The organism is Streptomyces sp. NPDC091281 (assembly GCF_044757425.1).
Classification (GTDB): Bacteria; Actinomycetota; Actinomycetes; order Streptomycetales; family Streptomycetaceae; genus Streptomyces.
Window position 1 is genome coordinate 145,426 of record NZ_JBIVUY010000003.1, and the last position, 56,877, is coordinate 202,302.

The 56,877-nt window shown below is 75.3% G+C and carries 46 protein-coding genes (2 of these 46 cut by a window edge); 21 read left to right on the plus strand and 25 right to left on the minus strand.

Features of this window, described 5'->3' with window-relative positions:
• Positions 1-480, minus strand: partial view of a phytoene desaturase family protein gene (gene crtI, locus ACIQPQ_RS09480; RefSeq protein ID WP_401301912.1) — the beginning only. 1,152 nt of this gene lie to the left of the window's left edge; only the first 480 of its 1,632 coding nucleotides appear in the window; its start codon is at positions 478-480; its stop codon lies beyond the left edge, outside the window.
• Positions 477-1,904 (minus strand): polyprenyl synthetase family protein, encoded by a 1,428-nt coding sequence (locus ACIQPQ_RS09485; protein ID WP_401301914.1) that lies wholly within the window; start codon positions 1,902-1,904, stop codon positions 477-479. The genes crtI and ACIQPQ_RS09485 overlap by 4 nt, the downstream gene beginning before the upstream one ends.
• Positions 1,905-2,487: 583 nt before the next feature.
• On the opposite strand from ACIQPQ_RS09485, the gene ACIQPQ_RS09490 reads away from it, so the two are divergent.
• The 5 genes from ACIQPQ_RS09490 (at position 2,488) to ACIQPQ_RS09510 (ending at position 7,857) form a co-directional block, all read left to right on the plus strand.
• Positions 2,488-3,111, plus strand: a complete 624-nt coding sequence (locus ACIQPQ_RS09490; RefSeq protein WP_401301916.1) for a sigma-70 family RNA polymerase sigma factor — start codon at positions 2,488-2,490, stop codon at positions 3,109-3,111.
• Positions 3,112-3,424: 313 nt separating this feature from the next.
• Complete coding sequence (locus tag ACIQPQ_RS09495) at positions 3,425-4,618, plus strand: lycopene cyclase family protein (protein ID WP_401301919.1); 1,194 nt, start codon at positions 3,425-3,427, stop codon at positions 4,616-4,618.
• Positions 4,619-4,773: 155 nt separating this feature from the next.
• The gene (locus ACIQPQ_RS09500) at positions 4,774-5,502 is read left to right on the plus strand and encodes a class I SAM-dependent methyltransferase (protein ID WP_401301921.1); all 729 of its coding nucleotides are present in this window, start codon (positions 4,774-4,776) and stop codon (positions 5,500-5,502) included.
• Positions 5,499-7,190, plus strand: coding sequence for an FAD-dependent oxidoreductase (locus ACIQPQ_RS09505; protein WP_401301924.1), 1,692 nt, complete (start codon positions 5,499-5,501; stop codon positions 7,188-7,190). The genes ACIQPQ_RS09500 and ACIQPQ_RS09505 overlap by 4 nt, the downstream gene beginning before the upstream one ends.
• Positions 7,191-7,275: 85 nt before the next feature.
• Complete coding sequence (locus tag ACIQPQ_RS09510; RefSeq protein ID WP_401301927.1) at positions 7,276-7,857, plus strand: DUF4383 domain-containing protein; 582 nt, start codon at positions 7,276-7,278, stop codon at positions 7,855-7,857.
• A 59-nt stretch (positions 7,858-7,916) separates the two neighbouring features.
• Here ACIQPQ_RS09510 and ACIQPQ_RS09515 read toward each other — a convergent pair whose 3' ends face one another.
• Complete coding sequence (locus ACIQPQ_RS09515) at positions 7,917-8,831, minus strand: AraC family transcriptional regulator N-terminal domain-containing protein (RefSeq protein WP_401301930.1); 915 nt, start codon at positions 8,829-8,831, stop codon at positions 7,917-7,919.
• A gap of 203 nt (positions 8,832-9,034) precedes the next feature.
• Between ACIQPQ_RS09515 and ACIQPQ_RS09520 the strand changes: the two genes are divergently transcribed.
• Positions 9,035-9,793, plus strand: a complete 759-nt coding sequence (locus ACIQPQ_RS09520; RefSeq protein ID WP_401301932.1) for an SDR family NAD(P)-dependent oxidoreductase — start codon at positions 9,035-9,037, stop codon at positions 9,791-9,793.
• A gap of 104 nt (positions 9,794-9,897) precedes the next feature.
• Here the strand turns inward: ACIQPQ_RS09520 and ACIQPQ_RS09525 are convergent, their stop codons facing one another.
• Positions 9,898-10,788, minus strand: coding sequence for a glycoside hydrolase family 19 protein (locus ACIQPQ_RS09525; RefSeq protein WP_401301935.1), 891 nt, complete (start codon positions 10,786-10,788; stop codon positions 9,898-9,900).
• A gap of 254 nt (positions 10,789-11,042) precedes the next feature.
• Complete coding sequence (locus ACIQPQ_RS09530; protein WP_401301938.1) at positions 11,043-11,444, minus strand: MarR family winged helix-turn-helix transcriptional regulator; 402 nt, start codon at positions 11,442-11,444, stop codon at positions 11,043-11,045.
• A 122-nt stretch (positions 11,445-11,566) separates the two neighbouring features.
• On the opposite strand from ACIQPQ_RS09530, the gene ACIQPQ_RS09535 reads away from it, so the two are divergent.
• From ACIQPQ_RS09535 to ACIQPQ_RS09565, 7 genes are all read left to right on the plus strand, one after another.
• Positions 11,567-12,679, plus strand: a complete 1,113-nt coding sequence (locus ACIQPQ_RS09535; RefSeq protein ID WP_401301940.1) for a substrate-binding domain-containing protein — start codon at positions 11,567-11,569, stop codon at positions 12,677-12,679.
• 243 nt (positions 12,680-12,922) lie between these two features.
• On the plus strand, positions 12,923-14,164 hold the full coding sequence (gene urtA / locus ACIQPQ_RS09540; RefSeq protein WP_401301943.1) for an urea ABC transporter substrate-binding protein: 1,242 nt from the start codon (positions 12,923-12,925) through the stop codon (positions 14,162-14,164).
• A gap of 63 nt (positions 14,165-14,227) precedes the next feature.
• On the plus strand, positions 14,228-15,124 hold the full coding sequence (gene urtB, locus ACIQPQ_RS09545; protein ID WP_401301946.1) for an urea ABC transporter permease subunit UrtB: 897 nt from the start codon (positions 14,228-14,230) through the stop codon (positions 15,122-15,124).
• Complete coding sequence (urtC, locus tag ACIQPQ_RS09550) at positions 15,121-16,209, plus strand: urea ABC transporter permease subunit UrtC (RefSeq protein WP_401301948.1); 1,089 nt, start codon at positions 15,121-15,123, stop codon at positions 16,207-16,209. The genes urtB and urtC overlap by 4 nt, the downstream gene beginning before the upstream one ends.
• On the plus strand, positions 16,206-17,117 hold the full coding sequence (gene urtD / locus ACIQPQ_RS09555; protein ID WP_401301951.1) for an urea ABC transporter ATP-binding protein UrtD: 912 nt from the start codon (positions 16,206-16,208) through the stop codon (positions 17,115-17,117). Before urtC ends, urtD begins: the two co-directional genes overlap by 4 nt.
• A complete protein-coding gene (gene urtE / locus ACIQPQ_RS09560; RefSeq protein WP_401301953.1) occupies positions 17,117-17,809 on the plus strand; it encodes an urea ABC transporter ATP-binding subunit UrtE in 693 nt (230 codons plus the stop codon). Before urtD ends, urtE begins: the two co-directional genes overlap by 1 nt.
• Before the next feature lie 104 nt (positions 17,810-17,913).
• A complete protein-coding gene (locus ACIQPQ_RS09565; RefSeq protein WP_401301956.1) occupies positions 17,914-18,951 on the plus strand; it encodes an acyl-CoA dehydrogenase family protein in 1,038 nt (345 codons plus the stop codon).
• A gap of 1 nt (position 18,952) precedes the next feature.
• Here the strand turns inward: ACIQPQ_RS09565 and ACIQPQ_RS09570 are convergent, their stop codons facing one another.
• The 4 genes from ACIQPQ_RS09570 to ACIQPQ_RS09585 all read right to left on the minus strand — a co-directional run bounded on the left by ACIQPQ_RS09570 (position 18,953) and on the right by ACIQPQ_RS09585 (position 22,201).
• The gene (locus tag ACIQPQ_RS09570) at positions 18,953-20,095 is read right to left on the minus strand and encodes an LLM class flavin-dependent oxidoreductase (RefSeq protein ID WP_401301957.1); all 1,143 of its coding nucleotides are present in this window, start codon (positions 20,093-20,095) and stop codon (positions 18,953-18,955) included.
• A 28-nt stretch (positions 20,096-20,123) separates the two neighbouring features.
• Positions 20,124-21,320: an SfnB family sulfur acquisition oxidoreductase gene (locus tag ACIQPQ_RS09575; protein WP_401301960.1), complete on the minus strand. Its 1,197-nt coding sequence runs from the start codon at positions 21,318-21,320 to the stop codon at positions 20,124-20,126.
• 7 nt (positions 21,321-21,327) lie between these two features.
• Complete coding sequence (gene ssuE, locus ACIQPQ_RS09580; protein WP_401301963.1) at positions 21,328-21,882, minus strand: NADPH-dependent FMN reductase; 555 nt, start codon at positions 21,880-21,882, stop codon at positions 21,328-21,330.
• A 229-nt stretch (positions 21,883-22,111) separates the two neighbouring features.
• A complete protein-coding gene (locus ACIQPQ_RS09585; RefSeq protein ID WP_383778962.1) occupies positions 22,112-22,201 on the minus strand; it encodes a putative leader peptide in 90 nt (29 codons plus the stop codon).
• Positions 22,202-22,338: 137 nt separating this feature from the next.
• Here ACIQPQ_RS09585 and ACIQPQ_RS09590 point away from each other — a divergent pair, with 137 nt between their 5' ends.
• Positions 22,339-23,271: a LysR family transcriptional regulator gene (locus ACIQPQ_RS09590; RefSeq protein WP_401301967.1), complete on the plus strand. Its 933-nt coding sequence runs from the start codon at positions 22,339-22,341 to the stop codon at positions 23,269-23,271.
• Between the two features lie 59 nt (positions 23,272-23,330).
• Here ACIQPQ_RS09590 and ACIQPQ_RS09595 read toward each other — a convergent pair whose 3' ends face one another.
• From ACIQPQ_RS09595 to ACIQPQ_RS09605, 3 genes are all read right to left on the minus strand, one after another.
• Entirely contained in the window at positions 23,331-23,498 is a 168-nt protein-coding gene (locus ACIQPQ_RS09595) for a hypothetical protein (RefSeq protein WP_383782148.1), read from the minus strand.
• A 75-nt stretch (positions 23,499-23,573) separates the two neighbouring features.
• A complete protein-coding gene (locus ACIQPQ_RS09600) occupies positions 23,574-25,670 on the minus strand; it encodes an MMPL family transporter (RefSeq protein WP_401301970.1) in 2,097 nt (698 codons plus the stop codon).
• A 201-nt stretch (positions 25,671-25,871) separates the two neighbouring features.
• Positions 25,872-26,378, minus strand: a complete 507-nt coding sequence (locus ACIQPQ_RS09605; RefSeq protein WP_401301973.1) for a MarR family winged helix-turn-helix transcriptional regulator — start codon at positions 26,376-26,378, stop codon at positions 25,872-25,874.
• 135 nt (positions 26,379-26,513) lie between these two features.
• Between ACIQPQ_RS09605 and ACIQPQ_RS09610 the strand changes: the two genes are divergently transcribed.
• The 3 genes from ACIQPQ_RS09610 (at position 26,514) to ACIQPQ_RS09620 (ending at position 31,048) form a co-directional block, all read left to right on the plus strand.
• The gene (locus ACIQPQ_RS09610; RefSeq protein ID WP_401301976.1) at positions 26,514-28,028 is read left to right on the plus strand and encodes an SDR family oxidoreductase; all 1,515 of its coding nucleotides are present in this window, start codon (positions 26,514-26,516) and stop codon (positions 28,026-28,028) included.
• Between the two features lie 63 nt (positions 28,029-28,091).
• Positions 28,092-29,456: a cryptochrome/photolyase family protein gene (locus tag ACIQPQ_RS09615; protein ID WP_401301978.1), complete on the plus strand. Its 1,365-nt coding sequence runs from the start codon at positions 28,092-28,094 to the stop codon at positions 29,454-29,456.
• Between the two features lie 71 nt (positions 29,457-29,527).
• Positions 29,528-31,048 (plus strand): cryptochrome/photolyase family protein, encoded by a 1,521-nt coding sequence (locus ACIQPQ_RS09620; protein ID WP_401301981.1) that lies wholly within the window; start codon positions 29,528-29,530, stop codon positions 31,046-31,048.
• Between the two features lie 61 nt (positions 31,049-31,109).
• Here the strand turns inward: ACIQPQ_RS09620 and ACIQPQ_RS09625 are convergent, their stop codons facing one another.
• Complete coding sequence (locus tag ACIQPQ_RS09625) at positions 31,110-32,360, minus strand: NAD(P)/FAD-dependent oxidoreductase (RefSeq protein ID WP_401301984.1); 1,251 nt, start codon at positions 32,358-32,360, stop codon at positions 31,110-31,112.
• A 158-nt stretch (positions 32,361-32,518) separates the two neighbouring features.
• Positions 32,519-33,505, minus strand: coding sequence for a LysR family transcriptional regulator (locus ACIQPQ_RS09630; protein ID WP_401302673.1), 987 nt, complete (start codon positions 33,503-33,505; stop codon positions 32,519-32,521).
• Positions 33,506-33,636: 131 nt separating this feature from the next.
• On the opposite strand from ACIQPQ_RS09630, the gene ACIQPQ_RS09635 reads away from it, so the two are divergent.
• Positions 33,637-34,332, plus strand: a complete 696-nt coding sequence (locus ACIQPQ_RS09635; RefSeq protein ID WP_401301987.1) for a type 1 glutamine amidotransferase domain-containing protein — start codon at positions 33,637-33,639, stop codon at positions 34,330-34,332.
• 9 nt (positions 34,333-34,341) lie between these two features.
• Here ACIQPQ_RS09635 and ACIQPQ_RS09640 read toward each other — a convergent pair whose 3' ends face one another.
• A complete protein-coding gene (locus tag ACIQPQ_RS09640) occupies positions 34,342-35,382 on the minus strand; it encodes a MerR family transcriptional regulator (RefSeq protein WP_401301990.1) in 1,041 nt (346 codons plus the stop codon).
• A 200-nt stretch (positions 35,383-35,582) separates the two neighbouring features.
• Here ACIQPQ_RS09640 and ACIQPQ_RS09645 point away from each other — a divergent pair, with 200 nt between their 5' ends.
• On the plus strand, positions 35,583-36,023 hold the full coding sequence (locus ACIQPQ_RS09645) for an SPW repeat protein (protein ID WP_401301993.1): 441 nt from the start codon (positions 35,583-35,585) through the stop codon (positions 36,021-36,023).
• A gap of 115 nt (positions 36,024-36,138) precedes the next feature.
• Here the strand turns inward: ACIQPQ_RS09645 and ACIQPQ_RS09650 are convergent, their stop codons facing one another.
• Positions 36,139-36,915 carry a GNAT family N-acetyltransferase gene (locus ACIQPQ_RS09650; RefSeq protein ID WP_401301996.1) on the minus strand — a complete coding sequence of 259 codons (777 nt, stop codon included), beginning with the start codon at positions 36,913-36,915 and terminating at the stop codon, positions 36,139-36,141.
• A gap of 105 nt (positions 36,916-37,020) precedes the next feature.
• Between ACIQPQ_RS09650 and ACIQPQ_RS09655 the strand changes: the two genes are divergently transcribed.
• Positions 37,021-37,497, plus strand: a complete 477-nt coding sequence (locus ACIQPQ_RS09655; RefSeq protein WP_401301999.1) for a nucleoside deaminase — start codon at positions 37,021-37,023, stop codon at positions 37,495-37,497.
• Positions 37,498-37,593: 96 nt separating this feature from the next.
• On the opposite strand, the gene ACIQPQ_RS09660 is transcribed toward ACIQPQ_RS09655, so the two are convergent.
• Positions 37,594-38,292: a chaplin gene (locus tag ACIQPQ_RS09660; RefSeq protein WP_401302001.1), complete on the minus strand. Its 699-nt coding sequence runs from the start codon at positions 38,290-38,292 to the stop codon at positions 37,594-37,596.
• A 270-nt stretch (positions 38,293-38,562) separates the two neighbouring features.
• On the opposite strand from ACIQPQ_RS09660, the gene ACIQPQ_RS09665 reads away from it, so the two are divergent.
• Positions 38,563-40,188, plus strand: coding sequence for an alpha/beta hydrolase (locus tag ACIQPQ_RS09665; protein WP_401302004.1), 1,626 nt, complete (start codon positions 38,563-38,565; stop codon positions 40,186-40,188).
• On the opposite strand, the gene ACIQPQ_RS09670 is transcribed toward ACIQPQ_RS09665, so the two are convergent.
• The 8 genes in view from ACIQPQ_RS09670 to ACIQPQ_RS09705 are tightly spaced (at most 60 nt apart) and all read right to left on the minus strand, a layout consistent with a single transcriptional unit that may run on beyond the window.
• Positions 40,134-41,396 carry an NAD(P)/FAD-dependent oxidoreductase gene (locus ACIQPQ_RS09670; protein ID WP_401302007.1) on the minus strand — a complete coding sequence of 421 codons (1,263 nt, stop codon included), beginning with the start codon at positions 41,394-41,396 and terminating at the stop codon, positions 40,134-40,136. The genes ACIQPQ_RS09665 and ACIQPQ_RS09670 overlap by 55 nt on opposite strands.
• Positions 41,393-42,409, minus strand: a complete 1,017-nt coding sequence (rfbB, locus tag ACIQPQ_RS09675) for a dTDP-glucose 4,6-dehydratase (protein ID WP_401302010.1) — start codon at positions 42,407-42,409, stop codon at positions 41,393-41,395. Before rfbB ends, ACIQPQ_RS09670 begins: the two co-directional genes overlap by 4 nt.
• Entirely contained in the window at positions 42,406-43,473 is a 1,068-nt protein-coding gene (locus ACIQPQ_RS09680) for a glucose-1-phosphate thymidylyltransferase (RefSeq protein WP_383776958.1), read from the minus strand. The genes rfbB and ACIQPQ_RS09680 overlap by 4 nt, the downstream gene beginning before the upstream one ends.
• 46 nt (positions 43,474-43,519) lie before the next feature.
• Positions 43,520-43,714: a ferredoxin gene (locus ACIQPQ_RS09685; protein WP_401302013.1), complete on the minus strand. Its 195-nt coding sequence runs from the start codon at positions 43,712-43,714 to the stop codon at positions 43,520-43,522.
• A 60-nt stretch (positions 43,715-43,774) separates the two neighbouring features.
• Positions 43,775-45,025 carry an activator-dependent family glycosyltransferase gene (locus tag ACIQPQ_RS09690; protein ID WP_401302016.1) on the minus strand — a complete coding sequence of 417 codons (1,251 nt, stop codon included), beginning with the start codon at positions 45,023-45,025 and terminating at the stop codon, positions 43,775-43,777.
• Positions 45,022-56,220 carry a type I polyketide synthase gene (locus tag ACIQPQ_RS09695; RefSeq protein WP_401302019.1) on the minus strand — a complete coding sequence of 3,733 codons (11,199 nt, stop codon included), beginning with the start codon at positions 56,218-56,220 and terminating at the stop codon, positions 45,022-45,024. Before ACIQPQ_RS09695 ends, ACIQPQ_RS09690 begins: the two co-directional genes overlap by 4 nt.
• The gene (locus ACIQPQ_RS09700; protein WP_401302022.1) at positions 56,217-56,489 is read right to left on the minus strand and encodes a hypothetical protein; all 273 of its coding nucleotides are present in this window, start codon (positions 56,487-56,489) and stop codon (positions 56,217-56,219) included. Before ACIQPQ_RS09700 ends, ACIQPQ_RS09695 begins: the two co-directional genes overlap by 4 nt.
• Positions 56,486-56,877 carry the 3' portion of a type I polyketide synthase gene (locus ACIQPQ_RS09705; RefSeq protein ID WP_401302025.1) on the minus strand. 15,712 nt of this gene lie beyond the right edge of the window, so the window shows 392 of its 16,104 coding nt (coding positions 15,713-16,104); its start codon lies beyond the right edge, outside the window; its stop codon occupies positions 56,486-56,488. Before ACIQPQ_RS09705 ends, ACIQPQ_RS09700 begins: the two co-directional genes overlap by 4 nt.

The window sequence follows — 56,877 nt, forward strand, 5'->3', positions numbered from 1 at the left end:
GCCGAGCAGGTCGAGCGGGGAGTCGAAGTTGGCGTCGATGAAGCGGCGCAACTGGACCCGGTACAGCCGCTCCAGCCAGCGGCGCAAGTCCCGGTAGCCCGCGGCCTCGCGGGCGCCGGCGAACCGCTCGACCTCGGCCTCCATCGCGGCGGCGTCGGTGTGGACGTCGAGGCTGCTGCCGTCGGCGAACCGGGCGCGGTAGGCCGGGTGCAGCGGGACCAGGTCGACCCGGTCGTAGAGGCTGTCGCCGACCGCGGCGAACGCCTCGTCGGCGAGGTCGGGCATGGTGAGCACGGTCGGGCCGGTGTCGATGCGGTAGCCCGCGCGGTCGAGGCGTCCGGCGCGGCCCCCGGGCAGCGGGTCGCGTTCGACGACGGTGACGCGGCGGCCCGCGCCGAGCAGGTGGAGGGCGGCCGCCAGACCGGACAGGCCCGCCCCGACGACCACTACGTGGTCGGTGCGTCCGCGGACCGTCCTCATCGGCCCGCCCCTTCCGCGCCCGCGGCCATCGCCAGCGAGACGGCGATCCCGGGCTCACCGGGTCCCGGGTCCGGATGTCCGGGCTCCGCGGGTCCGGACGTCGGGTGTCCGGCTCCCGCGTGCCGGGAGGCCGGGTGTCCGGGGGCCGGTTCGCCGGTCGGCAGGCCCGCCGCCGTCCGCAGCAGCCGGTCGAGGCGGCGCCGGGGTGCGGCTTCGAGGACGGCGCCGTCGATGTGCCGCAGGCCCTGCTCGGCGAGGCGGGCGATCTTGGCCTCGACGAGGTCGCGGGCGCCGGTGCCGACCAGGATCTCGCGGACCCGGTCGAGGTCGGCGGCGGACAGGTCGGGCGCGCCGACGCAGCGGCGCAGCACGGCGAGCGCGGCGTGGTCGCCGGAGGCCTCGGCACGGGCTCGGGCGACGGCGACGAGGTAGGTGGGCTTGCCGTCGCGGAGGTCGCCGCCGGAGGGCTTGCCGGTGCGGCCGCTGTCGCCGAACACGTCCTGGAGGTCGTCGCGGAGCTGGAACGCCATGCCGACGCAGCGGCCCGCCGAGCACAGGGCGTGGGTGGTGACGGCGTCGGCGCCCGCGACGGCGGCGCCCAGACCGAGGGGGCGCTCCACGGTGTAGAGGGCGCTCTTGAGGCAGGCGGTGCGCACGGCGCGGGCCACGGACCGGGCCGAGGTCGCCTGGCCCTGGACGTCGAGGTACTGCCCGGCGACCATCTCGGTGCGCAGCGGGCGCCACACCTCGCGCACCCGCCGCAGCAGGGCCGGGTCGTCGGTGGCGGCGGCGATCAGGTCGTCCGCCCAGGCCAGGGCGAGGTCCCCGGCGAGGATCGCGGCGGCCTGCCCGAGGCGTTCGCCGTCCGCGCCGGGCACGGCGGGCGCGTACTGCGCGGTCACGTCGGCGTGCAGGGCGGGGCGGCCGCGGCGGACGCGGGCGCCGTCCATGAGGTCGTCGTGGACGAGCGCGCAGGTCTGGATGAGTTCGAGGGCGGCGCCGACGCGCAGGGCGGTCCGGGCGTCCTCGGGGTCGGTGCCGCCGCAGGCCCGCCACGCCCACCACACGAGCTGGGAGCGCAGCCGTTTCCCGCCGTCGAGGGTGAACCGGGCGACCCGCCGGGCGATGTCCTGCGCGAACACCGGGTCGAGGGACTCGGCCCCGGCGAGCTGCCCGTCGAGCACGGTGCGCAGGACGCGGCCCACGGCGGCCGGGACGTCCCGGTCGGCGGCGTGGACGTCACGGGCGTCCGCCGGGAAGGGCCGCTCCGGGCGGCCGGCCGGTCCGGGGACCTCGTCGGCGGGGCCGGGCACGGGACGGTCGGGAGGGAGCGGATCGGTGTCGTGCGGGACCTGAGAGGACCCGCGGGCGCAGCCGGACAGCGGCCCGGCGGCGCCGTGGTCCCTCGTGTCGGTCGAACGCATTCCGGTTCCTCTCGTGCGTCTTCGGGGGGTGGCGGGTCGCTTGGTCTTCCCCGGACGGGTCACTCGTGGATGCACGCGGCGCGAGACCGGCGTACGGGATCGCGGGTCCCGGGGGCCACGACCGCACCGACAGCCTCACCGACGACCGGGCGTATCGCCGTGATTGGCCCCTTTCCGGGCGGCTGCGTCGCCTCCGGCGGGCGTACGTGCGTCGATTTCCAGGCTTGGGCGTGTCGTTTTCGGAGTGCCGCGCATCGCTTTCAGGGCGTGGGCGCATCGTTTTCCGAGCGGGCGCGCGTCGTTTCGCGACGTCCGCGCATCGCTTCGCGAGCGGGCACGCGGCGTTTCCGGGGTTCCTTCGCACCGTTATGCCGCGTTTGCGAGGGACCGGCCCGGCAATACGATGCACAGTCGATGCAAGTTGCCGCCTCCCCCGCACCCTCCGCAGGGTGGGAGAAGCCGGAAGGACGTGGCACCCACCGGCGGAACCGTCTTCGGGCGGGACCGCCGCGGAGCGCTCCGGACGTCCGGCCACCGCACCCACCGCGGGGACGGGGAACGCCGGCCAGGAGGAGCAGTCACCATGACCGCACGTCAGACCGCCGAGACGACCGTCGACGTCGGCCGGCCGTGGACGCCGGTGGAGGAGTCGCTCACCGACGCCGAGCTGGCCACCGGGTTCGCCGCGGGCAGTGAGGCCTGCCTGTCCGCGGCCTACCACCGCTGGGGCCGCCTGGTCCACACGCTCGCCCGGCGCACCCTGGGCGACTCCCGCGAGGCGGAGGACGTCACGCAGGCCGTGTTCCTGGCCGCGTGGCAGGGCCGCGGCAACTTCGCGCCCGAGCGGGGCCCGCTCGCCGCGTGGCTGGTGGGGATCACCCGCCGCAAGATCGCCGACGCTCTGTCCGCCCGGACCCGCCGCGCCGACCTGGTGGCGGCCGTCGGCGCCACCGTCTCCCTCGCCGGGGAGGACCCCGCCGCCCAGCCGGAGTCGGTCCTGGACCGGGTGCTGATCGGGCAGGAGCTGGCGAAGCTCCCGTCGCCGCAGCGCCGGGTCCTCAGCCTCGCCTTCTACGACGACCTCACCCAGACCCAGATCGCCCAGCTCACCGGCTGGCCCCTGGGCACCGTCAAGAGCCACGCCCGCCGCGGCCTGCACCGCCTCGCCCACTGGATCGGCGAGACGCCGGAAGTCCGGGCGGCCTGAGGCGGGGCCGGACGATCGGAGCAAGGGCGGCCCCGGTCGCCCGCCCGGACCCGTGAAGGCGGCCCAGGAACGCCATTGGCACTCCGCGAACGCCTCACGCCGAGGCAACCGCTGCGCGACCGCTGCGACCGCACAGGAAGGCCCATCCGCTCACCCCACCCCGACCCGCCCCCCACTTCGCCGCACCACGGATGCGGCGCGCCCGCCCCGCCCCGCCTGCATCCGTTCCGGCCCCGCTCCCGGAATGCTGGCGGCGGAAGGGACGGCCGGGGTCGCCGAGGCGGCTCCGCGGGCGCGTGGAGAGGGAGATCCGGTGATCGAGTCGGAGGTGGCCATCGTGGGCGCGGGGGCCGCCGGTCTCTCCCTGGCGTACCGGCTGGCCCGCACGGGCCCCGGCCGGGCCGCGCCGACGGTCACCCTGATCGAGGCCCCGCCGGGCCCCCGGCGTCCGCCCGAGCGGACCTGGTGTTTCTGGGAGGCGGGCGCGGGCCCGTACGAACCGGTGGTGGCCGCGTCCTGGGAGCGGCTGCGGGTGCACGGGCCGCGCGGTCGGCGCCACGACACGGGCCTCGCGCCGCTGCGCTACAAGATGATCCGCTCCGCCGACTTCGAGCGGTTCGTGGACCGGCGGCTGGCCGACGCGCCGACCGTGCGGCGGCTGGAGGCGACGGTGGAGTGCGTGCAGGGCGTGCCCGGCGGCGCCGAGATCCTCGCGTACGACGCCGACGGCCGCCCCCGGCCCGTACGGGCGCGGTGGGTCTTCGACTCCCGGCCCCTCGGCAGCCTCCCGGCCGCGCGCACGACGCTGCTCCAGCACTTCCACGGCTGGTTCGTGCGGACCGGGCGGCCGGTGTTCGACCCGGCGGTGGCGGACCTGATGGACTTCCGCACCCCGCAGCCCGCCCGGGGCCTGTCCTTCGGGTACGTGCTGCCGCTCGCCCCCGACCTGGCGCTCGTGGAGTACACCGAGTTCTCCGGGACCGTCCTGTCCCGCACCGGCTACGAGGCCGCGCTGCGCCGCTACACGCGTGACGTCCTCGGGCTGGGCGGCTTCGAGGTGGTGGCGACCGAGTCGGGGGTGATCCCGATGACGGACGCCGTGTTCGCCCGCCGCACGGGCGAGTCGGTCTTCCGGATCGGGGCGGCGGGCGGCGCCACCCGCCCCTCGACCGGCTACACCTTCGCCGCCGCGCAACGGCAGGTCGCGGCCGTCGCGTCGGCGCTGCGCGCCGGACGGCGGCCGGTCCCGCCGCCCGCGCACTCGGCGCGCTCCCGCTTCATGGACGCGGTGATGCTGCGCGCCCTCGACGCGGGGCGGGTCGACGGTGCCGCGTTCTTCGCACGGCTCTTCGCCCAGGTGCCCGCGCAGCGGCTGCTGCGGTTCCTCGACGGCCGGACCGGGCTGCGCGAGGACCTCTCCATCGGGGCGCACGTCCCCGTCCTGCCCATGCTCCGCACGGCGGCGGAGGTGCCGTTCCTCCCCCGCCGCCCGGCCCCCTGGCCGTAGCGACCCCCTGCCCGTAGCGACCCCCTGGGACGTGCCGGACCCGGGGCCACCGGCCTCAGCCGAACCCCGGCAGCCGACCCCCCGACCGCCACCCCGCACCACCTCCCCCACCCCGCACCACCCCACCCCCCGCTGTCCAAGATTCAGGAGCCCTCATGACCGTGCTGCGCGACGCGGATCTGGCCGTCGCCTTCGACCACGCCTCCCGTAGCTACGACACGCTGGTGGCCGCGAATCCCGGCTACCACGCGCATCTGCGCCGGTCGGCCCGCCGTCTGGGGCTGCCGGACGGCGGCGCGGGGCGCCGGGTGCTGGACCTGGGGTGCGGGACGGGCGCGTCGACCGCCGCCCTGGCCGCCGTGCTGCCGGGGGCGGAGATCACCGCGGTGGACGCCTCCGCCGGGATGCTAGAGCGGGCGGCGGCCAAGCCGTGGCCGCCCGGGGTGACGTTCCTGCACACCCCGGCGGAGCGCCTCGGCGAGGTCGGCGTGCACGGGCCGTTCGACGCGGTGTTCGCGGCCTACCTGTTCCGCAACACGGCCGACCCCGACGGGGTGCTGGGCACCGTGCGCGCTCTGCTGGCGCCGGGCGGGCGGCTGGGCGTGCACGAGTACACGCTGAGCGGGCGCCGGAGGGACCGGGCGGTGTGGACGGCGGTGTGCGGCGGGTTCGTGCTGCCGGTGGCGACGGCGCTCGGCGACGGACCGCTGTACCGGCACCTGTGGCGCAGCGTGGTGGAGTTCGACACGGCGGGCGCGTTCGCGGAGCGGGTGCGCGACGCCGGGTTCGACCGGGTGCGGGTGCTGCCGCTGCCCGGCTGGCAGACCGGGATCACGCACACGATCGTCGCGCGCCGCGCCGACCTGCCGGAGGGTGCCCGGTGAGCCGCGGCCGTACGTCCGCCGCGGGGACCGCCCGGCGCGGGCGGGACCGGCGGGCCGTGGTCCTGCCCGCGCCCGCCGGGGCCGACCGGGTCGGACCGGAGCCGCGCAGCACGGCCGTGATCGGCGGGGGCATCGCGGGCCTGGCCGCCGCGACCGGCCTCGCGGAGCGGGGGGTGCGGGTGACCGTGTACGAGCGGGAGGCGGGCCTCGGCGGGCGGCTGTCCGGCCGGGCCGTGACGCTCGGCGACGGTTCGACCGCCACCATGACCCGCGGCTTCCACGCCTTCTTCCGCCAGTACTACAACCTGCGGGGCCTGTTGCGCCGTACGGACCCCGGCCTGGGGCGGCTGGTGCCGCTGCCGGACTATCCGCTGGAGCACGGCGCGGGCCTGCGGGACAGCTTCCGCCGGGTGCCGCGCACCCCGCCCTGGAGCGCGCTGGGGTTCGTGGCGCTGAGCCCCAGCTTCGGCGCCCGTGACCTGCTGCGGATGAACCCGGTGGCGGCGCTGCCGCTGCTCGACGTGCGGGTGCCGGAGGTGTACGAGCGGCTGGACGGGGTCAGCGCGCACGACTTCCTGGAGTCGATCCGCTTCCCGGAGGCCGCCCGGCACCTGGCGTTCGAGGTGTTCTCGCGGAGTTTCTTCGCCGATCCGCGGGAGCTGTCGGCGGCGGAGATGGTGCTGATGTTCCACATCTACTTCCTCGGTTCGGCCGAGGGGCTTCTCTTCGACGTGCCGCGCGAGCCGTTCCCGCAGGCGCTGTGGAATCCGCTGGCCCGCTATCTGGAGCGGCACGGCACGGAGGTCCGGACGTCCACGGCGGTCGAGAGCGTCACCCCCGCGCCGGGCGGCCGGTTCGCCGTCGCGACGACCGACGGGGAACAGGTGTACGACACCGTGGTCCTGGCGCTCGACACGCCCGGCCTGCGGACCCTCGTCGGGCGGTCGCCCGGTCTGGGCGACGAGGCGTGGCGGGAGCGGGTGGACCGGCTGCGGACGGCCCCGCCGTTCCTGGTGTCCCGGCTCTGGCTGGACCGTCCGGTGGCGGCCGACCGTCCAGGGTTCCTGGGCACCGCCGGGTACGGCTCGCTCGACAACGTGAGCGTGCTGGACCGCTGGGAGGGCGAGGCCGCGCGCTGGGCCGGGCGGACCGGCGGTTCGGTGGTGGAGCTGCACGCCTACGCGCTCGGCGCGGGCGCCTCGCCGGAGGCGGAACGCAGGCGGCTGCTGGAGGAGCTGCGGCGGGTCTACCCCGAGACCCGCACGGCGCGGGTCGTCGACGAGCGGCACGAGTGGCGTGCCGACTGCCCCATGTTCCCGGTCGGCGGCCACGCGGACCGGCCCACCGTCCGTACCTCCGATCCGGGGCTGGTGGTGGCGGGCGACCTGGTCCGTACGGATCTCCCGGTGGCGTTGATGGAGCGGGCCGCGACCAGCGGTTTCCTGGCGTCCAACGCACTGCTGGAGCGGTGGGGGGTACGGGGGCAGACGCTGTGGACCGTCCCGAACCGGGGGCGGGGCGCCGTGCTGCGGGCTCTGTCGGGCCGGGCGGGCGCGGGCACCGGTCGCGGCGGCGGGCGGTCCGGCGGTCCGGCGGGCGTTCCGGGCGGGCGGTCGGCGGGCGACAGGGCCGCAGATTCACCCGACCGCCCGCAACCGGATGCGGCATCTGTCCGGAATAGGGGGTGATCGGGCGCCGCGCGGCGCCCCTGAGGGCTCCCGGTTCCTTTCCGGCCGGGGGCCGCACGGTCGCCCCGGCCGGAAAGGAACCGCCATGAGACTCCGTGACGAACTCCCCGTCGACCACCGGCTCGCCCGGGTGTACCGCTACGGTGCCGCGTTCTGCGGTGTGGTCCTGCTGGTCTTCGGCTCGCTGGGCTTCGCCGACGCCCTCACGCCGTTCGACACCGACGGTCAGCAGGTGGCGGGGCTGACCACGAACGGCGTGCTCAGCCTCATCTCGGTCGTGGTCGGGCTGGCCCTGGTCGCGGGCGGCGTGGTGGGCGGGAACGTCGCGTCCACGCTGAACATGGTGGTGGGGTCGCTGTTCCTGCTCAGCGGCTTCGTCCACGTCTTCATCCTCGACCGGTCGGCGAACGTGCTCGACTTCGGCATGACCAACGTGATGTTCAGCTTCGTGATGGGGCTGGTGATCCTCACGTTCGGGATGTACGGGCGGGTCTCCAGCAAGCTGTCGCACGACAACCCGTACTGGCGCCGCCGTCACCCGCGGGAGGCGGCCCGGGAGTCCCTGGCCCGGCGGCGCGCCGCCGCCACCTCCGACCGGCCGGGGCTGCCGGGTCCGGCGGGCACCGCCGGACCCGCGCTCACCCCGGCCCCGGGCGGCCACGGCTGACCCGCCCCCACCCCGGCGCCCCGCACCCCGCATCCCTCCTCCCCTTCCCCCGCGCCCGCTCAGGGCAGGACGCCGGCCGGACCGCGCGCCTCGTCGCGCAGCCGGGCGGCGTCCTTGCTGGGCGCCTCCCCGAACTGGCGCCGGTACTCGCGGCTGAACTGCGAGGCGTTGTCGTAGCCGACGCGGCGGCCGACGGCCGTGACGTCGTGGGGGTGGGTGGTGAGCAGGACGCGGGCCTCCTGGAGGCGGATCTGCTTCTGGAACTGGATGGGGCTCATCGCGGTGACCGCCTGGAAGTTGCGGTGGAACGCGGAGACGCTCATCCCGCACAGCCCGGCCACGTCCGCCACCTTGAACGGCTGCGCGTAGTGCTCACGAATCCAGCCCACCGCCCGCGCGACATGACTCAGCCCGCTGTCGGCGAGCCCCAACTGCCGTACGGTCGCGCCCTGTTCGCCGGTGATGAGCCGCCAGAGGATCTCGCGTTGCACGAGGGGCGCGAGGACGGTCCGGTCGCGCGGCGCGTCGAGGAGCCGCAGCAGCCGGACCACCGCGTCCAGGAGGGCGTCCGGGGCGTCGCTGACGGCGATGCCGGGTGGGGCGCCCCCGGCGTCGCGGGGCGTGTCCCCCGGTCCGGCGCGCAACAGGAGGTCGGCGACGGCCGAGGGGTCGAGGGTGAGGCCGAAGCCCAGGGCGGGCCGGTCGGGGGACGCGTCGACGAAGTGCCCAGTGACGGGCAGATCGACGGAGGCGACGAGGTACTGGCCCGCGCCGTACTCGTACACCCGGTCGCCGAGGGCGAGGCGCTTGGCGCCCTGCGCGATGACCGCCAGCACCGTGCCGGTCATGGACGGCGCGGACGGGTCGGACCGGTCCACGCGGGAGATGAGGACGCCGTCGATCGCGGTGGTCCAGTCGGGTCGGGCGTGCCGTTCGAGCAGGGCGCGGAACTCGTCCAGGAGCGCGGGGGTCATACCGGCATTCCAGCACGCCGCCCGGCCCTCACTCCCGCACGCGAGAGGATCGTGCAAGCGGCAGCGAGCATCGTTCTAACGTTTCCCCTGGTCAGAGCCGTTCAATGGAATCACGTCGCTCTTCCGTGAGCGAGAGTCCGTACCGCGGGCAGGAGTCCGCGCGGCGGACGGAACGATTCCCACCCCTGATCCAGGAGGAACCCATGAAGGTCGCCGTCGTCACCGGAGCCAGCTCGGGCATCGGACGCAGCGCCGCCCTGCACCTCGCCCGGCGCGGCGCGGGCGTGATCCTGACCTACGGCCGCAACGCGGAGGGCGGCCGGGAGACCGTCGCGCTGATCGAGAAGGAGGGCGGGACGGCGGTGGCGCTGCCGCTGGACCTCGGGGACAGCGGCACGTTCGACGCCTTCCGCGACTCCGTCGCCGAGGTCCTCGGCGCGACCTGGGGGCGGACCACCTTCGACCAGCTGGTCAACAACGCGGGCAGCTCGCACGCGGCGCCGGTCGAGCGGATGACGGAGGAGGACTTCGACCGGCTCGCGCGGGTCCTGCTCAAGGGTCCGTACTTCCTGACGCAGCGGCTGCTCCCGCTGCTGGCCGACGGCGGCGCGATCGTCCACACGAGCAGCAGCTCGACCGCCCCGTACGGGGTGGAGCCCGGCTACTCGGCCTACGCGGCGATGAAGGGCGGGGTGGACGTGCTGACCCGGTGCATGGCCAAGGAGTTCAGCGTGCGCGGCATCCGGGTCAACGCGGTGTCGCCGGGCCCGACGAGGACCCGGCTCGGCGACGACGCCTTCAGCCGCTTCCCCGAGGTGATCGAGGGCCTGGCCGCCCGCACGGCCCTGGGCCGCCTCGGTGAGCCCGACGACATCGGCGCGGTCATCGCCACGCTGGCGTCGGAGGAGAGCGCGTGGGTGACGGGCCAGGTCGTCGAGGCGTCGGGCGGCTACAACCTCTAGCTACGGCACGGCAGTTCGTCCCGCCCGAGGTCAGGCGGTCGGCCGACGCTCCGCAGAGCGGCGGCCGACCGCCCGGCCCCTTCCCCGTACGAGGTGACGCGGCGTCAGCAGTAGAGGTTGCCGCCCGCGGAGACGCCCAGGATCTGGGTGAACTGCTGGTACTTGGTGACCCGGCTCTGGACCTGGGCCGGGTTGCGGCCGTCGCATTCCAGGGAGCCGTTGATGGAGCGGATGGTCTGGCCGAAGCCCGCGCCGTTGACGATGGCGTTGTGCGGGGTCATGGAGCCGGGGCCGGACTGGGTGTTCCAGTACCAGAGGGCGGTCTTCCAGGCGACGGCGGCGTCGTTCTGCACCAGCCAGGGGTTGTTGAGGAGGTCGATGCCGAGGGCGTCGCCCGCCGCCTTGTAGTTGAAGTTCCAGCTGAGCTGGATGGGGCCGCGCCCGTAGTAGGCGGACTGGCCCGCGGGGCAGCCGTACCACTGGCCCCAGTCGCAGTAGTGGGAGTAGTTGGCGGTGTTCTGCTCCACGACGTGGACCAGGCCGCCGGTCTCGTGGCTGACGTTGGCGAGGAAGGCCGCGGCCTCCTGCTTCTTGGTGGTGTCGCTGCCGGATGTGGCGAAGCCCGGGTAGGCGCTGAGGGCGGCCCGCAGCCCGCTGTACGTGTAGAAGCCGTTGCGGCCCGGGAACATCTGGTTGAACTGGGCCTCGGAGACGACGAAGCTGCCGACGGGGGTGCCGCTGCCGGAGTCGCAGGCGTACGGCTCCCAGTACCAGGTGCTGATGATCGGGTCGTAGCCCGGGTTGTCGTGCTCGGCGACGTAGGCCTTGCCGTCGGTGTAGCGGACGACGTCACCGGTGCGGTAGGCCTTCCCGGCGACCCAGTTCGGGTAGCTGGAACAGGCGGCGGCCGACGCGGGCGCGGCGGGCAGGAGCACCGGGGCGCTTCCTGCGAGGACGAGCGCGGTCAGGACGGCGGAGAGGTGGCGCCTCGACACGGGATCAACTCCTTCGCGGAGCACGGCCGTCCCCGACGGGGAGCAGGGCGCAGCGAGCCCTCCGAGCGCACCGGCGGACGCCGGTCGCGGCACGGGGCCGGCCGTGGTGGGGGGTGTGGAGGCACACTCAACCGCTTTGGTCTGTACCAGTCAAGGGTGTAGACCAATATGAGGGGTGAGGGCAGGCAGGAGCGCAGGTCACGGCGTCGAGTCACGCCGCTTCCCGGGCCGTTACGTAAGGGGTTGGCGGGCTGTCAGACGCGGGAGGAATCGTCCAGGGTCTCCGCCAGGTGCCCGAGCAGCCCCCGCAGCAGGTCCTCGTCGGTGCCGCCGACGGCGGGCCAGGCGCGGCGGGCGGCGCGGTCGGCGCGGCGCCAGTGGTCGCGACCGCGCGGGGTGAGGTGGACGAGGATGCGGCGGCGGTCGAGGGGGTCGACGCGGCGGTGGACGAGGTTCTGGTCCACGAGGTGGTCGACGAGCTTGGTGAGGGTCGGCGGGGGCAGGAAGGCGGCCTCGGCGATCGCCGTCATGTGGTGGCCGGTGCCGTCGGAGAGCAGCGACAGCACCCGCCAGGTCTCCAGGGAGCAGCCTTCCTCGTCGAGGGCGCTCTCCACCCGCCGGGACGCGAGCCGTTCGGCCCGGGTGAGGAGACGCATCAGATCATGGGGGCCACGCGAAGGTGAGGGAGACATCCCGGCATCCTGCTCCTAGGTCACGAGGTGCGTACATCGTAGGAGACGGACTGGAGTTCACCGGGCGGACGCGGAAGCATGACGTCATGTTCCGGCACGGTTCCCCCGCCCCCGAGTGGTTCACGGCCGACGGGTCGGTGCTCGGCGTGGCCCTGGTCTTCCCGATGCAGGGCCCGGCGGGGATCTTCGGACCGGCCTGCGAGCTGTGCGCGCGGCTCGCGGCGGAGGAGGTCAACCGGGACGGCGGGGTCCTCGGCCGCGAAGTGCGGCTGGTGCCCGTCGACGGCGGCGCCCCGCCCCGCGAAGTCGCCGACCAGGTCGAGGCGTTGGTGGACGTGGGCGCCGTGCAGGGCGTGACGGGCTGGCACATCTCCTCGGTACGGCAGGCCCTCGCGCCGCGCGTCGCCCACCGGGTGCCGTACGTCTACACCGCGCTGTACGAGGGCGGCGAGCACACCGCCGGGGTGTTCCTCACCAGCGAGACGCCGCGCGACCAGCTCCGGCCCGCGATGGTGCTGCTGGCGCACGAACGCCGGGTGCGCCGCTGGTTCGTCGTCGGCAACGACTACGTCTGGCCCCGCCGCACAGCCCGCGCCGCGCACGCCTACGCCCACGAGAGCGGCGGCCGGATCGACGGCGAGGTGTATCTGCCGCTGGGCACCCACGACTTCGGGCCGGTGCTGCGCCGCATCGAGCGCTCCGACGCGGACGCGGTGCTGCTGCTCCTCGTGGGCAGCGACGCGGTGCGCTTCAACCGGGCGTTCGCCGCCCACGGCCTGGACGCGCGCTGTCTGCGGCTGAGCACGCTGATGGACGAGAACATGCTGCTGGCGAGCGGCCCTTCGGCCACCGCCGACCTCTACAGCACGGCCGGGTTCTTCGCCTCCCTCGCCACCCGTGACACCCTCGACTTCCACGGCCGGTACGCGACCCGCTTCGGCTTCGACGCGCCGTCCCCGGGAAGTCTGGGCGAATCCTGTTACGAGGGCGTCCTGTTGCTCGCGGCGCTGCTGCGCGGCGCGGGCTCCCTGGACGTGACCGCGATCGGCGCGAAGGCCGACACCGTCTCCTACGAGGGACCACGCGGGCTGCTGCATCTGCGGGGCGGCCACGTCCGCCAGCGCATCTACCTGGCCCGCGCGGACGGCCCGGACTTCGACGTCCTCACCGAACTGGACCCGGACACGCCCCGTCCCTGACCGGCCGGATCGCCGCCGAGATGCTTCCCACGGAAAGTATCCGGAATGCCGACGGCGAATGGGAAAGGCGGGCCGGACGACGTCGGACGCGCCAACTCGCCCTCTCCGGAGGGCTTTTTTTGTTGCCTCCGGGAAAGTCCGGTGAAACACCGCGGAAACAGGCCGACTTGAGGCTGTGGACCGCACTTCAGGAGGTCTCTCCTCCGAAATCCGAGGGGGTTTGTCTTGTCCAGCGGTTCACCCATGCTCCGTCGTCGCGTCCTGGCCGGCGGTGGCGCGCTCGCGGCGGTCGTCGCGCTCTCCGCGTGCGGCGCGAAGACCGACGCGGCCGGCTCGTCGTCCGACAAGGCGGCGAAGATCGACGCCGACGGCGACACGGTCAAGGTCGGTCTGCTCAACTCGCTCTCCGGCACCATGGCGATCAGCGAGGTGACCGTCCGCAACTCGTTGCTGCTGGCCATCGACGAGATCAACGCCTCCGGCGGCGTGCTCGGCAAGAAGATCAAGCCGATCAGCGAGGACGGCGCCTCCGACTGGCCCACCTTCGCCGAGAAGGCCACCAAGCTCATCAAGGAGGACCAGGTCGCGGCCACCTTCGGCTGCTGGACCTCCGCGAGCCGCAAGGCCGTCAAGCCGGTCTTCGAGAAGAACCGGTCGCTGCTGTTCTACCCGGTGCAGTACGAGGGCCTGGAGCAGTCGCCGTACATCTTCTACACGGGCGCGACGACCAACCAGCAGATCGTCCCGGCGCTCGACTACCTCAAGAGCCAGGGCAAGAAGACGCTGTACCTGGTCGGCAGCGACTACGTCTTCCCGCGCACCGCCAACAAGGAGATCAAGGCCTACGCCGAGGCCAACGGGCTGAAGGTGGTCGGCGAGGACTACGCGCCCCTGGGCTCCACGGAGTTCAGCACGATCGCCAACAAGGTGAAGGCCGCCAAGGCGGACGCCGTGTTCAACACCCTCAACGGCGACTCCAACGTGGCGTTCTTCAAGGAGTACAAGTCCGCGGGCCTGACCGCGAAGGGCATGCCGGTGGTGTCGGTGTCGATCGCCGAGGAGGAGGTCAAGTCGATCGGACCGCAGTACCTGGCGGGCCAGTTGACGGCCTGGAACTACTACCAGACCACTCCGGGCGAGGCGAACGAGAAGTTCGTCGCCGCGTACAAGGCGAAGTACGGCAAGGACAAGCCGACCAGCGACCCGATGGAGGCCGCGTACACGTCGGTGCACCTGTGGGCGGCGATGGTGGCGAAGGCGGGCTCCTTCGACCCGGAGAAGGTGAAGGCCGCCTCGGACGGCATCACCTTCGACGCGCCCGAGGGCAAGGTCACCGTGGACGGCGCGACGCAGCACATCCACAAGACGGCCCGGATCGGGAAGATCGGCACCGACGGCCTGATCACCGAGGTGTGGAACTCGGGTGAGCCCGTGAAGCCCGACCCCTTCCTCAAGGGCTACGACTGGGCCTCCGGCCTGTCCTGACCGTCCGCCGTCCCCGGGGGACCGGCCGCTTCCGGTCCCCCGCCTCCCCCGCGGAGCCGCCCCGTGACCGTGATCCTCGGTCAGAGCTTCACCGGCATCTCCATCGGTGCCGTCCTCCTCCTCATCGCCCTCGGCCTGTCCCTCACCTTCGGCCAGATGAACGTCATCAACATGGCGCACGGCGAGTTCATCATGGCGGGCGCCTACACCACGTTCGTCCTCCAGAAGTCCATTTCCAGCGCCGGAATTTCGCTTCTCGTCGCGCTTCCCGTCGCATTTCTCGTCTCGGGGGCGCTCGGCGCACTCCTGGAATGGCTGCTGATCCGCCGTCTGTATCTCCGTCCCCTCGACACGCTTCTCGTCACCTGGGGCGTCTCGCTGATGCTCCAGCAGCTCGCCCGGGACGTCTTCGGCGCGCCGAACGTCCAGACGCGGGCGCCCGACGCGCTCACGGGGAACGTCACCGTCATCGGCGGCGCCGACCCGCTGACGTTCGCCACCAGCCGCCTGTTCATCCTCGGCCTCGCCGTCGCGGCCGTCGTCGCGCTCGCGCTGACACTGCGCCTGACCCCGCTGGGCCGCCGTATCCGGGCGGTCGTGCAGAACCGGGACCTCGCGGAGGTGTCCGGCATCTCCACCTCCCGCGTCGACCGCACCGCCTTCTTCCTCGGCTCGGGCCTCGCCGGGGTGGCGGGGGTGGCGCTCACGCTGGTCGGCCCGATCGGCCCGACGATGGGCACCAACGTCATCATCGACGCCTTCCTGGTGATCGTCGTCGGCGGGATCGGTCAGCTCAAGGGCACCGTGATCGTCGCGTTCGTGCTGGGCGTGCTCCAGTCGGTGCTGGAGTACTCGACGACGGTGTCCGTGGCGAAGGTGCTGGTCCTGGTCGGCATCGTCGCGTTCCTCCAGTGGCGGCCCCAGGGGCTGTACACGCTCCGCACGAGGAGTCTCGTATGAACGTCCTCAAGGGCGGCCCGGCGCGGGCCGCGGCCGGGTTCGCCGGGGCCGCCGTCCTGCTGTTCGGCCTCGCCCCGGCGCTGCTGTCCGACTTCCGGCTCGGGCTGCTCGCCAAGTACCTGTGCGTGGCGATGGTCGCCGTCGGGATCTGCCTGGCCTGGGGCCGCGGCGGTCTGCTGACGCTCGGCCAGGGCGTCTTCTTCGGCCTCGGCGGCTACGCCATGGCGATGCACCTGAAGATCGCGGACGCCGGTCCCGGCAATCTCCCCGACTTCATGCAGCTGTACGGCACCGCCACCGAACTCCCCTGGTGGTGGCGGCCGTTCGCCAACCCCGCGTTCGCGCTCGCCGCGACGGTGCTGCTGCCGATGGCGGTCGCGGCCGTGCTGGGCCTGTTCGTGTTCCGGCGCCGGGTGAAGGGCGCCTACTTCGCGATCCTCAGCCAGGCGCTGGCGTCCGCGTTCGCGATCTGGCTGATCGGCCAGCAGGCCACGACCGGCGGCACCAACGGACTCACCGACATCCAGGGCTTCTTCGGCTACGACCTCGACGACCCGGTGAACCAGCGGATGGTGTACTTCGTCATCGCCGCCGCCCTGCTGGCCCTGATCGCCCTCGCCCGCCAGCTCATCCACTCCCGCTACGGCGAACTCCTCGTCGCGGTACGGGACTCGGAGGAACGGGTGCGGTTCCTCGGCTACGACCCGGCGAACGTCAAGCTCGTCGCGTACGTCGTCGCGGCCGGGATGGCGGGCCTGGCGGGCGCTCTGTTCGTACCGGCCGTGGGGATCATCTCGCCCGCGCTGATCGGGATCGTGCCCTCGATCGAGTTCGTCATCGGCGCGGCCGTCGGCGGCCGGGCGAGCCTGGTCGGGGCGGTGCTCGGCGCGCTCGCCGTGGCGTGGGCGAAGACGGCCCTGTCGGAGGAGTTCCCGGCGGCCTGGACGTACTTCCAGGGGCTGCTGTTCGTGGTGGCGCTGGCGTTCCTGCCCGGCGGGCTGGCCTCGCTGGCGAAGGCGGTGCGCCGCCGCAGACCGGCGGCGGTCCCCGCCGCGCCCGTGACACCGGTGGGAGAGGCGGCATGAAGAACGCGCTCGGCACGAGGAACACCCTCGGCACGAAGGACGGCCCCGCCCCGACCGGCCCCGGCGGGCCGGCGCCCGGTCTGGAGGTGCGCGGGCTGCGCGTCGTCTTCGACGGGTTCACCGCCGTGGACGGCGTCGACCTCGACGTGCTCCCCGGCGACCTGCGGTTCCTGATCGGGCCGAACGGCGCGGGCAAGACCACCGTCGTGGACGCCGTCACCGGTCTGGTCCGGGCGAGCGGCTCGGTCCGCTTCGGCGGGCGGGAGCTGCTGGGGCGGCCGGTGCACAGGATCGCCCGGTCGGGCATCGGCCGCACCTTCCAGACGGCGACCGTGTTCGAGGAGCTGACCGTGCTCCAGAACCTCGACATCGCGGCGGGCGCGGGCCGGGGCGCGCTGACGATGCTGCGCCGCCGCCGGGGCGTCCCGGAGCCGGTGGCGCGGGCGCTGGACACGGTCGGGCTCGCGGACCTCGCCGACTCCCCCGCCGGGAGCCTCGCGCACGGCCAGAAGCAGTGGCTGGAGATCGGCATGCTGCTGGTGCAGGACGTGGCGCTGCTGCTCCTCGACGAGCCGGTGGCGGGCATGAGCCACGACGAACGGCGCGCCACCGGGGAGCTGTTGCGCCGCATCAGCGCGGACCGCACGGTCGTCGTCATCGAGCACGACATGGACTTCATGCGGTCCTACGCCCGCAGCGTGAGCGTGCTGCACGCGGGCCGGGTGCTCAGCGAGGGTTCGGTGGCCGACGTGCAGGCCGACCCGAAGGTGCAGGAGGTCTACCTCGGCCACACGGCCACCGAGGAGACCCCGCCCACCGGGGACACCCTGAACGCCGGGGACACCCTGTCCACCGGGGGCGGCCCGGCGGCCGGGGACACCGTCGACGCGGCCGTACGGGAGGCGTGATGCTGGAGATCGAGGACGTCCGGGTCGGCTACCACCGCAGCACGGTCCTGCACGGGGTGTCCGTCACGGTGCCGAAGGACGGCGTCACCGCGGTCCTCGGGCACAACGGCGCCGGGAAGAGCACCCTGCTGCGGGCGGCCGTCGGCCTGCTCACGCCGACGAGCGGCACGGTCCGTCTCGACGGCGAGGACATCACCCGGCGCAGGCCGCACGAGCGGGTCGCACGCGGGATGGCGTACGTCCCGCAGGGCCAGCAGGCGTTCCCGCACCTGACGACCGCGGAGAACCTCCAGCTGGTCGCGGACGGGCGGCGCGGCGGCGCGGCCCGGATCGCGGACGCGCTGGACCTGTTCCCCGCGCTGCGGACGCTGTCCGGGCGGCGGGCGGGGCTGCTGTCGGGCGGTCAGCGCCAGCAACTGGCCATCGCGCGGGCCCTGGTGACCGAGCCGCGGGTGCTGCTGCTGGACGAGCCGACGGAGGGCATCCAGCCGTCGGTGGTCGCGGAGATCGAGGAGACGATCCTCGCGCTGGCCGCGCGCGGCGGCCTGTCGGTCCTGCTGGTCGAGCAGCACGTCGGGTTCGCCCTGCGGGCCGCCCAGCGCCACCACGTCCTGGAGGCGGGCCGCGTCACCTCCTCCGGCACGGGCGGCCGGGACGCCGAGCGATCGGTGCGGGAGGCGCTGAGCGTGTGAGCGGCGGGCCGCTGAACGGGGGCGGCGGGCCGGGTGGGCGGACGTCCCGGCCGGTCCGGCGCGTGCGGCGCGCCGCAGGGTGCGGGCACCGGGAGAATCGGGGGATGACCGCACCGCACCCGCTCGTCGTCCGCGCCCGTCGGCTGGCCGACGACCTCCTCGTCCCGCAGGCCGAACGCGTCGACCAGGACGGCGTCCCCGCGTCCCACCTGGCGGCGGTCCGGGCGTCGGGGCTGCTGGGCATCAACGCGCCCCTCGCGTACGGCGGTTCGGCCGTGCCCGCGGCGGTGGGGCGGGAGACGGCCGAGATCCTCGCCGGGGCGTGCTGCTCGACGTGGTTCGTACAGACGCAGCACCACACGCCCGTGCTCACCCTGGTGCGCGGGGAGAGCACGGCCCGTGAGCGGCTGCTGGGTCCGCTGGCCCGCGGCGAACTGCTGTCGGGGGTGGCGTACGCCCATCTGCGGGCGTATCCGAGGACGCCGGTGACGGCGACCCGGGAGGCGGGCGGCTGGCGGTTCGACGGGACGGTGCCCTGGTACACGGGCTGGGGCCTCAACGACGTGATGCTGCTGGCCGGGGTGACCGGCGGCGGGGAGGCCGTGTTCGCGTTCACCGAGGCCCGGGAGGGGCCCGGTCTGCGCGCGTCGGAGCCGATGCGTCTCGCGGCGCTCTCGGCGGCCCGGACGGTGTCGCTGGAGCTGGACGGGCTGCGGGTGCCCGACGCGGCGGTGGCCCTGCGCACGCCGTACGACCGCTGGGCGGAGGGGGACCGGACGAAGGCGGTGTCGGCGAACCCGGCGGTGTTCGGGGTGGCCGAGGCGGCTCTCGCGCTGCTCGCCCCGGAGCACGAGGACGTGGCGGGCCCGCTGCGCGCCCGCCTGGCCGAGGTCCGCGCCCGCGCCTACGCGCTCGCCGACCATCCGGTGCCGTCCGAGCGGCTGGACGAGCGGCTGGCCGCCCGGGTCGAGGCGTTCGAGGTGCTCGGGGCGGCGACGACGGCCGCGGTGGTGGCCGGTGGCGGGCGGGCGCTGGCGCTGACCGGGCGGGCCCAACGCCTCGCGCGGGAGGCCCTGTTCCTCCTGGTGCAGGGCCAGACGCGGGAGTCGCGCCTGGCCCACCTGGATGTCCTGGCCCGGTGAACTAGCGTGCGGCGAAGGGCACCTGGACGGTCCCGGCCGTCTTCCCGGCGGGATGCTTCCACAGGCCTTCCCCGGCGAGGAGGGGCAGGACGCCCTCGCCGAACCAGTAGGCCTCCTCCAGGTGCGGGTAGCCGGACAGCACGAACTCGTCGATGCCGAGGGCGGCGTACTCCTTGACGCGGTCGGCGACCTCGGCGTGGCTGCCGACGAGGGCGGTGCCCGCGCCGCCGCGCACGAGGCCGATCCCGGCCCACAGGTTGGGGTGGATCTCCAGGCCGTCGCGGCTGCCGCCGTGCAGGGCGAGCATCCGGTGCTGGCCCTCGGACTCGCTGCGCGCCAGGCCCTCCTGGACGGACCTCACGGTGGCGGGGTCGAAGCCGTCGAGCAGCCGGTCGGCCTCCGCCCAGGCGGCCGCGGCGGTGTCGCGGGTGATGACGTGCAGCCGGATGCCGAACCGTACGGTCCTGCCCTCCCGCGCGGCGAGTTCCCTGACCCAGGCGATCTTCTCGGCGACCTGGGCGGGCGGTTCGCCCCAGGTGAGGTAGACGTCGGCGTGCCGCGCGGCGATCTCTCCGGCGATCGGGGAGGAGCCGCCGAAGTACACGGCGGGCACGGGGTCGGGGACGCGGGCGAGCCGGGCGTCCTCGACGGCGAGGTGCTCGCCCTTGAGGTCGACGGTGCCGCCCGCCCACAACTCCCGCACCACCTGGAGGAATTCGCCGGTGCGGCGGTAGCGGTCGTCCTTGTCGAGAAAGTCGCCGTAGGCGCGCTGCTCGTGGCTCTCGCCGCCGGTGACGACGTTGAGCAGGACCCGTCCGCCGGTCTGCCGCTGGAAGGTGGAGGCCATCTGGGCGGCGAGGGTCGGGGAGAGGAAGCCGGGGCGGAACGCGACCAGGAACTTGAGCCTTTCGGTGTGCTGGCTGACCATGGCGGTGGTGAGCCAGGCGTCCTCGCACCAGGCGCCGGTCGGGGTGAGCGCGCCCTCGAAGCCGAGGTCCTCGGCGGCGCGGGCGATCTGGCTCAGGTAGGCGACGGTCGGCGGCCGGTCCCGGCCGGAGGCGGTGACGGAGGTGCCGTGGCCGCCGCCGACGACGTGCCGGCTGTCTCCGTTGGTGGGGAGGAACCAGTGGAAGGTGAGGGACACGGGCGGGGTCTCCGTTCGGTGCGGGGGGCTACAGCAGGCCGTGGCGGGGCGGCCGGGTGCCGTGCAGGACGTGGCGGCCGAGGTGCTGGAGCTTCCAGCGCGGCGGGTCGTGCAGGGTGTGGGTGCGGGCGTCGCGCCAGTGCCGGTGCAGGTTGAGGGAGTCGAGGGCGGAGCGGGTGCCGGACACCTCGAAGAGGGCGTCGGCGAGTTCGACCGCGGTCGCGGCGGCGTGGACCTTGGCGGCGGCGACGGCGAGGGAGGCCTCGGCTGCGGTGTCGTCGGTGAGGTCGGCGCGGGCCGTGTCGACCGCGCGGGCCGCGGTGGCGAGCAGTGCCTCGGACGCCCGCAGCCGGAGGGCGAGTTCACCGAAGCGCTGGACGAGCAGCGGGTCCTCGGCGGCCGTCTCGACGCCGCTCTCGAACCAGGGGCGGCTCTTGGTGCGGACGAAGTCGACGGCTTCGGCGAGGGCGGCCGCGGCGAGCCCGGTGTCGATCGCCGCGTGCAGCAACTGGGCCACCGCGCCGTGGAGTTGCGGGCCCTCGAAGGTGAGGTGGTGGGGCAGGACGCGGTCGCGCGGGACGGGGACGGCGTCGAGGCGGACGGTGCCGCTGGCGGTGGTCCGCTGGCCCATGCCGTCCCAGTCGTCGACGACGGTGACGCCGGGGGCGTCGGCGGGGACGTACGCCACGTGCAGGAGGTCGTCCTCGGCGCGGGCGAGCACCGGTATCCAGTGGGCGAACAGGGCGCCGGTGGCGTAGTGCTTGACGCCGCTGAGGGTGTACGAGCCGTCGGGGCGGGGGGTGAGGCGGGTGCGGATGTCCTGGAGGTGCTTGGTCCCGGCCTCGGACTGGGCGTTGCCGAAGCGGCGTCCGGCGAGGAGTTCGGCGGAGAAGAACTTGCGCTGCTGTTCGGTGCCCTGGCGGCGGATCACGTTGACGTAGGCGAAGTGGCTCTGCGGGATCTGGGCGAGGCTGCCGTCGGCCGTGGCGAGGAGGCGGAAGATCTCGGCGAGGGTGGCCGCGCTCACGTCGGCGCCGCCGTGTTCCGCGGGGACGGTCACGCCGAGCAGCCCGGAGGCGGAGAGGCGGTCCATCTCCGGGCGGGGCAGGCGTCGTTCGGCGTCGCGGGCGGCGGCTCCGGGGCGGAAGGCGTCGGCCAGGGCCCGCGCCACGGCGAGGGCCTCGGCGTCGTCGGCGATGACATGCGCGGGCTCGGGCTCGGGCACGGCGGGGTCAGCTCGCCGCGGCGAGGTAGGGGGTGCGGCCGAGGGCGGTGGAGAACTGGTCGACGACCTGGGTGAGCGCCTTGGTGGCGCCGGGGGCGACGGTGAGGGAGCCGTCCTCGTGGACGGTGATGTCCTTGTCGAGGGTGAACCAGCCCTGGACGATGTGCGCGGCGCCCATCGAGGTGAGGACGGGGCGGAGGGCGTAGTCGATGGCGAGGACGTGGGCGACGGAGCCGCCGGTGGCGAGGGGGAGCACGGTCTTGCCGGTGAGGGCGTACTGCGGCAGCAGGTCGAGGAGGGCCTTGAGGACGCCGGAGTAGGAGGCCTTGTAGACGGGGGTGCCGACGACGACGCCGTCGGCGCGGGCGAAGAGGTCGGTGGCCTCGACGATCGCGGGGTGGCGGAAGTCGGCGCCGAGCAGGGCCTCGGCCGGGATGGTCCGGACGTCGAGCGGGATCACCTCGTGGCCCTGGGCGGCGAGCCGCTGGTCGAGGTGGCGCAGCAGGCGGCCGGTGCGGGAGGTGGCGGAGGGGCTGCCGGAGACGGACAGGACGGTGGCCATGCGGAACTCCTGGGCGCGGAAAGGAGCGGAAGGATGAGAGGACGAGAAGGGGGAAAGGAGTGAGAAAGGGGGCGTGGGGTGCGCTCCACCGGGTGTGGGGTGGGGTGCGCGGACCTGGAGGAGGGGAATCCCGGACGCGGTCGCGGCACGCGGCTGTCACCCGCCGCTGTTCAGGGGCGGGTGGGGTGCGGTGCGACGTGGGGGGAGAGAGGCGGCGGATCGGGGAGAATCAGGCCGCGGCGCGACAGGAGGCACTGGAGACGCGCGCGAGGTCGACATGGCGTCGCCGCGTGAGGTCCAGTCGCAGTCGCATGGTCATGTCGTCGATCGTGACAGCCGCCGGTCGGGGCAGTCAAGGAGAACCCGACCGGTCTCGTATCGCGGACCATTGATTTTCACGAAGGCGTGACAGGGAAACCCTTGAACGGCGGGCCCGTTCGCCGCCATGGTTCAGGCGTGCGGACGGAACAGCTGGAGTACATCGCGGCGGTCACCCGGCTCGGGTCGCTGCGCCGGGCGGCGGAGGAACTGCGGCTCTCGCAGCCCGCGTTGAGCGAGACGGTGCGCAATCTGGAGCGCGAGCTGGGGGTGGACCTCCTGGAGCGCAAGCGGTCGGGGGCGACGATGAGCGCCTCGGGCCGGGAGCTGCTGCCGCACATCGCGAGCGTGCTGGAGGCGGTGGACCGGCTGCGCGCGGCGGCGGGCGAGCAGCACCGGATCAGCCGGACGGTGCGGGTGGGCACGGTGAACGCGGCGACGGTGCCGCTGCTGCTGCCCGCGGTGCGGGAGTTCCGGGAGGCGCGTCCGGTGACGCAGGTGGAGGTGGTGGGCGCCCGGCAGGCGGAGATCCACCGGCTGCTGCTGGAGGGCGGTTTCGACCTCGGGCTCGTCAACCACCTGGAGGGCGACGACCCGCCCGCCGACCTGGACTCGACGGTGCTGCTGTCCGGGCGGCCGGTGGTGTGCGTCCGGCCGGACAGTCCGCTGGCGTCCCGTGCGAAGGTCGGCGTCGAGGACCTGCTGGGGGTGCCGCTGATCGGGATGCGGGCGGGCTATGTGATGCACCGGTACGTGCACCGGCTGCTGGCGGGGCGCGGGCCGGTGTTCGCGTACTCCGCGGACGGCGCGGAGATGGGCAAACTGATGGTCGCCGAGGGGCTCGGGGCGACCGTGCTGCCGGACTTCAGCGTGGCCGGGGACCCGCTGGAGCGGGCGGGCGTGCTCACGTACCGTCCGCTGGCCGAGGAGGCCCCGCGGGTGCTGCTGACGCTGCGCGGCCGGCGCGCGGAGGCCGTGCCGCGGGCGGAGGCGGTACGGGACCTGCACGACGTGTTCGTGCGGGTGGCGGGCCGCCTGGGCGCGCCGCGACCGGCGCCCGGGGACGGGTGAGGGGCGCAACGGCGTGCCCGCGCCGTTCCGCCCCTCACCCGTCGCGCCCTGCCCGCGCCTCAGTCCTCGTCGCCCGTCGGCTCCACGACGAGGAAGGCGTCCGACTTGAGGTCCATCACCACGGTCGCGGGGTGCCCCTCGGCGCGCCGCCGCGCCGCGTACTCCTCCGCCGGCCACGCTCCGCGGGGGGCTCCCGCGGGGAATCGCTCCAACACCTTCGCACTCATTGCGGCTGACACCTCCGGATAGGGCCCGTACGTCTCTCGGGATCTGTCGTATGCCCCGGCCGCGCGCGAACATGTTCACGGTGCGTCGGTCCGCGCGGCGGGCCGCGACGGCCACCAGGCCCGCTCGCCGAGGTCCCGGACGAGGGCGGGCACCAGCAGCGAGCGCACGACGAGGGTGTCGAGGAGGACGCCGAAGGCGACGATGAAGGCGATCTGCGCCAGGAACGCGAGCGGGATCACGCCGAGCGCGGCGAAGGTGGCGGCCAGCACGACCCCGGCGGAGGTGATGACGCCGCCGGTGCTGACCAGGCCGCGCAGGACGCCCTCGCGGGCGCCGTGCCGGACGGTCTCCTCGCGGACGCGGGACATGAGGAAGATGTTGTAGTCGACGCCGAGCGCCACCAGGAAGACGAAGCCGTACAGCGGCACGGACGGGTCGGTGCCGCTGAAGCCGAAGAGGTGGCGGAAGACGAGCGCGGACACCCCGAGCGTGGCGAGGAAGTTGAGGGCGACCGTCGCCACCAGCAGGGCCGGGGTGAGCAGGGAGCGCAGCAGCACGGTGAGGATGAGGAAGATGATCGCGAGGACGACCGGCACGATCAGGGTGCGGTCGCGTTCGGCGGTGCGCAGGGTGTCGTACTGCTGGGCGGTGTAGCCGCCGACGAGGGCGTCCGCTCCGGGTATGCCGTGCAGCGCGGTGCGCAACCGGGCGACGGTGTCCTTCGCCGGGTCGCTGTCGGCGGCGGCCTGGAGGGTGACGTCGACGCGGACCCGTCCGTCGGCGACGAGCGGGGTGCCGCCGGGCGCGCCCGACGCGGACACCGGTGCGGCCGAGGCGACTCCCTCGGTGGTCCGGGCGGCGGCGACGACGCGCGCGAGGCGGTCCGCGGCGGCGACGACCACGACGGGGTTGCCGGAGCCGCCGGGGAAGTGGCGGGCGAGGGTCTGCTGGGCGGTCACGGACGGGGCGTCGTCGACGAAGGTCTCGTCCAGGGGGACGCCCTTGGAGGTGAGGGCGGGGGCGAACGCGGCGCAGGCGAGGAGCGCGGCCAGGGAGAGCGCCCACACCTTGCGCGGCGCGCGGTCGACGAGGTCGGCGACGCGGCGCCAGACCCGGCCGCCCGCGTCGCGTCCTTCGGCGGGGCGGATCTTCGCGGGCCAGTAGGCGGCCGGGCCGAGGAGGACGAGGACGGCGGGCAGGAAGGTGAGGGTGGAGACGACGGCGGCGACGATGCCGATGGCGCCGACCGGGCCGAGGGCGCGGTTGTTGGTGAGGTCGCTGAGCAGCAGGGCCAGCAGGCCGAGGGCCACGGTGGCGGCGCTGGCCACCACGGCGCCCCACGAGCGGCGCAGCGCGGCCCGCGCGGCGGCGAACCGGTCGGCGCGGGCGGCGAGTTCCTCGCGGAAGCGCGCGGTGAGCAGGAGCGCGTAGTCGGTGGCGGCGCCGATGACGAGGATGGACAGGATGCCCTGGACCTGGCCGTCGACGCGGACCACGTCGTGGTCGGCGAGCGCGTACACGACGGCGCACGCGAGGCCGAGCGCGAGGACCGCGCCCACGATGATCACCAGCGGGAGCAGGACGCTGCGGTAGACGAGCAGCAGGATGACGAGGACGGTGACCAGGGCGACCGCGAGGAGCAGTCCGTCGATGCCGGCGAACGCGTCGGACAGGTCGGCCTGGGCGGCGGCGGGCCCGGCCAGGGCGACGGTGGTGCCGGGGACGCGTTCGGCGGCGGCGCGGACGCGCTCCAGGGCCGGGGCGAGGTCGTCGCCGAGGTCGGGCCGGAGCGGCACCACGCCCTGGAGGGCCGCGCCGTCCTCGGAGGGCAGCGCGGGGGACGCCCGGCCGGCCGTGCCGGGGGTGCCGTCGAGGGAGGCGAGGGCCTGCCCGGCGGCCTCGCGCCGGTCGGCCGCCGGGGTGTCGCCGTCGGTGGTCCAGACGACGATCACGGGCAGCGTCTCGTCCTGCCGGAAGGCCTTCTGCGCGTCGATGACCTCGGTCGACTCGGCGCTGCGGGGCAGGAAGGCGGCCTGGTCGTTGGTGGCGACCTCGCCGAGCCGCCCGGCGAACGGGCCGAGGACGCCGCCGAGGACGATCCAGACGGCGACGAGGAGCACCGGGACGAGGAGGCGGGCGCCGCGACGGGGGCGGGTGGCAGGGGTGGGCATGGTTCTCCAGCTCGGCGGGACGGGCGGGACGGGTACGGCAGGCAAGCGCCCCCAGGTATCTCGACGAAAAAGAATCTTGATCATCGAGTTACTTGATGGCGGAGTGATCGTAGACCGCGTTCACCCTTCTGCCCGCACCGGGCCCCCGGATGCACGGTCGCGCGCGCGGTCCCGGGCGCCGCGGGGCCGGTGCCGGGGCGCTCACCGTCCGGGTGGGGTGATCTCCGAGAGTTCGTCGTTCATCGCGGTGAGGAAGCGCAGGACGACGCCCAGCTCGTCCTCGGTGAACCGGGACCGGGCGTTGCGGGTGGCCTCGGCGAGCGGGCGGAAGTAGCCGCGGGCCGCCGCGCGGGCCTCGTCGGCGTAGTGCAGGTGCACCACGCGGCGGTCGGCGCTCTCCCGCACCCGCCGGATGTGCCCGGCCCGCTCCAGGCGGTCGACGCAGGCGGTGACGGCGCCGGAGGTGAGGCCGAGGTGCTCGCGGAGCCGGGTCGGGGTCATCAGCTCGTCCGCGTCGAGGATCGCCCCGAGGGCCTGGACGTCGGTGGCGTGCAGCCCGTGGTCGCCCGCGAAGCCGTGCACCAGGCGGTTGATCTCGCCGTTCATGCGCCGCAGCCGTACCGCGAAGGCGTACAGGTCGGTGGGCTGGGGCTGCTCGGAGTCGTTCGCTGGGGCCACGCGGTCAGCGTAGTCCCCGGCGGCGATCACTCGTTCGTGCGCACAAACGGCGTCGTGCGCATCCGCGGGCCGCCCCCGCGTGGAAGCGATCTCCAGGAGGACGCCGACGGCGAGCCCGCGGGGGCGGCCGGCGCAGGACATGAGCACCCGACGAGCGGAGGACCGATGACCGCGGAAGGCCACGACGAGGGCGACCTGTGCCTGGTGACGGGCGCCACGGGATACATCGGCGGCCGCCTGGTGCCGGAACTCCTCGCGGCGGGCCACCGGGTCCGGTGCCTGGCCCGCTCCCCCGAACGGCTGCGGGACTACCCGTGGGCGGGCGCGGCCGAGCAGGTGCGCGGCGACGTCACCGACGCCGCGTCCGTGGCGGCCGCGATGCGCGGGGTGGACGTCGCCTACTACCTGGTGCACGCGCTGGGCACCGGCGACGACTTCGAGGAGACCGACCGCCGGGCCGCCCGGATCTTCGGCGAGCAGGCCCGCACCGCCGGGGTGCGGCGGATCGTGTACCTCGGCGGGCTCACCCCGTCCGACGTGCCGGAGGACGAGCTGTCGCCGCATCTGCGCTCGCGCGCCGAGGTGGGCCGCATCCTGCTGGACAGCGGCGTCCCCACCACGGTGCTGCGGGCGGCGGTCGTCATCGGCTCGGGCTCGGCGTCGTTCGAGATGCTGCGCTACCTCACCGAGCGGCTGCCCGCGATGGTCACCCCGAGCTGGGTGCACACCCGTATCCAGCCGGTCGCCGTCCGGGACGTGCTGCGGCTGCTCGTCGGCAGCGCGGCGATGCCGCCCGACGTCAGCCGCACCTTCGACATCGGCGGCCCGGACGTCCTGACGTACCGCGAGATGATGATCCGCTACGCCGAGGTGGCGGGCCTGCCGCGGCGGCTGATCGTGTCGGTGCCGATGCTCAGCCCCGGCCTGTCGAGCCACTGGGTCGGCCTGGTCACCCCGGTCCCGGCGTCGATCGCCCGGCCGCTCACCGAGTCCCTGAAGCACGAGGTCGTCTGCCACGAGCACGACATCGCGGAGTACGTGCCCGCGCCGCCCGGCCATCCGATCGGCTTCGACCGGGCCGTGCAGCTGGCGCTGCGCCGGGTGCGGGACGCCGACGTCACGACGCGCTGGTCCTCCGCCTCCCTGCCGGGCGCCCCCAGCGACCCGCTGCCCACCGACCCGGACTGGGCGGGCGGCAGCCTCTTCGAGGACTGCCGGGAGCTGACCGTGGACGCCTCCCCCGAGGCGCTGTGGCGGGTGATCGAGGGCATCGGCGGCGAGAACGGCTGGTACTCCTTCCCGCTGGCGTGGGCGGTGCGCGGCTGGCTGGACCGGCTGGTCGGCGGCGTCGGACTGCGCCGGGGCCGGCGGGACGCGGCCCGGCTGCGGGTCGGTGACTCGCTGGACTTCTGGCGGGTGGAGGAGATCGAGCCCGGCAAGCTACTGCGGCTTCGCGCCGAGATGCGGCTGCCGGGTCTGGCCTGGCTGGAGCTGTACGCCGAGACCGACGAGGCGGGCCGCACCCACTACCGCCAGCGGGCGCTGTTCCATCCGCACGGCTTCCTCGGCCAGGCCTACTGGTGGAGCGTCTCCCCCTTCCACGCCGTGGTGTTCGGCGGCATGGCCCGCAACATCGCCCGCGCCGCCGCGGCCGACCCCGCCCCGGCGAAAGCCGCCTGACCACCCGTCATCACCCCTGCCCACAGCCTCCGTTCGTCCCCTACCCTCCCCGGAGTCAGCGTCATGAACGTCTCGGTCGTCCTGTTCACCTCCGACCTGCGGCTGCACGACCATCCGCCGCTGCGGGCGGCCCTGGACGGGGCCCGCGAGGTGGTTCCGCTGTTCGTGCGCGACCGGGCCGTGGACGGCGCCGGGTTCGCGGTCCCGAACCGGCTGGCGTTCCTCTCCGACTGCCTGCGCGACCTGGACGCCGGGCTGCGCGAGCGGGGCGGGCGGCTCGTGCTGCGCACGGGCGACGTCGTCGCGGAGGTGTGCCGGGTGGCCACCGAGGCGGGCGCCGACGAGGTGCACGTCGCGGCCGACGTCAGCGGCTACGCCCACCGCCGCGAGGAGCGGCTGCGGAGCGCCCTGGAGGCCGAGGGCGTACGGCTGCACGTGCACGACACGGTGACGTCGGCCGTCGCGCCCGGCGGGGTCCTCCCGGCGGGCTCGGACCACTTCGCGGTGTTCACGCCGTACTTCCGGCGCTGGTCGCAGGAGCCGCTGCGGGACGCCCACGGCGCGCCCCGGACCGTCCGCGTCCCCGACGGGGTCCGCTCGGACGAACTCCCCTCGCACAAGGGCGTGTCGGAGGGCCTGGCGCCCGGCGGGGAGACCGAGGGCCGCAAGCGGCTCACCACCTGGCTGCGCGGCGGCATCGCCTCGTACGAGGACCGGCACGACGACCTGGCGGGCGACGCGACGTCCCACCTCTCGCCGCACCTGCACTTCGGGACGCTCTCCCCCGTCGAACTCGTCCACCGGGCCCGCTCGGCGGGCGGTCCGGGCGCGGAGGCCTTCGTCCGGCAGGTCGCCTGGCGGGACTTCAACCGGCAGCTGCTGGCGGTCCGCCCGGACGCCTCCGAGGCCGACTACCGCACCCGGCGCGACCGTTGGCGTTCGGAGGAGTCGGCGCGGGAGGACGTCGAGGCGTGGAAAGAGGGCCTCACCGGCTACCCGGTGGTGGACGCGGCGATGCGGCAACTGCGGTACGAGGGCTGGATGCACAACCGGGGCCGCCTGCTCACCGCGAGCTTCCTGGCGAAGACGCTCTACGTCGACTGGCGGGTCGGCGCCCGGCACTTCCTTGAGCTGCTGGTCGACGGCGACGTGGCCAACAACCAGCTGAACTGGCAGTGGGTGGCGGGCACCGGCACCGACACCCGCCCCAACCGCGTCCTCAACCCGGTGCTCCAGGCGAAGCGGTACGACCCGGACGGGGAGTACGTGCGGCGCTGGGTGCCCGAGCTGGCCGACGTGGAGGGGCCCGCGGTGCACGAGCCGTGGAAGCTCCAGGGGCTGGAGCGGGCCGGGATCGACTACCCGGACCCGATCGTCGAACTCCCCGAGGGGCTGGCCCGGTTCAAGCAGGCCCGCGGACTCGACTGACCGCACCGGCCCCCCACCCCCCGCCACCACCGCCCCGCCCCTTCGCTCCAGTTGGACTGGGAGGAGACGCCGTGACCACCCCCCACTGGCTCTTCGGCGACCAGCTCGGCCCGCACTTCCTCGGCCCCGGCCCGGACGGCGCGGACGGTCCGGGCCGGGACGCGCCCGTCGTGATGATCGAGGCCCGCTCGGTGTTCCGGCGCAGACGCTTCCACCGGGCCAAGGCCCACCTGGTGCTGTCCGCGATGCGGCACCGGGCGGCCGAACTAGGCGACCGGGTGCGGTACGTGCGCGCGGAGACCTACCGCGAGGGCCTGGCGAAGGCCCTGGACGGCGGCCCGGTGACGGTGTGTCACCCGACCTCGCGGGCCGCGCTGCGGTTCGTGGAGTCCCTGGACAACGTCACCGTGCTGCCGCCGCGCGGGTTCCTCGTCGCGCACGAGGACTTCCGCCGGTGGGCCGACGGCCGCGACGGACAGCGGCTGCTCCAGGAGGACTTCTACCGCCGGGTGCGCCGCGCCCACGACCTGCTCATGGACGGCGACAGCCCGGCGGGCGGACGCTGGAACCACGACCACGACCACGACAACCGGGAGCCGCCCCCGAAGGGCGTGCGCGCCCTGGACGTGCCCGCGCCCTACCGGCCGCGCGAGGACGCCGTCGACGAGGAGGTCCGCGACGACCTCGACCGGTGGGAGAAGGACGACGGGATCTCCTTCGTCGGCCGGGACGGGCCGCGCCGCTTCCCCGCCTCCCGCCGCGAGGCGCTCGCCGCGCTGCGCCGGTTCGCCGAGCACCGGCTCGCCGGGTTCGGCGCCCACGAGGACGCGATGCTCGCGGGCGACCCCGTCCTCAGCCACAGCCTGCTGTCGTCGTCGCTCAACCTGGGGCTGCTGGACCCCGCCGAATGCGTCGAACTCGCCGAGAAGGCCTGGCGGGCGGGCGACGCGCCCGTCAACAGCGCGGAGGGCTTCGTCCGGCAGATCGCGGGCTGGCGCGAGTACGTGTGGCATCTGTACTGGTACTTCGGCGAGGAGTACCGGCACCGCAACGCCCTCGGCCACCGGGCGCCGCTGCCGGACTGGTTCCTGGAGCTGGACGCCGACGCGGTCACCGCCCGCTGTCTGTCGACGGTCCTGGCGCAGGTGCGCGACACCGGCTGGACCCACCACATCCCCCGCCTGATGGTGCTCGGCAGCCACGCCCTCCAGCAGGGCTGGGACCCGGCCGCCGTCACCGACTGGTTCCACCGCTGCTTCGTGGACGGCTACGACTGGGTGATGCTGCCCAACGTGGTCGGCATGTCCCAGTACGCCGACGGCGGCCGCATGACGACCAAGCCGTACACCTCGGGCGGCGCCTACATCCACCGCATGAGCGACCTGTGCGGGCCCTGCGCCTACCGGCCGACCGACCGGACCGGCGAGGGGGCCTGCCCGTTCACCGCCGGGTACTGGGCGTTCCTGCACCGCCACCGCGAACGCCTGGAGGGCAACCCCCGGATGACCCGCGCCGTCCGGGGCCTGGACCGGCTGCGCGACCTGGACGACCTGCTGGCGGAGACAGCGGAACGCGGGGACGCGGCGCCCTGAGCGCGCCGGTCCGCCGCACGACCCGCCGCCGGTCCGCGTCGACCGGCGGCTGGTCGTGCGGTCAGCCCCGCGGGCCGCGCAGGTCGTGCAGCACCTCGCGGGCCGCGCGGGCGCCCGAGGCGAGGGCGCCCTGCACCGACCCGGTGGCGCGGTGGTCGCCGCAGACGTACCGGCCGGGCGACACGCGCGTGGTCCGGCTGAGCGGCTGGGGCGGCGGCATCGCGGGCAGCGCCTCGGGCACGGTCCGTACGGTGAGCAGGTCCCAGCCGCCCGCGTCGGTCCCGTACGCCTCCCCGAGGGCCCGCCGCACCGCCGGTTCGCGGCCGTCGTCGTCGGCGCCGAGGACGGACGTGGCGATCAGGCTGTGCCCGGCGGGGGCGAGGCGGGACGCGACCTCGGACAGGACGCACGTGTTGAGGAACCGGCGCCGCTCGTCCACCAGGAGGGTGGGTTCGCGCAGCGGCGGACGGTCGGTCACGTGGTAGTACGTCGTGACCTCGCGGTACGGCGGGACGCGCAGGCCGGGCAGGAGCGCGGCCGCGGGCGCGGGGCCGGTGGCGACGACGACGGCGCGGGCCGGGGCCTCCCGGTCCCCCGCGGTGACGACACCCTCGTCGGTGAGGCGGCGGACCGGCGTCTCCAGGCGGACCGTGCCGGCGGGCAGCGCGTCGGCGAGGGCGCGGGGGACGGCGCCGATCCCGGCGGCGGGCAGGCAGAGCGTGCCGCGGAGCATGCTGCGCCAGACCAGGTGGAAGAACCGGCCGGAGGTCTCCAGCCGGTCCTCCAGGAAGACCCCGGAGAGGAACGGGCGGAAGAAGCGTTCGACGAACGCGTCGGAGAACCCGGCGGCGGCCAGGGCGGTCCGGGTGGTGCGGTCCTCGGCGCGCTTGAGGCGGCCCACCGGGGCGAGCAGGTCGCGGGAGGACAGCAGGCCGAGGGCGAGGAGGTCGCGCGGCCCGGCGAGCCGGCCGGGAAGCAGCTCGGTGACGGCACGGGGGCGGCGGGTGGGGTCGCGGAAGCGCAGCGGGCCGTCGGCGGTGTGGACGGTGACGCCCGGCGTGAAGGGCCGCAGGCGCAGTGCGCGCAGGTCGAGGCGGCGGCGCACCTGCGGGTAGGAGGTGTTGAAGACCTGGAAGCCCCGGTCGACGACGAAGCCCTCGACCCGGTCGGAGCGCATCCGCCCGCCGACGTCGTCGGAGGCTTCGAGGACGCGGACGCGCAGGCCCGCGGCCAGCAGGTCGCGGGCGCAGGCGAGTCCGGCGACGCCCGCTCCGATCACGAGGACGTCCGGGGTGTCACTGGCCTTGCTCACACGTGTGCCTTTCGTCGGGCGGGCGGCGCGGGCGGCGATCGTCGTTCTCCTTCTGCCGTCTTCCCGCGTTCCCGTCTTCCCGCGCGCGGCACCCCGCGGATGCGACCGTTCGGGTCACCGGGGAGGCGGGCGGGCCCGGCCGGTCGGGGGCGGGGTGTTCACCAGGTGCGGCCCGCCGTCAGCAGCAGGTCGCGCACGCGCGGCACGTCCGGGTTCTCCGGCGCGCCCGGCCGCTGCACCAGGAACACCGTGTTGATGGGCGGGTCCTCCGGTTCGTGCAGGGCGACCAGCGCCCCGGAGGCCAGTTCACCGGCGCACAGGTAGCGGGGCAGGACGCTGAAGCCCGCCCCGGCGACGACGGCCGCGAGCACCCCGCGCAGGTCGGGCACGGTCAGCGCGGCGGAGCCGGACAGGCGGCGGCCGAAGACGTGCCGCCAGTAGCGGCGGGCGATGGGCAGGTCCTCGGCGTACGTGACCAGCGGGACGGCGGCGAGGGCGGCGGGCAGGTCGGCGGCGCTCCGGCCGGTGAGCCGGCCCGCCCACCCGGGGGCGGCGGCCAGGACGAACTCCTCGTCGGCGAGCGGCGCCGAGACGAGGGTGCGGCCCCGCGGGCGGGTCGTGGCGAGGACCAGGTCGTGGCGGCCCGCGCGCAGTTCGTCGAGCAGCGGGTCGGTCAGGCCGGTCGCCACCCGCAGCCGGAGACCGTCGGCGACCAGCGGCGCCAGGGCGGGCAGGACGCGCAGGCACATCGCCTCGGCCGGACCGGCCAGGTGGACGGGCGCGACGCGGCCCGCGGGCGCGGGTCCGCCGCCCGCGACGGCGGCCAGTTCGTCGAGCGGGCCCTCGATCCGGGCCGCGAGGGCGTCGGCGACGGCCGTCGGGGCGACCCCGCGCGGCAGGCGCTCGAACAGTTCGCGCCCGGCCTGCCGCTCCAGGGCGCGCATCTGGGTCGTCACCGTCGGCTGCGACAGCCCGAGGAGCTGCGCCGCGCCCGTGAACGAACCGGCGCGGTAGACCGCCAGGAAGGTACGCAGCAGGTTGAGGTCGAGGTGCGGGGCGGGGGCTGGGGTGTCGATGTCGCCGTCGGTGTCGCCATCGGTGTCGGTGCCGGTGTCCACGCGGCCCAGTATTCCCGGCGGACCCATCAGGAATCCAATGTCCGACATTGGTGTGCCCATTGGATCTCTATGGCTGGGCGGCCTAGTTTCGGAGGCATCGACAGTCCGGCGTCCCGTCAGGAGGGCGCCGGGAACCGCACCCGCCCCGGAGACCCCCCATGGCCAAGATCCTTTTCGTGATGACCGGCGCCGACCACTGGACGCTCGCCGACGGCAGCAAGCACCCCACCGGCTTCTGGGCCGAGGAGGCCGTCGCGCCCTTCGAGGCGTTCCGGGCGGCCGGGCACGAGATCGTCGTCGCGACGCCCGGCGGGGTGATGCCCCCGCTGGACGCGGGCAGCCTGGCCCCCGACGTCAACGGCGGCCAGGAGGGCGCCGACCGTGTCGCGGGCGCGCTGGCCGGGATCGACGAGCTGAAGCGGCCGATCGCGCTGACGGACGTCGACCTCGACGACTACGCGGCCGTATTCTACCCCGGCGGGCACGGCCCGATGGAGGACCTCGCCGTGGACGCCGACTCCGGCCGGCTGCTCACCGGGGCGCTGGCCTCGGGCAAGGTGCTCGGGGTGGTCTGCCACGGCCCGGCCGCGCTGCTCGCAGCCGTCGGCGACGACGGCCGCAACGCCTTCGCCGGACGCCGGGTCACCGCGTTCAGCAACACCGAGGAGCACCAGGCGGGGCTCGGCGCCAAGGCGGCGTGGCTGCTCCAGGACCGCCTGACCGCGGCGGGCGTGGACGTGGTCGTCGGGGAGCCGTGGGCGCCGCACGTCGTCGTGGACGGCACCCTCGTCACCGGCCAGAACCCGGCCTCCTCGGCGCCGCTCGCCGCCGAGTTGCTGAAGCAGCTGGGCTGATCCGGCCCGCTAGCGGGCCTGCCGTACGTCCGCGGCGTGCCGTGGCTCCCCACGCCGCTCCCCCGGCGGGGCCGCCTCCCGGACGCGGCAGAGCAGGTCCAGCGCCTCGCTGAGACCGGGCGGGCGGTACATGCCGTCCGCAGGGTGTCCGGCCCAGCCCGGTCCGCCGAGCACGACCGTCGTACGCCGCCGGGCCCCGCTGACGCCCCACCGGGTGTCGGCGACCTGGCGGGCGAGGCCGGGACTGGCCGTGGTGCGCGCCTGCGCCCACAGCACCACCGCGACCGGGCCGAGCCGGGCGACGGCGGAGGTGAGCGCCTCCACCGGGACGGCCGCGCCGAGCATGCGGGTGGGGACGCCCCGTTCGGCGAGCCCGGCGTTGAGCGCCTCCAGCGGCAGGGTGTGCCACTCGTCGGGCACGCAGGCCAGGACGACGGGACCGCGTGCGGGGTCGGTGCCGACCGGCGGGCGGGTGACGCGGCGCAGGGTGGTGGAGACGTGCCAGGACAGCAGGTGCTCGACCTCGACGTACCGGTCGCCGGAGGACTGCCACTTGCGGCCGACGGCGTGCAGGGTCGGCACCATCACCTCCTGCCAGGCGACGGCCACCCCGTAACGGTCGAGGACGGCCTCCAACTGCTGCTCGATCGCGGGAGCGTCGAGCCGGACGGCGGCGCGGGCGAGGCCGCGGGCCTCCTGGCGCACGTTCCCGCCGAGCGGGAGGGGGCTCGCGGCGCGCGAGCGCGCCGGGGCGCGGACGGGCTCGGCCGCCGCCGCGGGCTCGGGGTCGGGTTCGGGCGTGTCGTGGCCCTCCATGGCGGCGCGGGCGGCCTCGGCGGGCGGCACCCCCGCCGAGGTGAGGCGGCACATGGCCTCGACCACGGCCACGTCGGACGGCCGCCAGCGCCGGTGGCGCACCCCGTCGCGGACGGCGGGCCCGATGCCGTAGCGGCGGTCCCAGGAGCGCAGGGTGGTGGGCGCGACGCCGAGCCGACGTGCCAGGGCGCCGGTCGTCAGACCGACGGTGTCGAGGCCCGGGGATTCGCTCATGGGGCCGACGATACGACGCGGAATCGACGCACGTGCGGTCCCGGCGGCACCGTCACGCGCACGGGTACCACGGCGCCCCGCCGCCCGCCATCCCCATCCCTACACATAAGGGAAAAATAAGAGCACACTGGACGTGCGCGGCATTCACCGCACACCGCGCCAGCCACGCGGTCAGGCCTGTCAGTCGAAGGAGACGCGTCATGGCCAACGTCTCACCCACCAGAGGCGACATATCGACCCACCCGGATGTGCCCGAGATGCGCACCCGGTTCGACCGCATGCTCGGCGGCCGTGACGTGGCACTCGTGGACGGACCGGTGTTCCTGCTCGGTCTGTACTGCGCCGTCTCGCCGTGGATACTCCACTACACGACGAGCCAGCCCGCGCTGACGACCCACAACCTGATCGTCGGCATCGCCATCGGCCTGCTGGGCCTCGGCTTCACCGCGGCCCCGGCCCGGATGTACGGCCTCAGCTGGGCCATGTGCGCGCTCGGCGTCTGGATGATCGTCGCTCCGTGGATCGTGGGCGACAGCCCGGACGCGGGCGTCGTGGTGAGCAACATCGTCATCGGCGCCCTGGCGCTGGTGCTCGGGCTGATGTGCGCGGGCACGGCGGCGCGCAGCACGTCGAGGACGTAGCCCGCCGGAGGCCCACCCCCCGGCGCGGTCCGCCGCAGGAGAGGCGGCCCGGCCGACCCGCCCACCGCGGGTCGGCCGGGCCGCGTCCGCATACCTCTCCGTTGCCGCGTCCGTGTCAGGGGGTGAAGAGGTACGGGGTGGTGGTCGTGAGGGCCTGGAAGCCGAGGCGTTCCAGGATGGGGCGGCTCTCGTCGGAGGCGTCGACCTGGAGGTAGCGGTAGCCGCGGTCGGCGGCGATGCGGGCGCGGTGGGCGACCAGGGCGCGGTAGACGCCCCTGCCCCGCCAGGGCGCGGCGGTGCCACCGCCCCACAGGCCCGCGAAGCGGGTCCCCGGGATCATCTCCAGCCGGGCCGAGCTGATCGGTTCGTCCCCGGCGAGGACGACGAACGCGGCGATGTCGTCGGGGGCGGTGGCGAGGCGGGCGAGGACGAGGTCGCGCAGCCAGCCGCCGTCCCGGCCGAACGCGCGTGCGTTGGCCTCGGCCATCAGGTCGGCGCCCGCGCGGTCGGTGACCGGGACGATCCGCAGACCGTCGGGCAGCGCGACCGCGCCCGTCTGGTCGCGGGCCTCGGCGATCATCAGCGTCTCCTGCGGCTCGGCCGTGAACCCGGCGGCCAGCAGGCGGGCGCCGAGGTCGGCCGGACGGTCGTGCCCGTGCTGCTTCCACTCGACCTCACGGCCGAGTCCGCGGAAGTACGCGACCTGGTCGGCGATCTCCGCGTCGGCGTCCGCGCCGCCGAGATCGGACCAGAGAACGCCGTTCCAGCCCGGCTCGGGCGCGACGTGGCGGACGATGCGCCCGGTGTGCTCGACGACGGCGTCGGGGCTCTCGGGGCGGGCGTCGCGGCGCATGTCACGGTCGTACAGGGCGAGTACCTCGGCGTGATCCATGGGCCTATCCGAGCAGGCCGGCGCGGGCCGCTCAACGTAATATCGCGGCGGCCCACGATCCAGGCCGGGCGGCGGACCGCACCGGCCCCCAGGAGGTCCGCCGCGATGCCGAGGGACGACGAACTGCCGCATCTGCGGCGCTGTGTGGAGCTGGCCGCCGAGGCGCTGGCCGCGGGCGACGAACCGTTCGGTTCGGTGCTCGTCGGCGGGGACGGCACCGTGCTGGCCGAGGAGCGCAACCGGGTCGCGTCCGGGGACCCCACACGGCACCCGGAGTTCGCCCTGGCCCGCTGGGCGGCAAACCGGCTCGCCCCGCGCGAGCGGGCCACGGCGACCGTGTACACGTCGGGCGAGCACTGTCCGATGTGCGCGGCGGCCCACGCCTGGGTCGGCCTGGGCCGCATCGTCTACGTCGCCTCCTCGGCGCAGCTCACCGGCTGGCTGGCGGAGTGGGGCGTACCGGCGGGTCCGGTCCGTCCGCTGTCCGTGCGGGAGATCGCGCCGGGGGTCGCGGTGGCCGGGCCGGTCCCCGCACTGGAGCCGGACATCCGCGAGCTGCACCGGCGGTTCCACGGCGGCTGAGCGCGCCCCGGCGGGTCACCCGGACGGCTCCCCGGGCACCGCGACGGCCGCGGACCCCGTACACGCTCGGGGTCCGCGGCCGTCGTGGGTGCGGTCTCAGGCCTGGCCGGCCGGGCGGAAGCGGCGGAAGAGGAGGGCTCCGCCGAGGACGAGACCGGCCGCGCCGAGGGCGGCGGGGACGGTGGCGTCGGCGCCCGTGTGGGCGAGGGTGGACTCGGCGCGGGGCGCCGGGGCCTGCGGGGCGGGCGCGGGGGGCTCGGTCTCCGGCTCCGGGTGCGACGCGGCGGGCGGGGTGTGCCGGGTCGGCGGCTCGGGCGTGGCCTCGGTGGGCGGCGGGGGCGGCTCCTCCGAGGTGTTCACGGACTCGTTGCCGAACGCCGGGTTGAGGATGCCGACCACGTTGACGCTGTTGCCGCTGGCGTTGACCGGGAGGTGGACGGGCAGCTGGATGCCGTTGCCCGACACCACGCCGGGCGAGCCCTGCGCGCTGCTGCCGGCGTGGGCGCCGCCGCCGTTGACGGCGGAGCCGTCCGTGCCCGAACCCTTGGCGCCGCCGCCCTTGTTGGCGCAGCCGTTGCCGAAGGCGGGGTTGAGGACGCCCACCACGTCCACGGTGTTGCCGCACAGGTTCACCGGCAGGTTCACGGGCAGCTGGACGCCGTTGCCGGAGAGCACGCCGGGCGAACCGGCCGCGGCGCCGTCCGCGCCGGAGTCGGCGAACGCGGGCACGGCCATCGCCATCGCGCCCGACGCGGCGGCCACGGCGATCACACCGTTTCGGGTAACCCGTCTCATGGGGACCTGCCTTCCAGGGTTGGTCGCGGGCACTCGCCCGCACACGGAGAACGCGGCCGGACCGTGCGGGTTATGGCCACACACCCTTTCACCCCATTGGGTGGCACCCCGGTCGAACTGGTGTCAAAGCCGTCAGCCCGTACGCGACCGGGCCGGGCGGGGGCCCTCGTGGGGCGGGGACGGATGTCCGGAGGCGGGTCCGAGGGAGCCCGCCTATCGTGGGCCGGGGCGCCGGACCACGGTCCGCCGCGCACGTCCCTGGAGGCATTCATGCTGGCCAAGACGGATACCCGGCCCGTGCTGCGGAGCGGCGCGCTCGCCGCCGCGACCGCGCTGACGCTGCTCGGCGCGGGCCTGTCGAGGGCGGCGGCGGACCCGGACGACGACCGTGACGCCGCCCTCTCCCGGTTCTACGACCAGACGATCCGATGGTCGCGCTGCACGGGCGAGGGCATGCCCGACGACCTCCAGTGCGGCAAGGTGACGGTGCCCGTCGACTACGCCCGGCCGAAGGGCCGCACGATGGAGCTGGCGGTGGCCCGCTACCGGGCCACGGGCGACCGGCGCGGCTCGGTCCTGCTGAACTTCGGCGGGCCCGGCGGTCCGGGCGTCCCCGAGATCGCCTACGGCGGCAAGGAGTTCATGGACCTCACCGACGCCTACGACGTGGTGAGCTTCGACCCGCGCGGCGTCGGCCGGTCCTCCCCGGTGAGCTGCGGCGACGGCGAGGACGACGCGTTCGCCGCCCTGGACGACGAACCCGGCGACCTCGGCGACCCGAGCGGCCTGCTCGCGCAGCTGAAGAAGGCCGCCGACGCCTGCGCCGACCACTCCGGGCCCGTGCTCCCCCACATCGGGACCGTGGACGCCGCCCGCGACATGGACGTGATGCGGGCGGCCGTCGGCGACCGGAAGCTCAACTACCTGGGCTTCTCCTACGGCACCCGGCTGGGCGCGGTCTACGCGGCGCAGTTCCCCGGCAAGGTGGGCCGGATGGTCCTGGACGGCGTGGACACGCTGACGGAGTCCCTTGCCGAGCAGGGCATCGCGGGCGCGCGCGGCCAGCAGGTGGCGCTGGACGACTTCGTGGACTGGTGCGTGAAGGACATCGCGTGCCCGTTCGGGCAGGACGCGCGCACCGCCCGCGAGGAGGTGGTGAAGCTGATCCGGTCGCTGGACGAGGACCCGCTGCCGACCGACTTCGGGGACGACTTCACCGGCCAGGACCTGGTGGGCGCGATCGGGCAGGGCCTCTACAGCAAGGAGCTGTGGCCGTCGCTCCAGCGGGCGCTGGCCCAGCTGGTGGAGAGCGGCGACACCAACGGCGTGCTGGCCTTCGCGACCGGCGGCATGGCGCTGCCGGTGCGGACCGCGCCGTCCCCGCGCGAGCGGGCCGCCGACGACGGGACGGACCCGTCCGGGGCGCTGGTCGACGAGGAGGACGTCCCGCTGGACAACCTCCCGGCGGCGCTGATGGCGGTCAACTGCGCCGACGACCCCGACCGGCCGTCCGCCGCGCGGATCACCGCCGACCTCAGGCGGCTGCGCGCCGGGTACGAGGAGGCCTCGCCGGTGTTCGGCCGGTACCGGCTCACCCAGGTCCTGATGTGCTACGGCCGTCCCAAGGGCACCGACTACATCCGCGACGAGGTCAAGGACCTGGACACGCCGAAGATCCTGCTGGTCGGCACCCGCGGCGACCCGGCGACGCCGTACCGGTGGACGGTGGAGACGGCGAAGCGGCTGGGGCCGTCGGCGGTGGTGCTCGACCACCGGGGCGAGGGGCACACCGGGTACGGCTCGTCGAAGTGCGTGCACCGCAAGGTGGACGACTTCCTGCTCTACGGCTCCCTCCCGCCGAGCGGCAGCTCCTGCGCCGCCGACACCGACGACTGACCGACGGCCGCTCCCTCGGGCCGCTCCTGCCCCGGCCAGGGTGCGCCGCTCTCCACCAGGGGCCGCAGGTGCCGGACGGCGCGGGGCAGGTTGACGGCGACGGCGCCGCGCACCCGCCCGTCGTGGACGTGGACCGAGGTGAAACGGCGCTCGGCGGGGTCGCCGTCGACGACGTGGGCGGGGTCGGCCGGGCGGATCTCCCCGAACACCTGGATCTTGAGGTCGTCCTGGTCGGTCCAGAAGTACGGCAGGACCGTGAACGGGCGTGCCCCGTCCCCGGCGAGGAGGTTGCGGGCGACGGCGACGGCGCTCTCCGTGGCGTGGGTGCGGTGCTCCTGCCGGTGGAGGCGGCCGGTGCGCGGGTCGGGGCGGGCGGCGACGTCGCCGACGGCCCACACGCCGGGTCCGGCCGCGCCGAGGGCGTCGCAGGCCACCCCGTCGGCGACGGGGACGCCGCTGCCGTCGAGCCAGTCGGTGACGGGCAGGGAGCCGGTCGCGGCGAGGACGGTGTCCGCGGGCAGCAGCTCGCCGTCGGTGAGGCGGACGCCGGTGACGGCGCCCGCGCGGCCCTCGACGCCGGTGACCCGGCCGCGCAGCAGCCGTATGCCGAGGGCGCGGTGGACGGTGGCGGCGAGGCCGGCCGCGTGCGGGCCGACCAGGTCGAGCAGCGGTACCGCGTCGGGGCCGACGAGGGTGACCTCCGCGCCGAGCCCGGCGGCGGCGATCGCGGCCTCGGTGCCGAGGAGTCCCGCGCCCGCGACGACGAGGCGCCGCCCTGCGGTGAGGTCGGCGCGCAGGGCGAGGGCGTCGTCGGCGGTGCGCAGGACGTGGACGCCGGTGAGGCCGTCGGCGCCGGGCAGCGGGCGGGGCCGGACCCCGGTGGCGACGACGACGGCGTCGGCGGTCAGCCGGGTGCCGTCGGCGAGTTCGACCGTACGGGCCGCGCGGTCCAGGCGGACGGCGGGGCTGCCGGTGCGCAGGTCGACGCCGAGCCGCTCGTACGCCTCGGGGGCGCGCAGGCGGACCCGGTCGGGCTCCCAGCGTCCGGCGAGGACCTGTTTGGACAGCGGCGGCCGGTCGTAGGGCGGGCGGGTCTCGGCGCCGACGACGGTGAGGCGGCCGTCGTAGCCCTGGCGGCGGAGGGTCTCGGCGGTGGTGACGCCCGCGGCGCCCGCGCCGACGACGACGAGGACGCGCGGCGCGGTCACGGGGTCCCTCCGGGCGCGGGGTGCGGCTGCCACCATGCGCGGTGCTCGCGGTACCAGGCGACGGTCGCGGCGAGGCCGGTCGGGAAGTCGGTGCGGGGGCGGTAGCCGAGTTCGTCGCGGATCTTGGTCCAGTCGACGCAGTAGCGGCGGTCGTGGCCCTTGCGGTCGGTGACGTGCTCGATCCGGTCGGGGCCCGCGCCGCAGGCGTCGAGGAGGAGTTCGGTGAGGGCGCAGTTGGTGAGTTCGGTGCCGCCGCCGATGTTGTAGACCTCGCCGGGGCGGCCCTGGGTGCGGACGAGTTCGACGCCGCGGACGTGGTCGTCGACGTGGAGCCAGTCGCGGACGTTGCCGCCGTCGCCGTAGAGGGGGACGGTGCGGCCGTCGAGGAGGTTGCCGACGAACAGCGGGATGATCTTCTCGGGGTACTGGTGGGGGCCGTAGTTGTTGGAGCAGCGGGTGACGCGGACGTCGAGGCCGTGGGTGCGGTGGTACGCGAGGGCGATCAGGTCGGAGGAGGCCTTCGCGGCGGCGTACGGCGAGTTGGGCAGGAGGGGGCTGTCCTCGGTCCAGGCGCCGGTGTCGAGGGAGCCGTACACCTCGTCGGTGGAGACGTGGACGAAGGTGCGCACGCCGTGCCGGAGGGCGGCGTCCAGGAGGGTCTGGGTGCCCAGCACGTTGGTGCGGACGAAGGCGGAGGAGTCGAGGATGGAGCGGTCCACGTGGGACTCGGCGGCGAAGTGCACCACCTCGTCGTGGCCCGCCGTCAGTTCGTCGACGAGGGCCGTGTCGCAGATGTCGCCCTTGACGAAGGTGAACGCGGGGTGGTCGCGGACCGCGTCGAGGTTGGCGGGGTTGCCCGCGTAGGTGAGCAGGTCCAGGACGGTGACCTCGACATCACCGGGGCCGTCGGGGCCGAGGAGGGTGCGGACGTGGTGCGAGCCGATGAAGCCCGCGCCGCCCGTGACGAGGACGCGGGTGGCGGGGGCGGCCGGTGCGGGGGGCGGGGTGGTCATGAGGAGATCTGCACCCGCCCGTGGTCGCCGATGACGAGCCGGTGCACGGCCGGTACCCGGGGGCCGAGGGAGACGCGCACGTTGCGGCCGACGAGGGAGCCCTCCACCCGGCAGACGCCGTCGAAGGTGGACTCGCGCAGCACGATGGAGAACTCGATCTCGCTGTTGCGGATGAGGCAGTTCTCGCCGATGGACGTGGACGGGCCGACGTAGGAGTTCTCCACGACGGTGCCGGGGCCGATGACGGCGGGGCCGACGATGCGGGAGCCGCGGATGACGGCTCCGGCGTCGACGCGGACCCGGCCGACGATCTCGCTGAGGTCGTCCACGTCGCCGTCGACCCGGTACTCCAGGAGTTCCAGCAGCCGCCGGTTGACGTCGAGGATGTCGGCGGCGGTGCCGGTGTCCTTCCAGTAGCCGGTGACGATCGTGGTGCGGACGTCGTGGTCGCGTTCCAGGAGCCACCGCACGGCGTCGGTGATCTCCAGCTCGCCGCGCGCGGACGGGGTGATGGCGCGGACCGCCTCGTGGATGGCCGGGCCGAACAGGTAGACGCCGACCAGGGCGAGGTCGCTGCGCGGCGCGCGAGGCTTCTCCTCCAGGCCGATCAGCCGTCCCGCGTCGTCGAGTTCGGCGACACCGAACGCGGTCGGGTCCGGGACGCGGGTCAACAGCAGTTGCGCGTCGGGGCGTTCCTTGCGGAAGGCGTCCACCGAGTCGTTGATGCCGCCGAAGAGGAAGTTGTCGCCGAGGAACATCACGAAGTCGTCGTCGCCGAGGAAGTCGCGGGCGATGAGCACGGCGTGCGAGAGACCGAGGGGGGCCTCCTGCCGCAGGTAGGTGATGTCGAGGCCGAAGGCGGAGCCGTCGCCGACGGCGTCCCGGATCTCCTGCTCGGTGTCGCCGACCACGATCGCGGCCTCGGTGATGCCCGCGTCGGCGATGGCCTCCAGGCCGTAGAAGAGGATGGGCTTGTTGGCGACCGGCACCAACTGCTTGGCGGAGGTGTGCGTGATCGGCCGCAGCCGTGTCCCCGCACCTCCGGACAGCACGAGAGCCTTCACGGTGTGCATCCCGCCTAACTGGTGTCGTCGGTGAGGGCGCGGGCCGTCAGGGGTGGATCTCGACGGCGCCGGAGGGGCAGATGAGTTCGGCCTCGGTGACCGCGTCGTGCTGGTCCTGGCCGGGCTCGGGCTGGAGGAGTTCCACGAGGCCGTCGTCGCCGCTCTGGTCGAAGACGGCCGGGGCGGCCAGCACGCACTGTCCGGCGCCGACGCAGCGGTCACGGTCCACGTTGATCTTCATGGGTCGGTCCTGTCCCTCTCGGTTCTCGGTGTTCGGTGGAGGTGGTGGGGCGGGTGGTCGTCAGGAGACTTCCGCGAGGCGTTCCAGGGAGGTGACGACCTCGCCGGGGCTCGGCATGGCCTCGGCCTCGGCGCGCAGCCTGCGGGCGGCTTCGGCGGGGCCGGGCTCGGTGGTGAGGCGGCGGACGTGGTCGCGGACCTTGTCGGCGGTGACGTCGCGGTGGTGGAAGTAGGCGCCCGCGCCCTGGCGTTGGAGCGCCCGGCCGCGCAGCTCGTGGTCGGAGACCAGGGTGGAGAGCACGAGTTGGGGCACGCCGTGGGCCATGGCGGTGGCGAAGCTGCCGTAGCCGCCGTGGTGGATGACGGCGGAGCAGGTCGGCAGCAGGGTGTGCAGGGCGACGGAGTCGACGGCGCGGGCGTTGCCGGGGAGGGCGCCCAGGGCCTCGCGCTGGGCGGGCAGCAGGGCGGCGACCACCTCGACGTCGTCGTCGGCGAGCGCGTCGAGGATCTGCGGGACGGAGACGTAGTCGCCGCCGTAGTCCTCGGTGTTGGAGGCGCCGAGGCTGACGCAGACCCGCGGGCGTTTGGGGGCCTCGCGCAGCCAGTCCCAGACGACGGCGCGCCCGTTGTAGGGGATGTGCCGCATGGGGAGTTCGGGCGAGGCGGTGGGCAGGGCGAGGGAGGCGGGCAGGGTGCTGACGGTGGCCTGGCCGTGCAGCATCTCCTCGTCGCAGGAGAACCCGAAGGGCTCGGAGCGGGCCGCCAGCCACTCGGCGAGCGGGTCGGTGCGCTCCGACTCGGGCTGTTCGGCGAGGAGTTCGAGGTAGGTCTGCCGGGTGCGGCCCCACACGTCGGCGCACCACATCAGGCGGACGTGGGCGGCCCCGGCGATCCGGGCGGCGACGGCACCCGCGTAGGCGAGGGGGTCGCGGACGACGACGTCGGGCCGCCAGCCCTGCGCGAACGCGGCCAGGTCGTCGATCATGGAGTCGTTGTAGACGGCGAACGCGTAGGGGACGCTCAGCGCGTAGCGTTCGCGCAGTTCGGGCCAGTCGACCTCGGGGCGTTCGCAGCGGCTCCAGTTGGCGGTGCGGTAGTCCTGGGAGTCGCGGTAGGCGGCCATGTCGTGGTGGATGCCGTGGTCGCTGCCGACGGGGACGGCGGTGAGCCCGGCGCGGGTGATGGTGTCGGTGGCCATGGGCTGGCTCGCCACGCGCACGTCGTGGCCCGCCGCGGTGAGCGCCCAGGCCAGCGGCGCCATCAGGTAGATGTGGGACTTCTCCGACAGGGTGACGAACAGGACCCGCATCATGCTCCCTCGGTTCGGTGGGCGTCCCGCGCGTCGGCCGGGGCGGGCGGCAGGACGGTGTCGATCCAGGCGGTGAGGGAGCCCGCGGTGGTGGCGGCGTGCGACTCCATCATCGTGAAGTGGTTTCCGGGGACGTCGACGACGGTGCCCGCGCCGTCCCAACTGCTGCGCCAGTCCCCGGAGTCGGCGCTCCCGTCGAGGGTGACGGGCGGTTCGCAGGGGCGGACGAGGACGACGGGGGCGGTGAGGTCGCCCGGGTCCCACTCGCCGATCATGCTGATGTACCAGCTCATCGCGGAGAGCCGGTCGGCGTCCATGTGGGCGAACATCGACTCCCGGTCGAACATCCCGCCGAGCATCTCGGCGGAGAAGCGGGTGAACGGCGAGTCGGCGCGCGGCATGTAGGTGTCGAGGAGGGCGACGCCGAGCGGCGGGTGGCCGGCCTGCTCCAGGTGTCGGGCGGCGGCGAGGGCGAGGACGCCGCCGGAGGAGGAGCCGGTGAGGACGAAGGGGCGGCCGTCGGCGCAGCGCAGGACCTGTTCGGCCTGGGTGCGGGCGACGACGTCGAGGGAGGCGGGGAGGGGTTCGCCGCGGCCGAAGCCCGGCGTGGGCAGCGCCCACACGTCGCGCCGCCCGCGGAAGGCGGACGCGAACCGGGCGTACTGGTGGACGCCCGCGAGGGCCACGTAGGAGCTGAAGCAGATCAGCGGCGCGCCCTCGTCCCCGGCGGCGAGCCGGAGCCCGGCGGACGGTGCGGGCAGCCCGGCCGGGGTGTCGAACACGGGCCGGAGTCCGGCGACCGCCTGGAGCAGGGCGAATCCGTCGTCGACGCGGCCCTGGCGGCAGGCGTCGCGGAACAGGGCGCCGACGGTGTCCTCGGCCCGCGCGGCGCCGGACGGCACGGCGGGGTCGGCCGGGCCGTCCCCGGTGGGGGCGGAGGCGTGGGCGGGGTCGGCGGCGTAGCGGTCGCTGAGGTCGGCGGCGAGGGCCTGCGGGGTGTCCAGGTCGAAGACGAGGGTCGGCGGGAGCCGGAACCCGGTGAGCGCGCCGAGCCGGTTGCGCAGTTCGACGGCGGTGAGGGAGTCGAAGCCGAGTTCGGCGAAGTGCCGGTCGGGCAGGACCTCGTCGGTGGTGTCGTGGCCGAGGACGGCGGCGACCTCCTCGCGCACCAGGGCGGTCAGCGCGGTGAGCCGTTCGGCGGCGGTCAGCGTGGCGAGGCGCGCGGTCCGGGCCCCGTCGGCGGCCGCGCCCCGGGCGGCGGTGCGGCGGGTTCCGGCGCGGGGTCCGGCCACGGGGGTGGCGCGGGCGACGGCGACGACGGCCGCGTCGGGTCCTGCGAGGGCCGCGTCGAACAGGGCGAGGCCCGTCTCGGCGGTGAGCGGCAGCATGCCGCTCCGGGACATCCGCTCGCGGTCGGCGGCGCCGAGTCCGGCGGTCATCGCGCTGTCGGCGGCCCACAGGCCCCAGGCGACGGAGGTGGCGGGCAGCCCGGCGGCGCGGCGCTGTCCGGCGAGGGCGTCGAGGAAGGCGTTGGCCGCCGCGTAGCCGCCCTGGCCCGCGGCGCCGAACGTACCGGCCGCCGAGGAGTACAGGGCGAACACCGTCAGGTCCAGGTCGCGGGTCAGCTCGTGGAGGTGCCAGGCCGCGTCCGCCTTGGGGCGCAGGACGGTGTCGATGCGGTCGCCGGTGAGCGAGGCGAGCGTGGCGTCGTCGACGACCCCGGCGACGTGCACGACCGCCGTCAGGGGGTGCGCCACGGGAATCCCGGCGAGGAGGTCGGCCACCTGGGCGCGGTCGGCGACGTCGCAGGCGACGAGGGTGGCCTCGGCGCCGTGGGCGGTGAGGTCGGCGAGCAGGGTGTCGGCGCCGGGGGCGGCCGGTCCGCCGCGGGAGGCGAGCAGGAGCCTGCGGGCGCCGTGGGCGGTGACCAGGTGGCGGGCGACGAGTGCGCCGAGGGCACCGGTGGCGCCGGTGATCAGGACGGTCCGCGCAGGGTCGAGGAGAGGGGTGGTGTCGCTGTCGGCGGTGTCGGTGGCCGGGGTGAGGTCGGGGGTGAGGAGGGTGCCGTCGCGGAGGGCGGCCTCCGGGTGGGCGGCGGCGATCGCGGCGGTCGCCGCGGCGGCGTCGGCGGGCGGGAGCGCGGGCCGTGCGGCCGTGGTGCCGGTCGCCGGGCCGGGGGCCGGGGGCGGGGCGAGGTCGAGGAGGTGGACGCGGTCGGGGTGCTCGCGCTGGACGGAGCGCACCAGGCCGTACAGGGCGGCGGCGGGCAGGTCGTGCGGGGCGTCGCCGGGGCCGGTGGCGAGGGCGCCGCGGGTGACGAGGACCAGGCGGGAGGCGGCGAAGCGGTCGTCGCCGGTCCAGGCCCGCAGGAGATCCGCGGTGGCGGCGAGGAGGTTGCGGGTCGCCCGGGGGGCCGGGGCGCCGGGGGCGGTGGTGGGGGCCGGGGCGGCGAGGACGACGGCGGGTGCGGCGGTGCCGGTGTCGACGGCCGCCGCGAGGGAGGCGAGGTCGGCGTAGCTCTCCAGGTGGACGCCGGAGGTGTCGAGGGCCTCGGCGAGGCCGCCGTCGCCCTGTCCGAGCAGCGCCCAGCGGACGGTCCCGGCGGCGGGCGCCGTAGGCCGGGGCGTGGCGGGGAGCCAGCGCCGGACGAGGAGGGCGGGCGGGGGCGCGGCGGCGGTGGGCCGGGCCTCGGGGAGCTGTGCGGCGGTGACGCGGCGCAGGACGAGGCCTTCGGCCGTGGCGACGGGCTGCCCGTCGGGGTCGGAGACGGCCACGGTGTACGTGTCGGGGCGGCCGGTGGGGGCCAGGCGGACACGGAGGGCGGTGGCGCCGGTCGCGTGCAGGGTGACGCCGTGCCAGGCGAACGGCAGGGTGGCGGTGGCCTCTTCGGCGCCGTCGGCGGTGTCGAGGGCGTCGACGAGGAGAGTCTGCACGGCGGCGTCCAGGAGGGCCGGGTGCAGGCCGTGGCGGGCGGCGTCGGCGTGGTGGGACTCGGGCAGGGCGACCTCGGCGTACAGGTCGTGGTCGTGGCGCCACACCCGGCCGAGCCCGCGGAACGACGGGCCGTAGGTGAAGCCGCCCGCGGCGAACCGCTCGTACCGGTCGGTGCCGCCCGCCGCGTCCGGGGCGACGGGGACGGCGCCCGGCGGCGGCCAGGCCCCGCTGAGCCGGCCGTCGGGGGCGGACTCCCCCGGTGCGGCGGGTTCCCGGGCGAGGAGTCCGCTCGCGTGGCGGGTCCAGGGGGCGTCCGGGGGCGCGTCGGCGGGCCGGGAGTGGACGCCGAAGGCGCGCCTGCCGTCGTCCTCCGGTCCGCCGAGGGCGAGCTGGAGCCGTACGGCGCCGGAGTCGGGGAGCACCAGCGGGGATTCCAGGGTGAGTTCGACGACGTGGCCGAGGCCGACCTGGTCCCCGGCGTGCCGGGCGAGTTCGAGGTGGGCGGTGGCGGGCAGGATGGTGCGGCCCAGGACGCGGTGGTCGGCGAGCCAGGGGTGGGTGCGGGTGGAGAGGCGTCCGCTGAGGACGAGTCCGCCGGTGTCGGCGACCGGGACGGCGGCCGACAGCAGCGGGTGTCCGGCGGGCTCCAGACCGGCGGCGGTCATGTCACCGGGCTGGTCGGTGGCGTCCAGCCAGTAGCGGCGCCGCTGGAAGGCGTACGTCGGCAGCGGCACCGGGTTCGTGGCGGGGAGTTGTCCGGCCCAGTCCACGCGGGCGCCGTCGACGTGGAGGGCGGCGAGCGCGGCGACGAGGGCGGAGGGCTCGGGCCGGTCCTTGCGCAGCACCGGGACGAAGAGCGCCGTGCCGGGGTCGTCGAGGGCGCCCTGGGCGAGCGCGGTGAGGGTGCCGTCGGGGCCCAGCTCCAGGAACCGCGTGGCGCCTTCGGCGTCCAGCGCGGTGACGGCGTCGGCGAAGCGGACGGTCTGGCGGACGTGGCGGACCCAGTGGTCCGGGGAGGTCGCCTCGTCGGCGGTGAGGGGCCGCCCGGTGACGGTGGAGACCAGGGGCAGCTGTGGGGCCGTGTAGGTGAGGCTCTCGGCGACCTTGCGGAAGTCGGCGAGCATCGGCTCCATCAGCGGGGAGTGGAAGGCGTGACTCACCCGCAGGGCGGTGACCTTGCGGTCCTGGGCGCGGAAGCGGGCGGCGATCTCCTCCACGGCCGCCGCCTCCCCCGCGATCACCACGGAGCGGGGGCCGTTGACGGCGGCGAGACCGACGCGGTCGTCCAGGAGGGGCCGTACCTCGTCCTCGGTCGCGCGGAGGGAGACCATCGTGCCGCCGTCGGGCAGCGCCTGCATCAACCGGCCGCGCGCCACGACCAGTTGGGCGGCGTCGGCCAGGGACCAGACACCGGCCGCGTGCGCGGCGGCGATCTCGCCGATCGAATGTCCGGCGAGCACGTCCGGGCGGACGCCCCACGACTCCAGCAGCCGGTACAGGGCCACTTCGAGGGCGAACAGGGCGGGCTGGGCGAACTCCGTGCGGTTCAGGGCGTCGGCGTGGTCGCCGTACACGATCTCCGCGAGGTCGAAGGGGAGTTCGGCGGCGACCGCGTCGAACGCGTCCGCGAAGACGGGGTACGTGGCGTACAGCTCCCGGCCCATGCCGAGGCGCTGGGCGCCCTGGCCCGCGAAGAGGAACGCCGTGCGGCCGTCCCGGCGGGTCACCCCCGAGAGGGCGTCGGCCGGGGCGGTGCCGGACGCGACCGCGTCCAGGGCGGTGACGAGGTCGGCGCGGTCCCGGCCCCAGACGACGGCCCGGTGGTCGAACAGGGAGCGTGAGCGGACCAGGGCGCCCGCGATGTCCACGAGGTCCGTGTCGGCCGCCGCGCCGCCCGCGTCGACGGTCCGGGCGAGGCGGGCGGCTTGCGCGCGCAGGGCGTGCCCGGACCGCGCGGAGAGCGTCCATGGCACCGGGCCGCCGGACGCCCCCGGACCGGGGGTGGCGGCGGGGCCGTCCTGCGCTTCCCCGGCTTCCAGGGGTGGCGCCGCGTCCGTCGGGGGTTCGGCCAGGACGACGTGCGCGTTGGTGCCGCTGATGCCGAAGGAGGAGACGCCCGCGCGGCGGGCGCGGCCCTCGGCGGCGGGCCAGTCGCGCGCGCTCCCGAGCAGGGCGACGGCACCGGACGACCAGTCGACGTGCGAGGACGGCTCGTCCACGTGGAGGGTGCGGGGCAGGGTGCCGTGCTGCATGGCGAGGACCATCTTGATGACGCCCGCGACACCGGCCGCGGCCTGCGTGTGCCCGATGTTGGACTTCACCGACCCCAGCCACAGGGGCTGTTCGCGGTCCTGGCCGTACGCGGTGAGCAGGGCCTGGGCCTCGATGGGGTCGCCGAGGGAGGTGCCCGTGCCGTGGGCCTCGACCGCGTCGACGTCGGACGCCTTCAGCCCGGCCGACGCCAACGCGGCCCGGATGACGCGCTGTTGGGAGGGTCCGTTGGGCGCGGTGAGGCCGTTGCTGGCGCCGTCCTGGTTGACGGCCGACCCGGCGACGACCGCCAGGACGGGGCGTCCGGCGCGGCGGGCGTCGGAAAGCCGCTCGACGAGAACGAGGCCCGCGCCCTCCGCGAACCCGGCGCCGTCGGCACTGTCGGAGAACGCCTTGCAGCGGCCGTCGGCGGCGAGGCCGCGCTGACGGCTGAAGTCGACGAACAGGCCCGGCGTCGACATGACGGTGACGCCGCCCGCGAGGGCGAGGTCGCACTCCCCCGCCCGCAGCGCCTGCACGGCGAGGTGCAGCGCGACGAGCGCGGACGAGCAGGCGGTGTCGACGGTGACCGCCGGGCCCTCCAGGCCCAGGGTGTAGGAGACGCGGCCCGACATGACGCTCGCCGAGTTGCCGGTGCCGAGGTGGCCCGCGACCTCGGCGGCGGTGGCCGGGTCGAGCGGACGGGACGCGTAGTCCTGGTAGTTGGTGCCCGCGAAGACGCCCGTGCGGGAGCCGCGCAGGGTCGTCGGGTCGAACCCGGCCCGCTCGAAGGCCTCCCACGCCAGCTCCAGCAGCAGCCGCTGCTGGGGGTCCATGGCGACGGCCTCGCGGGGGGAGATCCCGAAGAACGCCGGGTCGAAGTCGGCGACGCCGTCGAGGAAGCCGCCCTCGCGGGTGCTGGCCCGGCCGGGCGCGCCGGGCTCGGGGTCGTAGAGCCCGTCGAGGTCCCAGCCGCGGTCGGCGGGCCAGCCGGTGATGGCGTCGGTGCCGTCGGCGAGGAGCCGCCAGAACGCCTCGGGGGTGTCGGCGCCGCCGGGGAAGCGGCAGCTCATCGCGGTGATGACGACCGGGTCGCCGTCGGTGGCGCGGGGCGCGGGGGCGTCGTCGGCGGGGGCGGGCGCCGGGTCGAGGCCCGCGCGGAGGTGGGCGGCGAGGGCGACGGGGGTCGGGTAGTCGAAGACGAGGGTGGCGGGCAGCGGGCGGCCGAGGGCGCCGCTGAGGGCGTTGCGCAGCTCGACGGCGGTGAGGGAGTCGAAGCCGAGTTCGCGGAAGGAGTGGGTGGCTTCGACGTCCTGGGGGCCGCCGTGGTCGAGGACGACGGCGGCGTGGGCGCGGACCAGTTCCTCGAACGCGGGGCGCCGGTCGGCCTCCGGGAGCGCGGCGAGCCGCTGGACCAGGTCGCCGGGGTCGGCGGGGGCGTCGTCGGCCGCGCGGCGCGGGTCGGGGGCGGCGGTGCGGACGGCGAGGGCGCGCCGGGCCTCGGGCAGGTCGTCGAGGAAGGGGCGGGGGCGGGCGCTGGTGTAGGCGTGCGGGAAGAGGTCCCAGTCGATGTCGGTGACGGCGACGGTGGTGTCGTCGTGGTCCAGGGCCTGCTGGAGGGCGCGCAGCGCCAGGTCGGGGTCCATCGGGCGGACGCCGTGGCGGCGCAGGCGTTCCCCGACGGCGCCGTCGGCCATGCCGCCGTCGGCCCAGGGGCCCCAGGCGACGGCGGTGGCGGGCAGGCCGCGGGCGCGCCGCTGCTGGGCGAGGGCGTCGAGGAGGGCGTTGCCGGGGGCGTAGTTGGCGTGGCCGGGGGCGCCGATGGTGCCCGCGGTGGAGGAGAACAGCACGAACGCGCTCAGGTCGAGGTCCGCGGTGAGCGCGTCGAGGGTGCGGGCGCCGCCGACCTTCACCCGCAGGACCTCGGCGAGCTGTTCCGGGGTGAGGGTGGAGATGACGCCGTCGCGCAGGACGGCGGCGGTGTGGAAGACGGCGTCGAGCGGCCGGTCGGCGGGGAGCGCGTCGAGGAGGGCGGCGACCTGGCCGGTGTCGGTGAGGTCGCAGGCGGCGATGTCGACGTGTCCGGCGCCGAGGGCGGTGAGCTCGGCGCGCAGGTCGTCGGCGCCGGGCGCGTCGGGGCCGGTGCGGCTGACGAGGAGGAGGCCGGGGGCGCCCTTGCGGGCGAGGGCGCGGGCGACCTGGCGGCCGAGGGCGCCGGTGCCGCCGGTCACCAGGACGGTGCCGGTGGGTGTCCAGTCGCGGCGGGCGCCGAGGCCGCCGGTGGCGGCGCGGGCGAGGCGGCGGGCATGCAGTCCGGTGGCGCGGACGGCGAGCTGGTCCTCGTGGCCGATCCCGGCGAGGGCGGCGGTGAGCCGTGCGGCGGCGGGCGCGTCGAGGGTGGCGGGCAGGTCGATCAGGCCGCCCCAGCGCGGGGGCTGTTCGAGGGCGACGACCCGGCCGAAGCCCCAGACGAGGGCCTGGTGGGGCGCGTCGAGGGTGTCGGTGGGGCCGGTGGTGACGGCGCCCCGGGTGGCGAACCAGACGGGTGCCGTGCGGCCGAGGTCGTCGAGGGCCTGGACGAGGGCGACGGTGGCGGCGAACCCGCGCGGCAGGCCGGGCAGTCGCGGGTGCTCGTCGTCGTCGAGGGCGAGGAGGGACAGCACGGCGCGCGGCCCGTCGGGGCCGGTGGCGTCGAGGGCCGCGGTGAGCGCGTCGGCGAGGCGGGCGCGGTCGGCGTCGGGGCCGACGGGCACCGGGACGGGGGTGGCGCCCGCGCGGGCGAGCGCGTCGAGGACGGCGGCGGTCAGGGCGTGGCCGGGGTGCCCGGTCTCCAGGTGGGCGGCGGGCACGGGGACCAGCCAGGGCCCGCCGAGGACGGGTGCCGGGGCGGCCGGGAGCGGCTTCCAGACGACGCGGTGGCGCCAGGCGTCGACGGTGGCGGTGTCCCGGCTGCGCCGCCGGTAGTCGCCGAGCGCGGGCAGCACGGTGGCGAGGGTGGCCTCGTCCAGGTGGAGCGCGGCGGCCAGCGGCGCCGTGTCGTGGCGCTCGACGGACGCCCAGAACGGCGCGTCGAGGTCGCCGGAGGGCGCGGGCGCGGCGGGCCGGGCGGGCGTCGGCCAGTAGGTGCGGCGCTGGAAGGCGTACGTGGGGAGCGCGACGTGGGCGCGGGGAGCTGCGGCGGCGGTGGGCGCGTCGGGCTCGGTGCCGGTGGCCTCGGCGGGCACGGGCGTGTCCTGGGCGGCTGCGGGGAGGGCGCGGGCGGCGGGGACGGCGCCCCGGACGGCGAGTTCGGCGAGGGAGGTGAGGAAGCGCCGGGTGCCGCCCTCGCCGCGCCGCAGGGTGCCGGTGACGACGGTGCCGGTGGTGCCGGTCTCGTCGAGGGCGTCGCGGACGGCGGCGGTGAGCACCGGGTGCGGGCTGGACTCGACGAAGACGCGGAAGTCGTCGGCGGCGAGGGCGCGCAGGGTGTCGGCGAAGCGGACGGTGCGGCGCAGGTTGTCGTACCAGTAGGTCGCGTCGAGTCCGGTGGTGTCGAACCGGCCGCCGCTGACGGTGGAGTAGAAGGGGATGTCGGCCGGTCGGGGGCGCAGCGGGGCCAGGTCGGTGAGGAGGCGGTCGCGGAGGGCTTCGACCTGGGCGGAGTGGGAGGCGTAGTCGACGGGGATGCGGCGGGCCTGGGCGCCCGCGGCGGTGAGGGTGTCGACGAGGTCGCCCACGGCGTCGGCGTCGCCGGAGACGACAACGGAGGCCGGGCCGTTGACGGCGGCCACGGAGAGACGGCCGTCGTGGGGGGCGAGGTGACGTTCCACGTCGGCGGCGGGCAGCAGGACGGAGGCCATGCCGCCGGTCCCGGCGAGCGCGGTGATGGCGCGGCTGCGCAGGACGACGACGCGGGCGGCGTCGTCCAGGGTGAGGCCGCCCGCGACGCAGGCGGCGGCGATCTCGCCCTGGCTGTGGCCGACGACGGCGTCCGGGCGGACCCCGCGCGCCTGCCAGAACCGGGCGAGGGAGACCATCGTGAGGAACAGCAGCGGCTGGACGACGTCGACCCGGTCCAGGGTAGGGGCGCCGGGCGCGCCGCGCAGGACGTCCTCGGCGGACCAGTCGACGTACCGTTCGACGGCGGTGGCGCACGCGGTGAAGTGGCCGCGGAACTCCGTTTCCGTGTCGAGGAGTTCGGTGGCCATGCCGGGCCACTGGGGGCCCTGGCCGGGGAAGACGAACACGGTCCGGCCGTCGACGTCGGCGACGCCCTGGACGGTCCCGGCGGCCGGGCCGCCCGCGGCGAGGGCCTCCAGGCCCCGCAGCAGGGCGGGGCGGTCGTCGGCGAGGACGAACGCCCGGTGGTCGAAGGCGGCGCGGGTGGCGACCAGGGAGCGGGCGACGTCCGCGAGCGGGGGCGCGTCGTCGGCGCGCAGGCGGGCGTGCAGGGCGGCGGCCTGGGCGCGCAGGGCGGCGGCGGTGCGGCCGGAGACGAGGCAGGGGTGGGGGGCCGCGTCCGCGGTCCCGGCGACGCTGTTCGCGGCGGACCGGTCCCCGGTGGCGGGCGTGGCGGCGTCGGGGGCGGCGGTGTTCGGCGTGGCGGTGTCGGCTGCGGCGGGCCGCGTTCCGGCGGTGGCGGCCGGGGTCCGGTCCGGTACCGGCTGTTCGAGGATGATGTGGGCGTTGGTGCCGCTGACGCCGAAGGAGGAGACGCCCGCGACGCGGGGCCGGTCGGCGGCGGGCCAGGGCCGGTTCTCGGTGAGGAGGGCGACCCGTCCGGCCGTCCAGTCGACGTGGCTGCTGGGCCGGTCGACGTGGAGGGTGCGGGGCAGGGTGCCGTGCTCCATGGCGAGCACCATCTTCATGACGCCCGCGACCCCGGCGGCGGCCTGGGTGTGCCCGATGTTCGACTTGACCGAGCCGAGCCACAGCGGCTCCTCGCGGTCCTGGCCGTACGTGGCGAGGAGGGCCTGCGCCTCGATGGGGTCGCCGAGCGTCGTCCCGGTGCCGTGGGCCTCGACGGCGTCGACCTCGGCGGTGGAGAGCCGGGCGTCGGCGAGGGCCTGCCAGATGACCCGCTGCTGGGAGGGGCCGTTGGGGGCGGTGAGGCCGTTGGAGGCGCCGTCCTGGTTGACGGCGGAGCCGCGGACCACGGCGAGGACGGGGTGGCCGAGGCGGCGGGCGTCGGAGAGCCGCTCGACGAGGAGCATGCCCGCGCCCTCGGCCCAGCCGGTGCCGTCGGCGGCCTCCGCGAACGCCTTGCAGCGGCCGTCGGGGGCGAGGCCGCGCTGCCTGCTGAACTCCAGGAACAGTCCGGGCGTCGACAGCACGGTGACGCCGCCCGCGAGGGCGAGGTCGCACTCGCGGGCCCGCAGGGCGCGCACGGCGAGGTGCAGGGCGACCAGGGAGGAGGAGCAGGCGGTGTCGACGGTGACCGCGGGGCCCTCCAGGCCGAGGGTGTAGGAGACGCGGCCGGAGACGACGCTCGCGGCGTTGCCGGTGCCTACGTGCCCTTCGAGGCTTTCCTGGGAGGCGAGCAGCAGGGCCGGGTAGTCCTGGCCGTTGGTGCCCGCGAAGACGCCGGTGCGGGAGCCGCGCAGGGCGGTGGGGTCGATCCCGGCGCGTTCGAACGCCTCCCAGGAGATCTCCAGCAGCAGCCGCTGCTGCGGGTCCATGGCCATGGCTTCACGGGGCGAGATGCCGAAGAACCCGGCGTCGAAGTCCCCGGCGCCGGGGAGGGCGCCGCCGCGGGTGCTGTAGGTGCGGCCGGGGCGGCCCGGTTCGGGGTCGTAGTGGTCGGCGAGGTTCCAGCCGCGGTCGGTGGGCCATTCGGTGACGGCGTCGCCGCCGGAGCCGATGAGCCGCCAGAAGTCCTCGGGGGTGTCGGCGCCGCCGGGGAAGCGGCAGCTCATGGCGACGATGGCAACCGGTTCGCGGGACGCGGTCTCCGCCTCGCGCAGCCGCCTGCGCGTCTCGTGCAGGTCGCCGGTGACCTTCTTGAGGTAGCTGAGGAGTTTCTCCTGCTCGTTCACGTGTGCTCACCCACCCTGAAGGTCGTGTCGGTCCCGGCGGCGGCCGTGGTCTGCGGCGGCCGGGGCCGGGGGTTGACGTGGTCGTGGCCGCCGCGCGCGGGACGGCCGGTACGGTCGCGGCCGCCGTACGGCGCGCTGCGGTGGCGGCCGTCCGTGCGGAGGCCGGTGCGGTCGTGGTGGCCGTCGCCGTACGCGGGCCGGCCGGCGGTGCGGTCGGGTCCGGCGTACGGGAGTCGGCGGGGGCGCGGGGTCGGGGGGCGGCCGGTCATTGGATGCCGAGGTCGTTGTCGATGAGGGCGAAGAGGTCTTCGGCGCCCGCGGAGTCGATACGGTCCTGGAGGTCGCCGCCGGTGTCCTCCCCGGCGGCCGGGACGGTGGCGGGCGCGGCCCGGCCGCCGTAGCGGGCGGCGAGCGCCAGCAGGCGGGAGGCGATCCGGCCGTGTCCGGCGTCGTCGCCTTCGGTGTCGTCGCCGGTGAGCCGGGCGAGGGCCGCCTCCAGCTGGTCGAGGGCGGCGAGCGCGGGCGCCCCGGCGTCGTCGTCGGCGGTCAGGGACCGCAGGTGGCGGGCGAGGACGCGCGGCGTGGGCTGGTCGAACAGGAGGGTGGCGGGCAGTTGCAGGCCGGCGGCGACGCCGAGCCGGTTGCGCAGTTCCACGG

Excerpts from the sequence above, each read along its gene's own strand:
- ACIQPQ_RS09500 (WP_401301921.1), top strand. The coding sequence starts at position 4,774 with ATGACCGTGCTGCGCGACGCGGATCTGGCCGTCGCCTTCGACCACGCC.
- ACIQPQ_RS09645 (WP_401301993.1), top strand. The coding sequence starts at position 35,583 with ATGGCCAACGTCTCACCCACCAGAGGCGACATATCGACCCACCCGGAT.
- ACIQPQ_RS09485 (WP_401301914.1), bottom strand. The coding sequence starts at position 1,904 with ATGCGTTCGACCGACACGAGGGACCACGGCGCCGCCGGGCCGCTGTCC.
- ACIQPQ_RS09520 (WP_401301932.1), top strand. The coding sequence starts at position 9,035 with ATGAAGGTCGCCGTCGTCACCGGAGCCAGCTCGGGCATCGGACGCAGC.
- ACIQPQ_RS09565 (WP_401301956.1), top strand. The coding sequence starts at position 17,914 with ATGACCGCACCGCACCCGCTCGTCGTCCGCGCCCGTCGGCTGGCCGAC.
- ACIQPQ_RS09685 (WP_401302013.1), bottom strand. The coding sequence starts at position 43,714 with ATGAAGATCAACGTGGACCGTGACCGCTGCGTCGGCGCCGGACAGTGC.
- ACIQPQ_RS09655 (WP_401301999.1), top strand. The coding sequence starts at position 37,021 with ATGCCGAGGGACGACGAACTGCCGCATCTGCGGCGCTGTGTGGAGCTG.
- ACIQPQ_RS09665 (WP_401302004.1), top strand. The coding sequence starts at position 38,563 with ATGCTGGCCAAGACGGATACCCGGCCCGTGCTGCGGAGCGGCGCGCTC.
- ACIQPQ_RS09530 (WP_401301938.1), bottom strand. The coding sequence starts at position 11,444 with ATGCGTCTCCTCACCCGGGCCGAACGGCTCGCGTCCCGGCGGGTGGAG.
- ACIQPQ_RS09595 (WP_383782148.1), bottom strand. The coding sequence starts at position 23,498 with ATGAGTGCGAAGGTGTTGGAGCGATTCCCCGCGGGAGCCCCCCGCGGA.
- urtD (WP_401301951.1), top strand. The coding sequence starts at position 16,206 with ATGAAGAACGCGCTCGGCACGAGGAACACCCTCGGCACGAAGGACGGC.
- ACIQPQ_RS09690 (WP_401302016.1), bottom strand. The coding sequence starts at position 45,025 with ATGATGCGGGTCCTGTTCGTCACCCTGTCGGAGAAGTCCCACATCTAC.
- ACIQPQ_RS09610 (WP_401301976.1), top strand. The coding sequence starts at position 26,514 with ATGACCGCGGAAGGCCACGACGAGGGCGACCTGTGCCTGGTGACGGGC.
- ACIQPQ_RS09600 (WP_401301970.1), bottom strand. The coding sequence starts at position 25,670 with ATGCCCACCCCTGCCACCCGCCCCCGTCGCGGCGCCCGCCTCCTCGTC.
- ACIQPQ_RS09660 (WP_401302001.1), bottom strand. The coding sequence starts at position 38,292 with ATGAGACGGGTTACCCGAAACGGTGTGATCGCCGTGGCCGCCGCGTCG.
- ACIQPQ_RS09585 (WP_383778962.1), bottom strand. The coding sequence starts at position 22,201 with ATGACCATGCGACTGCGACTGGACCTCACGCGGCGACGCCATGTCGAC.
- rfbB (WP_401302010.1), bottom strand. The coding sequence starts at position 42,409 with ATGACCACCCCGCCCCCCGCACCGGCCGCCCCCGCCACCCGCGTCCTC.
- ACIQPQ_RS09700 (WP_401302022.1), bottom strand. The coding sequence starts at position 56,489 with ATGACCGGCCGCCCCCCGACCCCGCGCCCCCGCCGACTCCCGTACGCC.
- ACIQPQ_RS09615 (WP_401301978.1), top strand. The coding sequence starts at position 28,092 with ATGAACGTCTCGGTCGTCCTGTTCACCTCCGACCTGCGGCTGCACGAC.
- ACIQPQ_RS09515 (WP_401301930.1), bottom strand. The coding sequence starts at position 8,831 with ATGACCCCCGCGCTCCTGGACGAGTTCCGCGCCCTGCTCGAACGGCAC.
- ACIQPQ_RS09640 (WP_401301990.1), bottom strand. The coding sequence starts at position 35,382 with ATGAGCGAATCCCCGGGCCTCGACACCGTCGGTCTGACGACCGGCGCC.
- ACIQPQ_RS09635 (WP_401301987.1), top strand. The coding sequence starts at position 33,637 with ATGGCCAAGATCCTTTTCGTGATGACCGGCGCCGACCACTGGACGCTC.
- ACIQPQ_RS09630 (WP_401302673.1), bottom strand. The coding sequence starts at position 33,505 with ATGGGTCCGCCGGGAATACTGGGCCGCGTGGACACCGGCACCGACACC.
- ssuE (WP_401301963.1), bottom strand. The coding sequence starts at position 21,882 with ATGGCCACCGTCCTGTCCGTCTCCGGCAGCCCCTCCGCCACCTCCCGC.
- ACIQPQ_RS09490 (WP_401301916.1), top strand. The coding sequence starts at position 2,488 with ATGACCGCACGTCAGACCGCCGAGACGACCGTCGACGTCGGCCGGCCG.
- ACIQPQ_RS09510 (WP_401301927.1), top strand. The coding sequence starts at position 7,276 with ATGAGACTCCGTGACGAACTCCCCGTCGACCACCGGCTCGCCCGGGTG.
- urtE (WP_401301953.1), top strand. The coding sequence starts at position 17,117 with ATGCTGGAGATCGAGGACGTCCGGGTCGGCTACCACCGCAGCACGGTC.
- ACIQPQ_RS09535 (WP_401301940.1), top strand. The coding sequence starts at position 11,567 with ATGTTCCGGCACGGTTCCCCCGCCCCCGAGTGGTTCACGGCCGACGGG.
- urtA (WP_401301943.1), top strand. The coding sequence starts at position 12,923 with ATGCTCCGTCGTCGCGTCCTGGCCGGCGGTGGCGCGCTCGCGGCGGTC.
- urtC (WP_401301948.1), top strand. The coding sequence starts at position 15,121 with ATGAACGTCCTCAAGGGCGGCCCGGCGCGGGCCGCGGCCGGGTTCGCC.
- ACIQPQ_RS09650 (WP_401301996.1), bottom strand. The coding sequence starts at position 36,915 with ATGGATCACGCCGAGGTACTCGCCCTGTACGACCGTGACATGCGCCGC.